This window comes from Actinoplanes sp. SE50/110, assembly GCF_900119315.1.
Classification (GTDB): Bacteria; Actinomycetota; Actinomycetes; order Mycobacteriales; family Micromonosporaceae; genus Actinoplanes.
Genome location: NZ_LT827010.1, coordinates 5,474,453 through 5,532,123, shown reverse-complemented (window position 1 = coordinate 5,532,123; position 57,671 = coordinate 5,474,453). Strand labels below are relative to the sequence as shown.

Here is a 57,671-nt window from a genome sequence, read left to right as displayed (position 1 = left end):
CGCCGGCTTCTCCCTGCTGACCGTCGGGGTGATCGGTTTCCTGCTGGTGGTGGGCTATCAGCAGACGGTCGCCGACGAGCCGGGCCGGACGCAGGCGCGGGATGCGCTGATCAAGCAGGTGGACAGCCGGCGGGAGCAGACCGAGACGTTGCAGACCCGGGCCGATGTGCTCGCCGAGCAGGTCGCCAGGTTGCGGGCTCAGGAGCTGGGTGGCGCCGCGGTGGCCGGGATCTCGAATCTGGAGGCGGCGACCGGGCTGGCCGCGGTGCGCGGCTCGGGTGCCCGGGTGCGGCTGGCGGACGGCCCCACGTCGGTGGATGCGGTGACCGGTGAGCGCAGCACGCTCGGGCGGGTCAAGGACACCGATCTGCAGCTGGCGGCGAACGCGTTGTGGGCGGCCGGGGCGGAGGCGATCGCGATCAACGGGCAGCGGTTGACCGCGACGTCGACGATCCGCCAGGCCGGCGAGGCGATCCTGGTGGACACCCGGCCGGTGACCACGCCGTACGAGGTGATCGCGCTGGGCCCGGACAGTCTGGTCGACAATTTCCGCAACGGGTATGCCGGGAAGTTCTTCCCGGCGCTGGCCCAGCAGTACGGGATGTCGTTCGAGACGGAGAGGGTCCGCGACGTCACGCTGGACGCCGCTCCGGAGCTGAAGCTGCGGGCGGCGTCGCCGAGTACCCCTCCGCCCGCTCCGTCGGGCAGCCCGTCCGTGGCCGGTTCCGGTGTGCCGGCTGTCTCTGCGTCGGAAGGCGGCCGATGATCGCCGTACTCGCCCTGCTCGTCGGTGTTCTGCTGGGCATCGTGTTCCATCCGTCGGTGCCGGCGGAGCTGGTGCCGTATCTGCCGATCGCGGTGATCGCGGCGCTGGACGCGGTGTTCGGCGGATTGCGGGCCAAGCTGGACGGGATTTTCGACGACAAGCAGTTCGTCGTCTCGTTCATCTCGAACGTGCTGGTCTCGGCGCTGATCGTGTACGTCGGTGACCAGCTCGGGGTCGGCAGTCAGCTGTCGGTCGGCGTTGTGGTGGTGCTCGGCGTCCGGATCTTCGGTAACGTCGCGGCGATTCGCCGGCACCTGTTCCGGGCCTAGGTCCGGTGCCGGGCCGGCTGGGGACTACGTGGGGACTCGATGACCGACCGTGAGGACGACGGGCGTGAGCTGACGCCGCCGGGGTTCGACCTGCCCACGGCGGGGCGCAGACCGCCGACGGCACGGCCTTCGGCCGCTTTCGACGAGCTTGCGGGGTACGCCGGTGACCCCGCCGGGGATGAGCAGACGGTCCGTTACCCGGTGGCGCCGGGCGGCGATCCGGCGGGCGACGCTGCCACCCGGGCGGGTGACCCGGAGACATCGCCCACGTCACCCGTTCCGTCGATGTCCGACACGCCCGAGCCTGCTAGTACAGAAAGTGATCTTGATCGCCTCAGGGAGAGCCCGGGAGAGGACCCGAGAGAGAGCCCGGGCGAGGACCGGGGAGACGTGCGGTCGGGCCCGGGGGAGAGCGCGGACGGCGGCGAGCGGCCGCCCGGCCGGGGTGGTCTCAAGCGACCGGCGCCCGCCGGCACCCTGATCTGGGTCCTGCTCGCCCTGCTCGGCTTCACCCTGGTCGTGCAGTTGCGCAGCAACGACGCGGACAGTGGCCTGTCCACCGCCCGCCAGGAGGACCTGGTCCAGATCCTGAGTGACCTGGAGGCCCGGGACAGCCGGCTGAACAGCGACATCGAGGCCCTGGAGCGCAGCCGCCAGCAGCTCACCTCGGGTGTCGCCGGCCGGGAGGCGGCCCTGGACGAGGCGAACAAGCGCAGCCAGGAGCTGGGCCTGCTGGCCGGCACGATTCCCGGCCGCGGCCCCGGTCTGGAGATCGTGCTGGACCGGGTGAAGGCTTCGGACGTGCTGAACACGGTGCAGGAGCTGCGCGGTTCGGGCGGCGAGGTGATGCAGATCAGCGGGTCCGGCGGGACCCCGGTGCGGATCGTGGCGTCCACCTATTTCATCGACGCCACCGGTGGTGGCATCATCGCGGACGGTGACCGGTTGACCGGGCCGTTCCGGCTGCTGGTGATCGGTCTGCCGGAGACGATGAGGACGGCGCTGCAGATCCCGGGCGGGGTGGTGGCGTCGGTGAAGAGCGACGGCGGTAGCGTGACCATGGACTCGCGCAGCATGGTCGAGGTGACCGCGGTGCGTAAGGCGGCTGCATTGCAGTACGCCCGTCCGGTTTCGTGAGCTACGGAGGAAGTGTTGATTCCTGAGAATCTGCGGTACACCGCGGAGCACGAGTGGGTGTCCGGCGACGGCACCGGCCCCGTGCGGGTGGGGATCACCCACTTCGCGCAGGATGCGCTGGGTGACATCGTCTTCGTGCAGCTGCCCGAGGAGGGCACCGAGCTGCAGGCCGGCGACTCGATGGGCGAGGTCGAGTCGACCAAGAGCGTCTCGGAGATCTACGCCCCGATCGCCGGCACCGTGGTGGCCCGCAACGACACGCTGGGCGACGAGCCCGAGCTGATCAACGCGGAGCCGTACGCGGCGGGCTGGCTCGTGGAGATCGCCCCGGCCGACCCGGCCGCGGTGGACGCGCTGCTCGACGCCGCGGCGTACCAGGCGCTGACCGAGAGCTAGAACGCTCGGTCAGACCGTAAGCATCGACCCGCGAGTCTGGTTGCCCCGCCATAATGGCGCTGACTAGGCTCGCGGGGCACATGTAGAACTGTTATCCCGTGGCAATGTCCTACTAAACCAAGATAGTCGTGCGTCGGGCCTTAAGGCCTCGGCGAGGCCGCCCCCCGTGGTGGCCCGCCGGTCGAGGCGACGACCAACTGATCCGTGAGGTGGTCCGATGACGCGCCCAGACGACGAGTTCCCCCCACTCGACGTCACGTCCACGCTGAACCTCGGCGCCCTCGACGAGGTGCTCGAGGGTCCCGAGACCGACGTGGTGCCCAGCCGGATGTCCGGCTCGCTGCCGCCCGGCATGGCGCTGCTGGTGGTCCGCCGCGGGCCGAACGCCGGCGCCCGGTTCCTGCTGGATCATGACGTGACCACCAGCGGACGGCACCCGGACAGTGACATCTTCCTGGACGACGTGACGGTTTCCCGCCGCCACGCCGAGTTCCACCGTGACGGGGGCGTGTTCACCGTGCGCGACGTGGGCTCGCTCAACGGGACGTATGTGAACCGTGAGCGGGTCGAGGCGGCGACGCTGAGCAACGGCGACGAGGTCCAGATCGGCAAGTTCCGTCTGGTGTTCATCGCCGGCCCGCGGCCGGAGGGCGAGGGCGGCCGGGCGTGACTTCGTCGGGGGCGGCCGCGCGCGACCCGGGGGCCGAGCGTCCCCAGGGCGGGCGCGAGGGTGCGCTGATGAGCATCGGGGAGGTGCTGGCCCATCTGCGCACCGAGTTCCCCGACACCACGATCTCGAAGTTGCGGTTCCTGGAGGCGGAGGGTCTGGTCGACCCGCAACGCACCGCCTCCGGGTACCGCAAGTACTCGTGGAACGACGTGGCCCGGCTGCGGTTCGTGCTGACCGCCCAGCGTGATCAGTATCTTCCGCTGCGGGTGATCCGCGAGCAGCTGGACCGGATGGAGCAGGAGCCGGTGGTGCCCCAGCGCCCGACGCTGGTCGCGGTCGGCGCGCAGCGGGCCACCGATCCGGCCGACGCCCGGATTCCGAAGGACGATCTGGTCGAGCGGACCGGGGTCGACGAGGCGATGCTGGCCGAGCTGGAGCAGATCGGTCTGGTCGTGGCGCGCCCGCCGGGCTGGTACGACGCGGATGCAGTGATCATCGTCGAAGCCGTGGTGGGCCTCACCCACTTCGGTCTGGAGCCCCGCCACCTGCGGGCCTTCAAGAACGCGGCCGATCGTGAGGTCGGCCTGTTCACCCAGTTGCTGGCGCCGCTGGCCCGGCAGCAGGACCCGGCGGCCCGGGCCCGGGCCACCGATACCGCGCGTGAGCTGCAGGCTCTCTCGCAGCGGTTGCACGCGGCGCTGGTGCGCACCGGACTGCGCGGCGAACTGGGTCGCTGACCCCTGTTCGGCCTACCCTGGGCGGGGTATGCCGCGCACGGCAGATCGGCTCGCCGTGCGTGTACCGTGCAGGATAAGGGGCAGCCGTGCGGTGCGGGACGGCGACAACAACGAACACGGAGGCGGTGCGGTGCGCGAGCTGAGCGTGGTCGGGGTTCGGGTGGAGCTGCCCAGTAACCAGCCGATCGTTCTGCTGCGAGAGGTCGACGGCGACCGGTATCTGCCGATCTGGATCGGCGCGGTGGAGGCGACGGCGATCGCCTACGAGCAGCAGGGTGTGAAACCGGCTCGGCCGCTCACCCACGACCTGCTGCGCGACATCCTGGCGGCGCTGCAGCAGCCGCTGAAGGCTGTCGAGATCACCGAGCTGAAAGACAACGTCTTCTACGCCGATCTGCTGATCGGGGAGAATCTGCGGGTCTCCGCCCGGCCCAGCGACTCGATCGCGCTGGCCCTGCGGGTGGGCGCGCCGATCCGGTGCGCCGACCAGGTGCTGACCGAGGCCGGCATCGTCATCCCCGACGAGCAGGAGGACGAGGTGGAGAAATTCCGCGAGTTCCTCGACCAGGTCCGCCCGGAGGACTTCGCGGGCTGACCGCGCCCGCCGGCCGCCGGAAAAGTCGGGCAGGTCGCCGGAAAACATCCGGACGCGCCGGAGAGTGACGGGGCTTCGGCGTGTCGCTCGTCCGAACGCGGCGTGTCGTGCCGTTACCTCCATGTTTCGACTGCGGCTGAGATATACGCTCGTGAAGTCCAGGTGAACCGGCACCGCCCAGATACGTTGATCATGGGCAGCGGGGAGGTAGTCGCGTGCACGAGCAGCCTCTGGAGGGCCCCCTCGTCGGCGAGGACGGCGAGGTCGGCTATCGCGGTGTGACGGCCTGTCAGGCGGTCGGCATCAGCTACCGCCAGCTCGACTACTGGGCGCGCACCACCCTGGTGGTGCCGAGCGTGCGGGACGCCTCCGGCTCCGGCACCTCCCGCCTCTACTCCTTCCGTGACCTGGTGGTGCTCAAGGTCGTCAAGCGCCTGCTGGACGCCGGGGTGTCGCTGCAGAACATCCGGCGCGCGATCGACACGCTCCGCTCGCACGGGGTGGACGACCTGGCCGGGATCACGCTGATCTCGGACGGCACCACGGTGTATGAGTGTCGCTCCCCGGAGGAGGTCGTCGACCTGTTGCAGGGCGGCCAGGGCGTGTTCGGCATCGCGATCGGCGGAGCGTTCAAGGAGATCCAGGGTTCGCTGTCGCACCTGCCCGCCGAGCCGGCCGTGCCGCAGCCGGTGGGTCAGGTCCCCGAGGAGCCGGCGGCAGGTGACGAGCTCGCCGCCCGCAGGGCCCGCCGCCGTGCTGGCTGATCCGCAGCGGCACGAGTTCATCCAGGTCCGCGGAGCGCGGGAGAACAATCTCCGCGATGTCTCGCTGGACCTGCCGAAACATCAGCTCACCGTGTTCACCGGGGTGTCCGGGTCGGGTAAGAGTTCGCTGGTCTTCGGCACCATCGCGGCCGAGTCGCAGCGGTTGATCAACGAGACCTACCCGGCGTTCCTGCAGTCGTTCATGGGCAGTCCGGCGCGTCCGGACGTGGACGCGCTGCACAACCTGAGCGCGGCGATCGTCGTCGATCAGGAGCGGATGGGGGCGAACGCGCGGTCGACGCTCGGCACGGTGACCGACGCGTACACCATGTTGCGCATCCTGTTCTCCCGGCTCGGTGAGCCGGGCGCGGGCAGCGCGCTGGCGTACTCGTTCAACGCCGAGGGGATGTGCCCGCGGTGTGAGGGTCTGGGCCGGGTGTCGAGCATCGACGTCGACGGGCTGGTCGACCGGGACAGGTCGATCAACCAGGGTGCGATCACCGTGCCGAACTTCAGCGTCGGCGGGTGGTACGTGCGCGGGTTCGCCGAGTCCGGGCTGGTCGACCCGGACAAGCCGCTGCGCGAGTTCACCGAGCAGGAGTGGGCCGACTTCCTGCACAAGCCGCCGGTGAAGATGCGCATCGGTGGGGTGAACACGACGTACGAAGGCCTGGTCCTGAAGGTCCAGAGGATGTATCTGGCCAAGGAGCGCGAATCGGCGCAGCCGCACATCCGCGCGTTCATCGATCGGGTCGCCACCTTCACCACCTGCCCGGAGTGCGCCGGCGCCCGGCTGAAACCGGCGGCCCTGGCCTCGCGGATCGCCGGCCGGAACATCGCCGAGTGCTCCGCGATGCAGGTCAGCGACCTGGCCGGGTTCCTGACCGAGGTCACCGACCCGGCTGTCGCGCCGGTGGTGCGCGGCCTGCGGCACACCCTGGAGTCGCTGGTCGAGATCGGCCTGGGCTACCTGTCGCTGGACCGCGAGTCGGGCACCCTGTCCGGCGGGGAGGCGCAGCGGGTCAAGATGGTCCGCCACCTCGGGTCGTCGCTGACCGACGTCACCTACGTGTTCGACGAACCGACCGTCGGTCTGCACCCGCACGACATCCAGCGGATGAACGGGCTGCTGCTGCGGCTGCGGGACAAGGGCAACACGGTGCTGGTGGTGGAGCACAAGCCGGAGACCATCAGGATCGCCGACCACGTGGTCGATCTCGGTCCCGGCGCCGGCCCGGACGGTGGACGCGTCCAATATCAGGGGCCGGTGGCGGGGCTGCCCGGGTCGGGCACCCTGACCGGGCGCTTCCTGGGCCATCGGGCAGCCCTGAAGAAGGCCTGTCGGGAAAAGACGGGCACCATCGCCATCCGGGGCGCCAGCCGGAACAATCTGCGCGACGTCGACGTCGACCTGCCGTCCGGCGTGCTCACCGTGGTCACCGGCGTGGCCGGCTCCGGGAAGAGCTCACTGATCTACGGTTCGCTGCCGCGGCGCGACGGCGTGGTCGTCGTCGACCAGACCGCGATCCGCGGCTCCCGGCGCAGCAACCCGGCCACCTACACCGGTCTGCTCGACGCGGTCCGCAGCGCCTTCGCCAAGGCCAACCGGGTGAAACCGGCCCTGTTCAGCGCCAACTCCGAGGGCGCCTGCCCGAACTGCAAGGGCATCGGCCTGGTGTACCTGGATCTGGCGATGATGGCCGGCGTCGCCGGCGTCTGCGAGGAGTGCGAGGGACGCCGGTTCACCGCCCGGGTCCTGGAGTACCGGTTGCGCGGCCGGGACATCAGCGAGGTCCTCGCCATGCCGGTCAGCGAGGCCCTGGAGTTCTTCACCGAGAAACCGGCGCGGGCGATCCTGGACCGGCTGTCCGCGGTCGGCCTCGGCTACGTGACCCTCGGGCAGCCGCTGAACACCCTGTCCGGCGGTGAGCGGCAGCGGCTCAAACTGGCCGTGCACATGGGCGGCGGCCCGGCCACCTACCTGCTCGACGAGCCGACCAGCGGCCTGCACCTGGCCGACGTCGACCAGCTGCTGGCCCTGCTGGATCGGCTGGTCGACGCCGGGAACACGGTGGTGGTGATCGAACACCACCTGGCCGTGATGGCGCACGCCGACTGGATCGTCGACCTGGGTCCGGGTGCCGGTCAGGACGGCGGGCGTGTGGTGTTCACCGGTACCCCGCACGAGCTGGTCGCCGACGCCTCGACGCTCACCGCCCGGCACCTTCGGGAGTACGTGGGCTGAGCACGGTCTTCTCGGCCCGCGGCGTGATGGTGCGCTCCACGTTGATCGCGTGCCAGAGGCAGAACATGGCGACCGTCCACACCTTGCGGGACCGGTCGGCGACCCCGGCCCGGTGCTCGGCCAGCAGCCCGCGGGCGTACTCCAGGTCGAGCAGATGCCCGGTCTGCGAGGTGGCCAGCAGCTGGTCGACCCAGTCGCCGATCACGCCGCGCAGCCACAGCCGGGTCGGGGTGGGGAAGCCCAGCTTCGCCCGGTCCCGCACCGACTCGGGGACGATCCCGCGCATCGCCTCGCGCAGTGCGTGCTTGGTGGTGCGCGACCCGGCCGGCAGTTTCAGCTCGGTGGCCAGCCCGGCCGCGGCCGCGTACACCTGCTGGTCCAGGAACGGCACCCGCAGCTCCAGGCTGTGCGCCATCGACATCCGGTCCGCCTTGACCAGGATGTCGCCGGGCAGCCAGGTGTGCAGATCCACGTACTGCATGGAGGCCACCTCGTCCACGTCGGCGGTCTCGGCGTACAACCGCGCGGTGATCTCGGTGTGCGGCGCCGAGGTGAAGCGCATCAGCCGGGCCTTCTCCTCCGGATCGAAGATCCGGGCGTTGCCGTAGTAGCGCTGCTCGATCGGCGTGGTGCCCCGCTCCAAGAAGGAGCGGCCCTTGACGCCCTCGGGCAGCACGTGCGCCAGATGGTGCAGGCCGCGCTTGAGACTGGGCGGCAGCTTGTCGACGGTGGCCAGCGAGAGCGGCTCGCGATAGATGGTGTACCCGCCGAACAGCTCGTCGGCGCCCTCCCCGGAGAGCACCACGGTGACGTACCGGCTGGCGGTGCGGGCCAGGAAGTACAGCGGGATCAGCGACGGATCGGCGACCGGGTCGTCGAGCAGCTGCACGATCCGCGGCAGCTCGGCCAGCACCTGCTCGTCGCTGACCACCGTCGGGGTCAGCGGGATGCCCAGCTGGTTCGCGGTGTCCTGGGCGACGTCGATCTCGGAGTAGCCGTCGGCGGCGAACCCGGCGGTGAACGCGTGGATGCCCGGCTGTGCCTCGGCGGCCAGCGCGGCGACCGCGGACGAGTCGACACCGCTGGACAGGAACGTGCCGACCGGGACGTCGGCGTGCAGGTGGGCGCGGACACTGGCGCGCAGCGCGTCCTGGATCTGCCGGTGTGCGGCCGCCGGCTGCAGGCGCAGCGGCCGCAGCGACGGGCGGAACCAGCGGTGCTCGCGGACCCCGCCGCCGGGCGTCCACACCAGCCGGTGACCCGGCGGCAGCCGGCGGATGTGCCGGTGCAGGCTGAGCGGGTCCGGCACGTACTGGAAGGTCAGGTAGTGCCCGAGCGCGTCGTTGTTGAGCGCGGCGCCGGCCGGGGCGGCGAACGGGTCGAGGGCTTTGCGTTCGCTGGCCAGCGACAACCCGTCCGCGGTCTCCAGCAGATACAGCGGCTTGACCCCGAACGCGTCGCGGGCCGCGTGCACGGTGCCGGTCCGGGTGTCGTAGGCGACGAACGCGAACATGCCGCGTAGCCGGGGCAGCGCCGCCTCACCCCAGTAGTGGAACGCGGCGGCCAGCACCTCCGAGTCACCCTCGGTGGCGAACGTCGCGCCGTGCGCGCTGATCAGCTCGGCCCGCAGCTCCCGGTAGTTGTAGATCTCCCCGTTGAACACCACCAGCCAGCGGTCGGCGTAGTACAGCGGCTGCACCGAGTGGTCCCGGTCGATGATCGCCAGCCGGTTGAAGCCGAGGATGTACCCGTCGCCGTAGGCCAGCTGCGAGTCGTCCGGCCCCCGGTGCCGCATGCTCTCCAGCGCCGCGGTGAACGCCGCCACGGTCGCCTGGTCCACCGGCCCGGCCTCCGGCCTGCTGCTGAAAAACGCGCTAAGACCACACATGCCGGGGACCGTAGAACCGGCTTGTGAAAATCCTGTGCGGTTCCTGCGGGCTTCCGTTCCCGCACCGGATCTCCTACGACTTCCTCATCGGTTCTCCACATTTCCCAGGATCACGCTCTTCACGTGCAGTGACCAGTCGAGGTCCTCACCCCCGGTCTCCTGCCGGATGGTGAGCGCCTCCTCGATCGCCGCCAGCGCCGGCTCGGCCTCGCCGAGCACGATGTGGCGCACCGCGAGGTCGGTCAGCGCGGCCGCCAGACTGGGCCGGAACGCGTCCGGCCGCCGGTCGGCCAGATGCCGGCGGATCGTCACCGCGTCGGCGGCCGCGGCCCGGCTCGCCTCATCCTCGTCGAGGCTGCCCAGGTTGATCGCCAGGATGCTCAGCGCCGCCGCCAGCTCGGGCAGGAACACCCCGGGTTGCTCGACGGCGAGCACCCGGTAACCGGCGACTGACTCCTGGATCGCGGTCAGCGCCTGCGCGAACATCTCCAGGCCGCCGAACGCCAGCGCCAGGTTCCGGGCCGAGCGGGCCAGATCGGCCCGGTACGACTCCGGCTCGCGATCGGTCAGCCGCTGGTAGAGCTCGGTGGCCTCGGCGATCGCGGAAAGCGCCGGCTCCGGCTGGCCGACTGCGCCGAGCCGGACCGACAGGCTGGTCAGCGACCGCGCCAGATCCGCCTCGTACAGCTCCGGCTGCTGCCCGGCCAGCCGGCGGTGGATGACCGCGGCCTCCTCGATCGCGGCCAGCGCCGGACCGTCGCGGCCGAGGTCGCCGAGCCGGATCGACAGGTTGCTCAGCGCCAGCGCCAGCCCCGCCTCGTCACCGGCCCGCCGGTGCCGCTCGGCGATCGACTGGGCCACCTCGGCCGCCAGCGGGGACAGCCGGGGCAGGCCCTCGGCGATCCGGGTGAGCCGGTCCACCGGGGTGTCCGGGTCGGCGCTGATCCGGACCAGAGCGGCCAGCAGCGGCTCCGGCTCGTCGGCGGCGGCGGCCACCGTCAGCACGGCCGGGGTGAGCCGGTCGGCGTGCCGGACACACAGCTCGGTCAACCCCGGATGCCGGGCGGCGGCCAGCACGCTCAACACCCGCTCCGGGGCGTCCTCGACGAGGATCTCGGCGAGTGCCGGGCGCGCGGCCAGGCGCAGCGCGCAGAACCGCTCGGCGAGCGGATGACCGGCGGTGTCCAGATCGGCGAGCCAGGCGCCGACCGCGTCCCGGTGCTCACCGGCCAGCCGGTCCAGCAGACGGTCGGTGGGCTCGGTGAGCATCGCGGCGGCCAGCACGTCGTGCAGGATCCGTTCGTCGACGGCCAGGCCGTGCCAGGCCGCGGTGAACGACCAGACCCGGCTCTCGTGCACGAGCAGCCGGTCGGCGGCCGACCGGCCGGTCGGTGCCGGGCCGAACTGGGCGGCGTCCAGCAGGTCGGCCAGCGCCTCCATCTGGACGGTCAGCGCGTGACCGCCGGCGTCGCGCGGGGTGGCGGCGAGCCGGGCGGCGATCGCCGACCACAGGTGGCCACCCTGGCCGGGCACCCGGGGGAGCGCGGCGCCCAGATCGCGGACCGCCTCGGCGTACGCCTCCCGGCGGCCGGCCGGGTCGTCGTCCAGTTCGGCAAGCTCGGCGGTGGTCGCCCCCGCCAGCAGCGGGTCGGTGCGCAGCCGCTGCCACCAGGGGCCGTCGGAGCGGGCGAGCAGCAGCAGCCGCAGCGGGCGGTCGCCGTCGTGGGCGGCGCACGCGGTGAGCAGCCCGGCGATCTGCTCGGGGCGGGTCTCGGCCCGGTCGGCGACGATCAGCGTCGGGACGGTGCCGTCCGGGACGGGGCGGTCACCGTCGCTGAGCCGGTGCACCCCCCAGCCGACCGCGGCCAGGCGGGCGGCCAGCCGGCCGGCCACCCGGGTCTTGCCCTGCCCGGCCGGGCCGTGCAGCAGCAGCGCCGCGAAACCGGCGCCGGAACACCAGGCGCCCAGCTCGTCGAGCAGTCGGTGGCGGCCGCGGAACGCGACCACCTCGGCCTCGGGGCGCAGCAGGGCGGCGGGGAAGCGCGGCCGCACCGGTGCCTGCGCCTCACTGAGATCGATCTCCACCCGCTCACTTTTCCATGCCGGGGTACCTGCCCGCACCCACCGCACGGGGGAGGTGTCAGAGCGACTTCTTCGCGGGCCGCCGCGCCTCGTGCCGGGTCACCCGGGTGCGCGGGCCGCGCTGGCGCGGCGCGGCAACCGGCCGGGCCTCGGCGTGCGGGAAGACGAATCGCTTGAACGCCCACAGCCGGAACACCATCGCGATGAGCGTGCCCAGGATGATGCCGCTGACGAAGTCGGCGATCTCCTGCACCGGCCGGCTGACGTCCGGCACCCGCAGCTCCAGCACGTACCGCGAGACGGCCAGCGGGATCAGGTTGAGGCCGATGCCGATCGCGCTGACCGCGAAGAACAGGGCCGCCTCGTGATGCTGCTCACGCCCGCCGCGGGTGCGGAACGACCACTCGCGATTCAGCACATACGACAGGATGGTGGCGACCACGGTCGCGAACGCCAGCGCGGTGACCGGCTTGTCGTGCAGCACGGTCAGTTTCAGCAGATAGTTGACCGCGGTGGTGGCCACGAAGCAGATGCCGCCGACCATGAAGAACTTGGCCGCCTCGTGATGCTTCGCCCACAACCGCCTCAGCCACATCCGGGCAAGTTTGTCAGGCATTTTCCGGACCGGCAACTTCGCGTGGCAGGGTGGGCCGGTGAACGCGAACCCGGTGAGCACCGACACGGTCCGTGACCTGTTGACGCGACAGTTTCCGCAGTGGAGTCGGCTGCCGATCGAGCGGATCGGAGCGCACGGCACCGTCAACACCGTCTTTCGCCTCGGCGATCACCTCACCGCCCGGTTCCCGCGCCACGACACCGAGGATCTGCTCGCCGAGGCGCGGGCGGCACGGGAACTGCTCGGCGTCACCCGGTTCGCCACTCCGCAACCGCTGGCGATCGGCGAGCCGGGTCCCGGGTTCCCCCGCCGGTGGGCCGTCCAGACCTGGCTGCCCGGCACTGTGGCCAGCGAGAATTCACATTCAACGGCGATCAGTCTGGGGTACGACCTGGCCGAGCTGGTCCAGGGTGTCCGCGGCATGGACACCCGTGGACGCCCGTTCCGGGGCCGTGGCCGCGGCGGCGACCTGCGCGCCCATGACGACTGGATGGCCGAGTGTTTCCGGCAGAGCGAGCCGATGCTCGACGTCGGCCCGCTGCGCGCCCTGTGGGCCGAGTTGCGCGAGCTGCCCCGCGAGTCGCCGGATGTGATGACCCACGGCGACCTGATCCCCGGCAACCTGCTCACCGAGGGTGACCGGCTGATCGGGGTGCTCGACGTCGGGATGCTCGGGCCGGCCGACCCGGCGCTCGACCTGATCTGCGGGTGGCACCTGTTCGACGACCCGGTACGGGAGGCGTGGCGCACCGCGGTGGGCGGCACCGGTCTGGACTGGGCGCGCGGCCGGGCTTGGGCGTTCGTCCAGGCGATGGGCCTGGTCTGGTACTACGTCGAGACCAACCCGGTGATGGCCGGCCTCGGCCGGAGCACTCTGCGCCGGGTCGCTTAGCGGCCGCCGTCAGCGCATCTCGGCCGGCAGCCGGACGGTGAAGGTGGTGCCCAGCCCGGGTTCGCTGGCCGCGCTGATGTTGCCGCCGTGGTCGTCGACGATCCGCCGGGCGATGGTCAGCCCCAGCCCGGAACCGCCGGTGGTCCGCTGCCGGGCCGGGTCGGCCCGCCAGAACCGGTCGAACACCCGGGACACCTCGGCCGCGGTCATCCCCACCCCGGTGTCGGCCACCGTCAGGATCGCGGTGAGCGGGTCCCGGCTGACCCCGACCTCGACCCGGCCGCCGGCGTCGGTGTAGCGGATCGCGTTGCTCAGCAGGTTGCCGAGCACCTGCCGGATCCGGTCCGGGTCGGCGGTCACCAGCACCGGTTCGGGCGCGTCCAGGATCAGTTCCAGGCCGGCGTTCGCGGCGTTCGCCCGGTGCGCGGTCACCGACGTCTCGGCCAGCTCGGTCAGATCCAGCGGCTCCGGATGGTAGGCCAGGTCACCGGCCTCGGCCAGGGCGAGCATCTGCAGGTCGTCGAGGATCCGGCGCTGCAGCAGGGTCTCCTCGTGCAGCGAGGCGAACAGTTCCGGGGTCGGTTCGATCACGCCGTCGGCCAGGCCCTCCAGGTACCCGCGCAGGTTCGACAACGGCGTACGCAGCTCATGGGCGACGTCGGCGACCAGCCGCCGCTGGCGCTCCTCGCTGCGCTGCACCGCCTCGGCCATCGCGTTGAACGAGGCGGACAGGAAGGCGAGCTCGTCCTTGCCGCCGGCCGGCACCCGCACGTCCAGCTGCCCGGCGGCCAGCTGCAGCGACGCCCCGGTCAGCGCCCGCACCGGCCGGCTCACCCGGCGGGCCACCCAGGCGGTGCCGAGCGCCGCGGCGACCAGCAGCCCGGCCGCGCCGAACACCGCCGGTCGGCCCAGACCCTGCAGATCCTGGGCGCGGCCGGCGCCGAAGTAGACCTTCACCGGGATGCCCGACGTGCTCGACGCGCCCTGCGCGAACGCCGGCTCCAGGCACTGGTCGAAGTACCGCGGGTCGGAGCGGCACTGGACGAACTGCTGCCACCACTCGTCGAGCCAGCCGGTGTCGGCGAACACCCGGTTGCGCCCGGCCCGCACGCAGTCGGCCGCCGTGGTCAACTGCTCCGGGGTCAGGAACGGCAGCTGCTCGGTGCCCAGCTGCGGCAGGGTCAGCTCGTGCCGCTCGGCCGCGCAGCGGACCGCGACCAGCCCGGCCCGGTACTGCGCGAGCTGCAGCAGCGCCTTGCCCTCCGGGGTGGTCAGCCCGCTGGTTCGCGGCGTGACCGTGAACAGGCCGGCGGGCAGCGCCGGCCGCTGTCGCATCATCGCCTCCACCTGCGACCGGTTCAGGCGTTTCAGGTCCGAGGTGGTGATCACGTTCGGGTCGGCCCGGGCCGCCTGGGCGATCGTCACCGCGTCCGCCTGGGTGTCCGGGTCCAGACCCGGGAACGGCTCGATCGAGATCGGCTGCAGCTGCACCGGGCCGACCGCCTGCCCGCGGATCACGTCGGAGTCGGCCAGCGTGATGTCCGCGCCCTCCACCCGGATGTGCAGGCCGGTGCGCCGGGACAGTTGCGCGACCACCGCGTCGATGCCGGTCCACTGCCCGTTGGTCAGCCCGAACCGGCGGATCGCGGTGGTGATCTCCACCTTGTGCCGGTCCCGGGCGGCGTTGAGCCGGGACAGCTCCCGCGAGGTGAGGCTGAGCGTGAGCCAGGCGGTCGCCCCGATCGCGGTGCCGGCCACCACCAGCACCAGCAGGAAGATCCGTAGCCGGAAACTCACCGGTCGCCCATCCGGTAGCCGCGCCCGTACACCGTCTGCACGTACCGCGGCTCGGCCGGATTCTCCTCGATCTTGCGCCGCAGGTTGACCACATGCGCGTCGACGGTCCGCTCCGACACGTCGTTCTCGAACCCGAACGTCTTGTCGATGATCTGCCCCCGGGTGAACACCCGCCCCGGCTCCCGGGCCAGCAGTTCCAGGATGGCGAACTCCTTGGCGGTCAGCCGGACCGTCGCCCCGGCCACCCGCACCTCGAACCGGGGCGCGTCCACCTCCAGGTCACCGACCCGCAGCACCTCGCGGTTCTCCCCGCCACGCACCCGGCGCAGCAGCGCCCGGACCCGCGCGGTCAGCTCCCGCGGGCTGACCGGTTTGCTCAGGTAGTCGTCCGCCCCGATGTCGAGCCCCAGCAGCATGTCACTCTCCGCCGACCGGGCGGTGACCAGCAGGATCGCCACCGAGCTCAGCGCCGGGTCCGATTCGGCCCGCAGGATCCGGCACACGTCCAGCCCGTCCACCAGCGGCATCATCACGTCCAGCACCAGCAGGTCGGGCCGCCGCGCCCGGGTCTGCTCCAAGGCCGCCCGGCCGTCGCCCACAGTGAGCACCTGGTGTCCATCCCGCTCCAGATAGAGCCGGATGAGCTGGGCATGCTTCGGATCGTCGTCAGCTACCAGGATGCGGGCGGTCACGGCTGGCATTCTTACCCGGCGTGTCCACCCCCCTCAATAAATATGCGAATCCTGTGAAGCCGTCCGGTAGACCGGATCATGCCGATTGCGGTAGTAGAGCCGCACCTCCACACTCGCGTCCGGCTCACCGACCGCCCGCAGTTGCAGGCAGAGGTCGTACGGGTCGGCCAGCCGGTGCGACCCCCGGCAGTCGACGTCGGGCTCGGCGAACCCCGGATACCACCGCATCCGCCACCCGTCCGCCATCGCCAGATGGTTCCCGATCCGCCGCGCCAGCCCCCGAGCCTCTCCGGTCCCCGCCGCCCGCACCGTGATCACCCGGGTGCACCGCGCCCGGTTGCAGTCCAGCCGATTCCCGGCCGCCACCACACCGTCGGGCAGACTCACCACCCCATCCGGCAGCACCGCCCCCGGCGGCACCGGCGGTTGCCCCACCACCGGCACCGCGAGAATCACCGCCACCCCCGAAACCCACACCACCCCACCGACCAGCCGTACGCCGCCCCACCCGCCGCCGCGGCTCCAGGCCGCGCCCGCCAGCACCGTCAGGCCGGCCGCGACCAGATGCCACCGCAGGAAGTCGTCCACACTGGGCGGCGTCTCGTAAGTCCCCGCCGAGACCGTCGCCACCGACCATCCCGCGACCAGCGCCACCAGGATCAGCCCGACCCGGCGTCCCACCGTCCGCCCCCGGGCCAGCACCGCCCAGGACACCGGAAAGATCAGCACCACCGCCACCAGCAGCGCCACTCCGGCGATCGCCGGCATCCGGTCCGCGACCGGGCTCCCCGACGGCACCAACCGCCAGGCCGGACCCGTAGCCACCAGAGTGATCCCCAGAAACAGCAGCCGTTCCCGGCCACCCCAAGACCGTTCCATCCCTCTGTGACGAGCCCCCGCCACGCTCGGTTCCCCACCCATCGTCCGCCCGGCAACCTGGCACACTCGCCGCCCGGCCTTGCCTGCCCAGCCCGGCCGCCCTGCTCGGCACGGCCCGGCCCGGATCGCTATTGGCTCCCCGGCGGCCCGTACGATTGCGGGTCGGGCGATCGGAGAGAACCACGGCATGGAACGAGCGTTCGTCCTCCTCAAACCGGACTGCCTGCGCACGGGCCGGAGTTCCGCCGTCGAGTCCGTCATCACCGCCGAGGGCCTGCGTATCGCCTGCCGCCACCCCCTCACCCTGACCCCGGCCGACACCCGCCTCCTCTGGTCGGAGTACACCGACGAAGGCCACGTTCTGATGCGCGCCCTCCTCGACCGCTATCTGTGCACGGCCCCTTCCGCCGCCCTCCTGCTCACCGGCCCGAACGCCTTCGAAGCCGCCCGCCGCGTCAAACGCACCATCCGCTCCCGCTACGCCAACGGCCCCTTCGCCAACCTCGTCCACACCGCCGAAACCCCGGCTGAGCTGGCCCGCCAAGCCACCCACCTCTTCTCCCGCCCCGACCTACCGCCCGTCGACCACCTCGGGTACACCCACTCAGCCCCCAGCGACGCCGCCTCACACCGCCCCACCGATGGCCGACCACCTGTCCGTCACCCGGCACCCGCCGGTGGTCCGCCGCCCGTCGATGGGCCGGCGCCTGTCGGTGGTCCGCCGCGCGTCGATGGGCCGGCGCCTGTCGGTGGTCTGCTGCGCGTCGATGGGCCGGCGCCTGTCGGTGGTCTGCTGCGCGTCGGTGGTCCGGCCCCCGCCACATGCTCCGGAGAGTGCGCACCCCCGTTCCTTTCCTCCGACGCGTCCCCGAACGCTCCCCGACCCACCGGCCGCGACTTCCGTCAGGACGCCGACATCCCCGCACTGGTCACCGACCTCTGGCCCCTGCTGCAGGCCACCGACCCGCCGCCGCCCCCGCCGTATCACCTGGACGACCACGCCCAGCCCACGCACCCCGCGACGCGCGACGATGCGGCCCTCTACCTCGGCGCGGACCGCGCACATTCCCTGGACTCGGCCGTCACCGCCATCTGGTCGGCGTTACCCGGTATCACCCTCCCGCGCGCACTCACCCTGATGCTGTACGCCAGCCGCGTCGACGGTTACCCGATAGCCATAGGCAGCCACCACGCCATCGCCCAGAGCCACCGCATCCTCTTGCAGCACCAGCTCACGGCCTGCGGCATCGGCCCGATACACCAGCGCTGGGCGTCGCCGATCGCCGATCAACCGGCGAAGAAACAGTGATCATCGAACTCCGTTGCGCAGCACGCGTTATTGCGGCCCACCCTCGCGCACCTTGAAAAATTGACAAGGTGCTTCAGGTGGACCACGCAGGCTCGCAGAAAAACTTCTTCCCCTGCGACAGTATTCGCCTTTATCAGCCTGTATCACCGCCCGGTGACCACGACGATCCCGGCGCCAGCTCGCCTGTCCGAGTGTCACCTTGACCACCATCAAACACCGGCCCACCAAAACAATAAAAATACCACCCTGATCCCGCTCCGCCGCAAGCAGAGAATCAACAGTTTTAGTTGTTCTCGACCCGTTAACTGCAACCTTTTCCTCGCTCGCCGCCCCGGGGCGGACCGGTTCGTCGGCCGCAATCTTCAGCGGGGCCGGTCCGTCGGCCGGAATCTTCTGCCGGGCAAGTTCCACGGCCGCCGCCTGTGACAAAGCCGGTTCGTCGGCCGCCGCCTGTGACAAAGCCGGTTCGTCGGCCGCCGCCTGTGACAAAGCCGGTTCGTCGGTCGTCGCCTGTGGCGGGGCCGGTTCCCCGGCCGCCACCTGCAGCAGGACCGGTTCCCCGGCCGCCACCTGCAGCAGGACCGGTTCCCCGGCCGCCACCTGCAGCGGAGTCTGCTCTTCAACCGCCGCAGCGGAGACCGGCCTCCGGTGAGGCCCCGGCGCAGGAGCCGGACCCGCCGATGGTGACCGTCCTGAAATCGCCTGCCGCCGCCGTTCATCCGCAGCGACAACGGCCGCCCAAGCCTCCGAAGCCCTCCATCCGTTCCGCACCAACTTCCGCGTGTGCCTCTGCCGCAGACCCCATTCACGACGACGCTCATGATCACGTCGGAATTGCTCTTTCTCCGCCGAATAACCCCGTGCCGCGGTGCGGTCCCGCATCCGCGCGACCTCCGACCGACCAAACAGCGATAACTGCCCCACCCCAAAATTATCCCGGCCCCGAAAACAAAGTGTAAGCCCCGTCAAGTGCCAAAAAAAGATATTCCCGCCAAGCCGCACCGAACCGCCGATGAAAGCTGGGCCCCGACACTCATCACATGCCGCGCTACCGCACCGCTCACCTGGCGCGATCCCGTTGGCCTATCCCGCACTCGGGCAGGGGAGCTCTGCCAGGAGGGGGTCGGCTTCCCGCATAGCAGTTCTCCGTCGAGGCTCCGGCTAGGGACCACGAACGGTCTCCTGCCGGAGAGTGCCGGGCTGCAGGAACTGTGGATCCCAAGGCCGCGTGCCGCGTGGCCTGCGTGCTGCGTGGCCTGCGTGCTGCGTGGCCTGCGTGCTGCGTGGCCTGCGTGCTGCGTGGCCCGCGTGCTGCGCGGCCCCCGAGCTGCGTAGACCATGGGATCACGAGGACGGCGGCCTACGCGGAGCGCAAGCCACCAGGAGCGCGCAGAGCAACCTGTCAGTGCGCAGTCCGCCACACCGCGGAGTTCCCACCGCCCGCCTGTCCCGCCAGCGCCGCCCCCGCAGCGTTCGCGCCGCCGACCACCGGCAGCCCGCCGGCCGGAACCGACATGCCGAGATGCAGCGTGCTCCCGGTGGGTGCGGTGGCGACCGGCAGCACCGGGTAGGCGTTGCCCCCGGCGACGACGGACGTCGAGATGTAGTCGCCGAACATCCGACCCTGGGAGGTGTTCGGGATCCAGGACAGGTTCATCGGCCCGGCCACCGCGGTCGCGCCGCTCCATGACGTGCCGCCGTTGACCGAGGAGATGAAGCCGACGTCGAGCTGGCACGTCGACGCCGTGCAGGACGAGTCCGGATAGTAGTAGTAGGAGAGTCCGATGCGCGCGGATGCGCCGGACGTCGACGGGTCGACCCCGATGCCGGGCACGAAATGTTCCACCGTGCTGCTGGTCGCGTCGATCGGCACCCGCACCGGCGCGGCCCAGGTGGTCTCGCTCGTCGACTTGGCGATGACGATGTCGTTGCGGGGGCAGCCGCTGCGGAACCGGCAGTCCGACCAGCTGACGTACACGGTGCCGGCGGCGTCGGCCTCGGCGCTGGGCAGAGGCTCCTCGCGCAGGCCGCCGGCCACGTCGTGGTGGCTGACGGTGGCGACGGCGACGGTCGAGTTCCACGAGCTGCCGCCGTTGGTGCTGCGGAATGAGCGGATGGTGTCGGTGGTCGACAGGTACGGCACGATGACGTCGCCGTTGCGCAGCACGACCGGCTGTCCGCCGAGGCCGGCGTGGCTGCCTCCGGGGGCCAGTGCCGAGCCCCAGGTGGCACCGCCGTCGGTGGACGTCTTCATTCTGATGGAGTCGCCGGAGCTGGTGACGTCGTACTCGGTGTAGCAGTTGCCGTAGTGCGGGCTGGCCGCGGTGTTGTCGCAGACGATCCAGTTCTTGTCCAGTGAGCCGGTTGCCGTGATGACCGGGTTCGACCAGGTCAGCCCGCCGTCGGTGGACCGGCTGGTGAGCACGTCGACGGTGGAGCCGCCGAGGCGTCGAAGGCCACCGAGGCGTCACTGGCCTGCCCGAACGTACCGCCGCCGCTGGTGGTGACGCCCGGCAGGAAGCCGTGGGTCCAGGTCGTGCCGCCGTCGCCGGACCGGGCCCAGCCGATGTTCGACGCGCCGCCGCCGGAGACCCGGCCGACCTGGAAGGCCGACACGATGGTGGATCCGAAAGCATAGGTGTCCGGCTCCACCTCACTCTGATGTTGTGCCTGGGTGTCGGTGTACGGATCGGTGCTGACCTGGGTGAGCGCGGCGTTGGCCGCTGCCGGCGCCGCGGGCCACAGCAGCAGGGCCGCGGCGGCGGGAAGGGCCAGCGCACTCAGCAGGGTGGTACGTGGATGCACGGTGACACCGCCTCGTCGAGTTCCGGACGGTGGCCGGCGGGGATGGCGGCCACCGCACCCGTGCTACCGGAGCCCCGAGGCGTTGTAAATAGAGAATTGTAGATATGTGCGGGATCCGCGCCACGCCGTCCGGGGGAGTGCCGAGCGCCTCCACGGACGCGGTCGTGGCGTGACGGGTAAAGTCTGCGGGCATGTATCGCCCGGTTCCGGCCCAGGTCGACCTGCCCACCCTCGATCACGAGGTGCTCCGCTTCTGGCAGGAGCGGAACGTCTTCGCGGAGAGCCTGCGGCAGTCCGCGGGTCGTCCCGAGTGGGTGTTCTACGAGGGCCCGCCGACCGCGAACGGGATGCCCGGCGCGCACCACATCGAGGCGCGGGTGTTCAAGGACGTGTTCCCGCGCTACCGGACGATGAAGGGTTTCCACGTCGCCCGCAAGGCCGGCTGGGACTGTCACGGCCTGCCGGTCGAGCTCGCCGTGGAGAAGGAGCTCGGTTTCAGCGGCAAGCAGGACATCGAGGCGTACGGGATCGCCGCGTTCAACGACCGGTGCCGCGAGTCGGTGACCCGGCACACCGACGCCTTCGCCGCCCTCACCCGGCGGATGGGCTACTGGGTCGACATGGACGACGCGTACCGGACCATGGACCCGGCGTACATCGACTCGGTCTGGTGGTCACTCAAGCAGATCTTCGACAAGGGTCTGCTGGTCGAGGATTTCCGCGTCGCCCCGTGGTGTCCGCGGGACCAGACGACGCTCTCCGACCACGAGCTGGACCAGGGGTACGAGATCGACGTCGACCCGTCGGTCTACGTGCGTTTCCCGCTCACCTCGGGCCCGCTGGCCGGGACGACGTCGCTGCTGGTCTGGACGACCACGCCGTGGACCCTGGTGTCGAACACGGCGGTCGCGGTGCACCCGTCGGTCACCTACGTGGTGGTCACCGACGGTAGGGAGCGGTTGATCGTCGCCGAGCCGCTGATCCCGGAGGGTCTCACCCCGACCGGCGAGTCATTCCTCGGCAAGGAACTGGAGCGCTGGACCTATCAGCCCCCGTTCGCGATGGTCGACGTGCCGGACGCGCACATCGTGATCCTGGCGAACTACGTGACCACCGACAGCGGCACCGGGCTGGTCCACCAGTCCCCGGCGTTCGGCGCTGACGACCTGGCCAGCTGCCGCGCCTACGGTCTGCCGATGGTCAATCCGGTGCGCCGGGACGGCACCTTCGAGCCGGAGATCGAACTGGTCGGCGGCATGTTCTTCCGGGAGGCGAACGGGCCGCTCGTCGAGGAGCTGCGGACCAGCGGCCGGCTGTTCCGGCATGAGCCGTACGAGCACAAGTATCCGCACTGCTGGCGGTGCCACACCGCGCTGATCTACTACGCGCAGCCGTCCTGGTACGTCCGGACCACCGCGGTGCGGGACGCGCTGTTGCGGGAGAACGAGAAGACGAACTGGCAACCGGCCAACATCAAGCACGGTCGGTACGGGGACTGGCTCGTCAACAACGTCGACTGGGCGCTGTCCCGGAACCGCTACTGGGGTACGCCGTTGCCCATCTGGCGGTGCGCGGCGGGCCACCTGACGTGCATCGGCTCGCGAGCCGAGCTGTCCCACCTGACCAACCGTGATCTGTCCGACCTGGATCCGCATCGGCCGTTCATCGACGAGATCACATTCGCCTGCCCGCAGTGCGAGGCGGAATCGGTCCGGGTCCCGGAGGTCATCGACGCCTGGTACGACTCGGGGTCGATGCCGTTCGCCCAGTTCGGCTATCCGTACCAGAACGCCGAACTGTTCGAGCGCCGCTTCCCGGCCCAGTTCATCTCCGAGGCCATCGACCAGACCCGCGGCTGGTTCTACACCCTGATGGCGGTCAGCACGCTCGTCTTCGACCGCTCGTCCTACGAGAACGTGGTCTGTCTCGGCCACATCCTCGCCGAGGACGGCCGCAAGATGTCCAAGCACCTCGGCAACATCCTGGAGCCGATCCCGCTGATGGATCAGCACGGCGCCGACGCGGTCCGCTGGTACATGGCGGCCGTCGGCTCACCGTGGTCGGCTCGCCGGGTCGGTCACTCCGGGCTGCAGGAGGTGGTCCGCAAGACCCTGCTGACGTACTGGAACACGGTCGCTTTCCAGGCGCTCTACGGCCGTACCGCCCAGTGGACGCCGTCCGCGGCGGACCCGGAGCCCGCGCAGCGGTCCGCCCTTGATCGTTGGGTTCTCTCCGAGTTGCAGCAGCTCATCGCGAAGGTCGACAGCGCGATGGCGGCGTTCGACCCGCACGAGACGGGCAAACTGATCGCCGCCTTCATCGACGATCTTTCCAATTGGTACGTACGCCGTAGCCGCCGCCGTTTCTGGCGAGGCGACCCCGCCGCCCTCGCCACCCTCCACGAAGCGCTACGCGCCGTGACCCTGCTGATGGCGCCGATCACCCCGTTCGTCACCGAGCGGGTGTGGCAGGACCTGATCGTCGCGGTCGATCCGCAGGCGCCGTCCTCGGTGCACCTCGCGGCGTTCCCGGAGCCGGACACCGCCCTGGTCGACCACGATCTGTCCGCGCAGATGGCGACCACCCGGCGGCTGGTCGAGCTGGGTCGCACCGCCCGCGCCGAATCCGGCCTCAAGATCCGGCAGCCGCTGTCGCGGGCCCTGGTGTCCGGCGGCGCCGACCTGCCGCCCGAGCTGCTTTCCGAGATCGCCGCCGAGCTCAACGTCAACGCGGTCGAGGCGCTCGCCGGTTCGTTCGTCGACACCACCGCGAAGGCGAACTTCCGCGCCCTGGGCCGGCGCTTCGGCAAGGCCGTCCAGCAGGTCGCGGCGGTCATCCAGGCCGCTGACGCGGCACGACTGAAGGACGATCTGCGGACGAAGGGATCCGCGACCGTCACGGTCGACGGGGAAGAGGTCACGCTCGCCCCGGACGAGGTGGTGATCACCGAGACGCCGCGGGAGGGCTGGGCGGTCGCCTCGGACGCCGGCGCCACCCTCGCGCTCGACCTGCACCTGACCCCGGAGCTGCGCCGGGCCGGTGTGGCCCGGGACGCGATCCGGCAGATCCAGGAGGCCCGCAAGGGCAGCGGCCTGGAGGTCTCCGACCGGATCCGGCTGCGCTACCGGGCTGGCGGGGACACGTCGCTGGCCCTGGCCGAGCACCGCGACCTGGTCGCCGACGAGGTGCTGGCCACCGACTTCGCGGCCGGCGACCCGGACTGGGCCGATCCGCGGGAGTTCAGCGACGACTCGATCGGCCTGACCTTCTGGATCACCCGCTCGTAGGGGCGCCTACTGGAACACCACCGTCCAGGCGGCCGGGTGCGAGATCGCTCCGGTCGCCGCGTGGATCACCATGGCCGTGTCGCCGGGGCAGCCGACCGAGCTGAGGTATGCCGACGTCGGCCTGAGGCGACTGAACGTGCTCTGGCCCACCGAGGGCTGGGAGTTGGTCGCCGCGGTCGACCACTCCGCCGCCGCGGCATCAGAGACTTCGTACTGCACCAGGAAAGATGTCGCGCTCTGCGGAACGCCTTCGACGCAGAAGTAGGTGGCGTTGCCGGACCTGATGCCGGTCTCGGTAAGGCCGGGCGTGGTGGCCTGAAGGTCGAGGCTGTCCTCACACGTCTGGGGAGAACAGGTCAGGTACCCGAACCGGATGGTCGTCGCGCTTCCCGGCGCGCCCGCTGGGCCCGGCACTCCCTGGGGACCCTGCGGGCCGGTGGCGCCCTTCGCGCCCTGCGGGCCGGTGGCGCCGGTCTTGCCCTGCGGGCCTTGCGCGCCGGCCGGGCCCGCGGGACCCGCGGCGCCGTCGCTCCCCGGCAAGCCGGTGGCGCCTTGAGCTCCCGCGGGGCCTTGCGGCCCGGTGGCGCCCTGCGGCCCGGTGGGGCCTTGCGGACCGGTGAGGCCGATGGGACCCTGCGGGCCGGTAAGACCGGTGGCGCCTTGCGGGCCGGTAAGACCGGTGGGGCCTTGCGGGCCGGTAAGACCGGTGGCGCCTTGCGGGCCGGTAAGACCGGTGGTCCCCTGCGGGCCGGTAAGGCCGGTGGCGCCCGTGGCGCCGGCCGGGCCCGCTGGGCCGGCGACGCCTTTGGCATTCCAGCTGATCGGCGTCCATGTCCTGGAACACGGTTGTGTGCCGGAATCGCGGAGCTTCACCTCTCCGGCGCTGTTCCGGCAGGCGTACATCGTGCCGTCCGCCCCGCTGACCGCGGCACTCGCGGAAGCGGTACCCGCCACGCCGACTGTCAGGGCAACCACGGCTGCGACGGTCATCGTCCTGTGCTTACCTGTGCTCATGAGGCGAGAGTCGGGCCGCAGGGGTGCAGGAGAGGCCTTCGCCGGTTGCGGCTCGGTCGCAAACACCGCGGCTGCAACCGCCGACCTCTCCGGTATTCCGTGACAAAAGAGAACAATTCTCGCTTAGCCTCAGTGACGTGGGGTTACGCCGGGCCGCCACGGCCGTGCTGGTGGTGGTCCTGGCGGCGGTGACGATGCTGACCGTCGGCCACGCCGGGGCCGCCGTCACGTCCACCTTCCGGGACCGCTTCGACGCGAACACGAACGGTTCGATCATCCTGCGCGGCAACTCGAACCTGACCTGCCTGCTGTCCGGGCAGCCCACCTGCCCGCAGGCCCGCAACGGCACCGCCACCGGAGCGAGCGCGAACAACAACAGCTACGCGATGGCGTACACCGACGTCGACACCAATCCGCTCACCTTCAACGACAGCCTGGCGACGCTGGACATGCCGCCCGGCAGCACGGTGTTGTTCGCCGGCCTCTACTGGGGCGCGGACTCGGTCTCGCCGCTGCGCGACCAGGTCCTGTTCAGCACGGACGGCGGTGGCTCGTACCGGCCGATCACCGCCGCCACGCTGTTTCCCAACGGCAGCATCTACCAGGGGTTCGCCGATGTCACCGCCCAGGTGGCCGGGATCGGCAACGGCGTGTACGCGGTGGCGAACATCCAGGCGTCGATCACGTCCGGCTCGTATGCGGGGTGGTCGCTGGTGGTCGCGTACCACAACGCCGCCCAGGACATGCGCGCGCTGCGCGTGTACGACGGCTTCGGCCAGGTCTCCAGCGGCAACACCAACATCCCGGTGACCGGCTTCGAGACCCCGCACACCGGCACCGTGCACGCGAAGGTCGGCGCGGTGGCGTACGAGGGTGATCGCGGCACCTCCGGCGACAGCCTGCAGGTGGACGGCCGCTCGCTGACCGATGCGCAGAACCCGGCGAGCAACTTCTTCAACAGCACGGTCAGTGAGTCCGGTACGCCGGTGGGCGGCCGCACCCCGGGCTACGACAACACCCTCGGCTTCGACGTCGACCAGGTCGACGCGACCGGAATGTTCGCCAACGCCGCCACCTCGGCCACGCTGACCCTGACCACCACCGGGGACCAGTACTACCCGGGCGTCCTCACCTTCACCATCGACCTGTACGCCCCCAACATCACCACCACGCCGTCGGTGGTCGACCTGAACGGCGGCGGTCTGGTGCCCGGCGACACGCTGGAGTACCGCATCGCGGTGCGCAACGAGGGCAACGACACCGCCGACGGGGTCGTGCTCAGCGACGCCGTCCCGGACTACACCACCTACGTGCCGGGGTCGCTCACCGTGGCGGCCTCGCCGGTCACCGACGCGAGCGGCGACGACGCCGGATCCTATGCGGCCGGCGCGGCCGGGTGGACGCTGGGCAGCATCCCGGTCGCCGGCACCACCTGGGTCACCTTCCGGGTCACCGTCCAGCCCGGCGCGCCACCCGGGTATCCGATCACCAACCTGGTCAACGTCGCCTATTCCGGGCGCAGCAGCGGGGTGAGCGTCACCGCCACCGGCGCCACCACCGCCAGCGTCGTGCTGCAGCCGCACGACGACCTCGCCGCCGCGCTCGCGGTCACCCCGCCGGTCGTGCAGCGTGCCGCCACTCCCGCCGCGGTGACCTACACGGCGACGGTCACCGACACCACCGGCGACCTGGAACCGGCCGCCACCGCCACCCTCACCCTGCCCGCGGGCGTCACGCCCGGGATGATGCCGACCGGCTGCTGGGCCGCCGGGCAGGTGGTCACCTGTGCCCTGGGACCCGTGGCCGCCGGCAGTTCCGCGCATGCCACGGTCCCGGCGACCGTGAGCGGGTCCGCGGCGGCGAGCCCGGTCGCCACCCTGCGGATCGGTGGCACGGGAGCGGACGCGAACAGCGCGAACGACACCGCCACCGCCACGCTCGTGGTCAACAGCGCGCCGACCGTCGTGGCCGACAGCGCCGCCACGTCGTTCGGCACGCCCGTCACGATCACCGTGAAGGCCAACGACAGCGATCCGGACGATCCGATGTCCGCCCTGGTGTACTCGGTGTCCGGTCCGCCGTCGCACGGCGTGGCCGTGGCCCGCAGCGATCAGGGCATCACCTACACCCCTGCCGCGGGCTGGTCGGGCACCGACACCTTCCGGTACCGGGTGGACGACCCGCACGGCGGCTCGGGCATCGCGACCGTCACGGTGACCACGGGCAACGCGCCGCCGGTCGCGAACGACGACGTGGTGAACACGCCGACGGACACCCCGGTCACCGTCGACGTGCTGCAGAACGACGCCGACCCCAACGGCGACCCGCTGACCGTCACCGCGGTCACCCAGCCGCCGTCCGCCGCCGGCACGGTGACCTTCACGGACACCGACGTCACCTTCACGCCGGATCCGGTCTTCACCGGCACGACGACGTTCACCTACACCGTGAGCGACAGCAGCGGCGACACCGCGACGGCGGTCGTGTCCGTCGACGTGGAGAACGCCGCGCCGACCGCGGCCGGCGACCTGTTCCCGGTCACCTACCCGGCGGCACAGGCCGGCGTGGTGCTGCCGGTGACCGGGAACGACACCGACCCGAACAACGACCCGCTGACCGTCACGGCCGCCGGTCAACCGGCGGTGGGCACCGGCACCACGTCGCTGTCCGCCGGGGTGGTCACCTACACCGCGCCGCCCGGCTTCTCCGGTGTGGCCACGTTCCGCTACACGATCAGTGACGGCCGCGGCGGCACGGACAGCGCAGCGGTGACGGTCGTCGTCGCGAACGCGCCGCCGGTGGCCCAGGCGTTCGTGACCACGACCGGCTACCGCACGCCGCGCACCCTGACCGTGCTCGCCGCGGCCACCGACCCGAACAACGACCCGTTGCACGTCTCCGGCGCCACCGCACCGGCGCACGGCGTGGTCACCCGCGACCCGACCGGCCGGATCACCTATCTGCCCGACGTCGCCTTCTCGGGAACGGACTCCTTCGCCTACACCGTCGACGACGGCAACGGCGGGACCGACACCGCCACCGTGACGGTGACCGTCGCCAACGGGCTTCCCGCCGCCCGTGACGACGCGGTCACCGGCTTCGGCGGCGCCTCCATCACGGTCGACGTGCTGGCCAACGACGACCCCGATCCGAACGGCGAGCCGCTGACCGTCGCGATCGACGGTCCGCCCGGCCACGGCGGTGCGGTGGCGGGGCCCGGCGGGCGGGTGACGTACACGCCGGCCGCGCACTTCTTCGGCGTGGACACCTTCCACTACACGCTCGACGACGGCAGCCACACGCTGGTCGGCGCGACCGTGACGGTCACCGTGGTGAACGTCGCGCCGGCCGCCCGTGCGGATGCGGCGATCATCGACACGAACACCGCCGTGGTGCTGCCGGTGCTGGCCAACGACGACGACGCGAACGGCGACCCGTTGACGCTGACCGCGGTGGGCACGGCGGCGCACGGCACGGTCACCGCGAACGCCGACGGCACGGTCACGTACGTGCCCGCCACCGGTTTCTGGGGCACCGACGCGTTCGGCTACTCGATCGAGGATCCGGCCGGGCTCGCCGACGCGGCCACCGTCACGGTCACCGTGCGCAACGCACCGCCGGTCGCGGCCGACGACAGGTTCTCCGTCCGGCCGGCCACGCCGGCCGGACTGTCGGTGCTGGCCAACGACAGCGATCCCAACACCGGGCAGGTCCTCACCGTCGCCTCGGCCACCACACCGGCGAAGGGCACGCTGACGCTGACCGGCGGAGTGCTCACCTACCGGGCGAATCCCGGCACGGCCGGCACCGACATCTTCGACTACGTGGTCACCGACGACGCGGGCGCAACGGCCACGGCGCACGTCACCCTGTTCATCAACGGCGTGCCGGACGCCGTCGACGACGCCGTGGCGGTACCGGCCGACACCGCCGTCGACATCGCCGTCACCGCCAACGACACCGACCCCGAAGCGCAGCCGCTGCGGGTCACCGCGGTGGGCACGCCGTCGCACGGCGCGACCCGGATCAACCCGGACCAGACGGTGGAGTACCGGCCGGCTCCCGGCTTCTTCGGCACCGACACCTTCGGCTACACCATCACCGACACCGCGGACAACACGGCTTCCGCGCGGGTCACGGTGCAGGTCGCGAACGCGGCGCCGGTCGCGCGGCCGGACACCGCCGCACTGCTCTCCGACCGGTCCGTGCTGGTCGACGTGCTCGCCAACGACAGCGACCCCAATCCCGGGCAGACGCTGACCGTCGTCGCGGCCGGCCAGCCGGCGAACGGCGCGGCCACCCTCGCCGCGGGCGGCATCAGGTACACCCCGGCAGTGGGCTACGTCGGCCCCGACACGTTCACGTACACGATCGGCGACGGCAACGGCGGCACGGCGACCGGGACCGTCGCCGTCACGGTGTCCAACGGCGTGCCGGTGGCGGTGCCCGACGCCCGCAGGACGCCATACGGGCGGCCGATCACCGTCGACGTGCTCACCAACGACCTGGATCCGGCCGGCACGCTGGCGGTCACCTCGGCCGGGGTGCCGGACCGGGGCACGGCCACGTTCACCCCGGGCGCGGTGACCTACACACCGCCGGCCGGTTTCTCCGGAACGGCGACGCTCGACTACACGGCCGTCGACGACGCCGGGCACCGCACCGGCGCGACGGTCGCGATCCTGGTCGGCGTGCCCCCGTCGGTGCCGAACAAGCAGACCACCGTGCGCGACGGCCAGCTGGTGCGGATCGGACTGCCGGCCACCGGGCAGGACGGGCGGCCGGTCAGCCTCAGCGGTATCGGCCGGCCGCGGCACGGCACGGCGGTGATGAACGCGGACGGCACGGTCACCTATGTGCCGGATCCCGGCTTCAGCGGCACCGACGACTTCACCTACGAGGTGATGGACGCCGACGGCAACGTGGCGCAGGCGACGGTGCACGTGATCGTCCCGCCGCCGCCGGCACCCTCGCCGGTGCCGTCGCCGTCACCGTCCGGGCCGCCGTCACCGTCCGGGCCGCCGTCACCGGCCGGGCCGCCGCCGATGTCACCCTCGCCGTCCGGGTCGTCCGCGCCGTCCGCGTCACCCTCGTCGTCCGCGCCGCATCTGCCCCGGCCGAGCCGGAGCTCACCGACCCCGGCGGCACCGCACCGGACCGCGCCGAGTGGAGACACCCGGCCACCGACCTCGCCCGTCACCGGACCGGACGCCGCGGCCGTGGCGCTGGCCGGCCTGTGCGTCCTCGCGGTCGGCGCCACGCTCTGCCGGCTCGCCGGCCGGCGCACCGGCCGGCCGCCCACCGGCGGCGACTGACGCCGCGCCACGGGGGGTTCAGACCCCGGCGGCGGGGAGGGTTGACCTCGACCCGGGTTGATGTCCGATGCTTCCGGGATGGACGTGACCGCATACCTCGACCGGATCGGTGCCGACGACCCCGGATTGCGCGAGCTGAGCCGCGCCCACCAGCGCGCCGTGCCGTTCGAGAATCTCAGCATCCATCTGGGGGAGACCATCTCGCTGGACCCGGACGCGCTTTTCGACAAGGTCGTGCGCCGGCGCCGCGGGGGTTTCTGCTACGAGCTCAACGGCCTTTTCGCGCTGCTGCTGGAAGAGCTCGGGCACACGGTCGACCGGGTCGCCTGCCGGGTGCACCGCGGGGACGGTGTTTTCGGCCCGCTCTTCGACCACCTCGCCTTGATCGTCGACGGTGAATGGCTGGTGGATGTGGGCTTCGGCCGGCACACCATCTATCCGCTGCGGCTCGGCGACCGTGCGGACCAGGTCGATCCGGAAGGCCGTTTCCGGCTCGTCGACGCCCCCGATGGCGACATCGTCGTGCTGCGTGCCGGCGAACCGCAGTATCGGCTGGAACGCCGGGCCCGTCCGCTCACCGATTTCGCACCGGCCTGCTGGTGGCAACAGACCTGGCCGGAATCGCAGTTTCGCCGGGCCCCGGTCTGCACCCGCCTGGACGGTGACACCCGCATCACCCTGAGCCGCCGCACCCTGCTGCGCACCGTCGGCGGCGATCGTGTCGAGACCGAACTGACCTCCGACGCGGATCTGCTCGCCGCGTACCGCACCCATTTCGGCATCGAACTGGACCGCCCGATCGGATAGCTCAATCCGGCCAGGTGAAGGCGATCTCGTGTTCGAAGGCGCGGAATCCGGCGCGCGCGAAAGCCGCCGCCATCGGGGTGTTGCCCAGATCGGTGGCGGCGCGAATCCGCGGCACGTCCCGATCGGCCAGGATCCGCACGCCGGCGGCCAGGATCTCGTCGATGTATCCGTTGCCGCGATGCACCGGCGCGACCCCGAGATAGGCGATGATCGGGTGATATCCGTTGTGGGCCGGGATCACGAAGCCGACCGGCTCGCCGTCGTCGGCCCGGACCGCGACCCGCCACCAGTCGCGCGGGCTGCCGTACCGCGCCAGCTCCTCGGCATACTGCTGTTCGGCCGCCTCGCGCGCGGTCATCCGGCGCAGATCGTCCCGGCTGAACGCGTCCAGGGTGCCGTCGAGCACCGCGGTCATCAGGCCGATCAGTTCGTCGGCACCGTGCGGGGGCCGGAAGCGCAGGCGGTCGCCGGGGTCGCGGATCGGCGTGCCGGGCCGCCATTCCAGACGCAGCCGTTCGACGAAGAGCCTGCCGCCCGTCTCGGCCAGCAGCGACTCGCGCACCTCGGCCGCCGCGCGCGCCGTCTCCCGCCAATCCGGCGGCAGATAGCGGTTGTACTGCCCGGTCGGGACGGCGGCCATCGCCGTGCGCAGCAGGTGGCGGCCGGCATCGATGTCGGTCACGTCGAAGATGTCCATGAGCGCCGGCAGCGCGTCGCCGGGCCGGGACCACCAGCCGGCCCGGGCCACGACGGTGCCGCCGCGCAGGGCGATCCACAGCCATTGCGGCCGGCGCCGCCCGGCCTCGAGGTCGCCGGCGATCTCCGGATTGAGCTGGTAGGGCAGCGAGTTGAACAGGTCGATCTCGCCGGGGCCGTTGATCGGGCGCACCTCGAGGGGCACAGCGGAGCCTTCCGGATGACGGACGGAGACTGGCCCCCGCGTCGCGCGCGACGCGGGGGCCATGACCATACCGGGCGGAACATCGATCGTCATCACATATGGTGCCGTAGGCGGCGCCGCATGACGTGGCCACCGGTCGTCACCAGGATCAGCAGCAGAAGGAACAGGGCGGCCAGGACCGGCTCGTGCTGCTGCATGGACACGACGCCGCCGGCACTGATGCCACTCATCACGTACGACAATGTGCGTTGGGTTTTCGGGTTGAACCTCTTCGCCGATGCCGATGCCGATGCCGATGCCGATGCCGATGCCGGCGCCGGACGGGCCGGTGCCGGTGTGGGCAGCGCCGACGGGTCGCGCGGGGGCTGGTCGACGCGCAGGTGGGCGGGGACGGCACGGTCGATCCAGCCGATCGCGTCGTCGCCGGCGCGGTACAGATCGGGTTCGACCATGATGCGGATGCCGTCGGTGCCGACCAGCAGCCGGGCGCCGTCCGGCCAGGCCCGCATGATCGAGCATGCCGCGTAGCGGACGGTCGCCCGGGCATCCGGGGCGATCATGCTGATCCCGTCCGGGCCGACCAGCAGACGTTCCGCCGGGTCGTTCAGCGACTCGTACGCGGTGCCGGTGACCAGGGTGTCCGACGCGGTCGGCGCGTGCGTGAACCCGGCCCACCCGCCGTACGAACCGTCCGGGACCATCAGCAGCCCGTTCGCGCTCGCCGCCTCGGCCACCGCGACGATCTCCGGGAGGGTGACCGCCTCGTACACCCGGAATTCCGCCTCGGCCGAGCGCACCGGCAGCCCGGCCAGCAGGTCGCGGGCCACCGCCTCGAGCCGCTCCCCGGACTGCTCGGCCTGCCACAGCGCCTGCGCGCGCTGCCGCACGACGGTCGACAGGTCGTCCGGATGGATCCGTCCGGCGCGCAGCGTGGCCAGCACGTCGAGGAATTCGCCGAGCGCCGCCCCGGACTTCTCGGGCAGCGCGTCGGCGACCGCGGTCACCAGCGCCTGTCCGGAACCGATCGGCCGCCAGTGTGCACCCACCGTGTAGGACAGCCCGGCCTCCTGGCGCATCTGCCGGAACATGGTGCGTTCCAGCACGTCGGCGAAGACCTCGGTGGCCGCGCCGCGGGCGACGAGCGCGTCCCAGGCCACCACGCTGTCGCCGCCGCTGAACCAGGCCGGAGTGACCGGCAGCGCGTTCGACGGGTCCGGCGCGGGCTCGCGGCGCCCGGGCGGCAGGGCCAGCCGCAGCCCGGCCGGGATACGGTCGCCGGCCACCCACAGCACCGCGTTGTCCCTGGTGAAGTAGCGTGCCGCCCAGGTCCGCAGGTCATCGGCGGTGATCGCGGGCAGGCCCCACTCCGGGTACGACACGGTCCCGTACCCGATCGCGCCGTGCCGCCACAGCGGTTTCGGGTCGATGCCGCGCCCGTTCGCCTCGGCGCGCAGCAGATCCTTCTCCACCGGCAGCCGGTGCGCCGGCAGGTCGTGCAGGGCGGTGCTGACCCGGGTCAGGAACGTCGCCACCTCGTCCGGGGTGCCGGTCAGGTGGAAGCTGGTGTGCTCCACCCCGGTCGTGCCGTTGAAGTGGTGGTCGGTCATCCCCAGCGAGTGCAGCGCAAGGTGTTCCAGCAGGTGGGTGATGCCGTGCCGGGCGAGCGGCTCGTCGGCGAAACCCACCCGGAAGATCAGCCCGGCACGCATCGGGCCGGTGCCGGGAGCATGCAGGGCGGGCACGCCGTCCACGTCGTACAACGCCGTCATCGGACGCCCCCCACCGGCGACAGTGACCGGTCCCGCAGACCGGCGACCACCGCGGCGGGATCGCCGCCGAGGTAGCTGAACGGGAACCGGTGGGCCAGGCGGCCCAGCATCGCGAAGACGGCACCGGCCGCCGGCCGCTCGTCCATCAGGCTGAACGCCATCGCGAACGCGCTCGCGGCCGGCACCCAGCCCGGCTCCCGGCGGAAATCGGCGTGCCAGACCGAGCGGTGCGCGGCCTGCGCGACCGCGTCCCGGACGGCTTCCTCACGCAGGTACGCGGTGGCTTCGGGCTCGTCGAGCTCCAGCCAGTTCTCCAGGTGGGCGATGGCGACCAGCGACCCCTGCGCCGCGCCGGGCGGGGCGGCCGCGGTCGCCTCGGCCGCCCACGCGTGCGCCCGCGGCCAGTCGCCGCCCCATTTCGGGCACAGGCTCTGCAGGTATTGCGCCTGTCCGGCGTAGTCGTGCGGGTGGGCGGCCAGCATCCGGTCGTAACGGCGGCGGGTCTCGGCCGGCCCCAGCTGCAACCCGCGGGCGGTGGTCAGCCGGGCCGCCCAGAGCGCCGGGTCGCCGGGCGTCCGCGCGGCGCCGTCGATCAGCACCGCCTCGGCCCGGCGCAGCCAGTCCTGAAAGATCGCGAACTGCTCGGCGCCGACGCGCGCGGCCCGCGCCCTGCCGCGGGCCGCCCACGCCACGTCGGTCAGGTGCATGCCGAGCAGCGCGGCGGCGGCGCCGTCCGCCGGGTCGGCGTGCAGCGCGTACCGCAGCGTCTCCTCGATGCCGCGCTCCTGCGCGGCCCAGCTGAGCAGCCAGGTCCGCCCGCCCGGGGCGGCGCTGTCGAGGACCGCGCGGCAGGCCGGCCAGTCGCGGCGGGCGAGAGCGGCGCGGACCACGGCGAGTTCCGGATGCGCGTCGGCCGGGTCGAGGAGCACGTCGTCGAAGGACACGCCGGAATGTTCCGGCCGCGGGGTTGCGAATCGGGTGCGATCGGCGATCACCCGGGTTGTCGTGCCGGCCGCGGCGGCGCGCATCATCATCGGATGGAACATGTCCCGGTGGTGATCGTCGGCGCCGGCCCGACCGGCCTGACCGCCGCGCTGATGCTGGCCCGTCGCGGTGTCGGATGTGTGGTGCTGGAGCGCTTCCCGGAGCCGTATCCGCTGCCCCGTGCCGTGCACTTCGACGACGAGATCTTCCGCGTCCTCGCCGGCCTCGGGCTGGCGGCCGGGCTGCACGCGATCTCCCGGCCCGCGCCCGGCATGCAACTGGTCGATCCGTCGCTGCGGCCGCTCGCCACCTTCGACCGCGAGCCCGCCGGCGAGCACGGCTTCCCGCAGGCCAACATGTTCGATCAACCGGATCTCGAGCGCCTCTTGCGGCAGGCGTTGCCCCACGGAGCGCTTCGCGCCGGGAGACAGGTGTACGACGTGGAGCAGCCGCCGTCCGGTCCGGTCCTCGTCCGTTACCGATCAGTGGAGGGGCCGGGTGAACTGACCGCCGACTTCGTGCTCGGCTGCGACGGCGCGAACAGCCTGGTCCGGTCCCTGATCGGGTCCACACTCGACGACCTGGGCTTCACCCAGCGCTGGCTGGTGGTCGACGCGCAGGGCCCGGACCTGTCCGCGTACCCGGGGGTGCAGCAGGTCTGCGACCCGTCGCGGGCGGCCACCTTCATGATGGTCACGCCCGGCCGATATCGATGGGAGTTCCGCCTCCCGGTCGACCGGTCGGTGCCGTCGCTGCTCCAGCCCTGGCTCAGCGGGCTCCCGGACCCGGGGGCGCTGAGCATTCTGCGTACCGCCGAATACACCTTCCGCGGCGCCCTCGCCTCCCGCTGGCGGGACCGCCGGGTCTTCCTGCTGGGCGACGCCGCCCACCTCACCCCGCCGTTCATCGGCCAGGGCCTGTGCGCCGGCATCCGGGACGCCGCCAACCTGACCTGGAAGATCGCGTTCGTGCTGTCCGGCCGCGCCGACGAGCGGCTGCTCGGCACGTACGCCCAGGAGCGTCGCCCGCACGCCCGCAGCATGATCCGGATGGCGATGCTGATCGGCTGGGTGATGACCGGCGGCAGCCGCCGCTCGGCGGCACTCCGCCGTTTTCTGCTACGCACCGTCACCAGACTGCCGGGCGCGGAGCGCCGGGCGATGAACGTCGCGTGGCCGGCGTTCCACCGTGGTCCGCTGGTCGGCCCGGGCGGTGGCCGGCTCTGCCCGGCCGCTCTCGACGAGTCGCTCGGCGACGGCTTCGCGCTCACCGGCGGCCTGCTGATCCGGCCGGACCGGGTCGTCGCGGCCGCCGGCCGGCACGCCCGCAAGGACTTCCCGGCCGCCGCCGGCATCCACGATTCCGGCCTGTGAGCTGGGCTTCCGGATTTTTGTCGTACGTCTCGGCTAGAACTGTCCCCACGTGAACCACAGGGGAGAGGACTGGTTGTGACATCCGATGACGTCGCCTACGAGCGGCGCGGCTCGGCATCCGTGATCGCGCCGGTGCAGCCGCGCAAACTGGCCAAGGTGCCGTTCGTCGAGCTCGCCGACGGCCGGCTGCAGGGCGTGGTCTCCAGCGGCTCCGACATCGAGCGGGTCTACGTTTCGTCGATCACCGTCGGTGACCATGGGCTGAGCTGCAACACCAACAACAACCGCCCGTGCGGCGGCCTGTCCGGCGGCACCCGGGCCTGCAACCACCTGCGCGCCCTGGTCGAGGCCGCCGTCGCGCAGTATGGTGCGGCCCGCGTCGCGCGCTATCTGTCGGCCGACGACGCCGAGGACCTGTGGGCCGGCCTGCATCCGGTCACCGCGCCGAACCGGGCCGCCGAGGTGTTCAGCGGCTTCCTGCGCCACCTGGCCTATCTGGAGGTCGAGCCGACCACCGACCCGCTGCCCGAGCTGCAGTGGTTCCCGGCCGCGGCGGCGGTGCGCTGATGCTCGCCGACGCGCTGCGCGGCCTGCCGGACGGCTTCGCCGGCACCCTCGCCCTGGTCGACGGGGTCGACGACACGCTGACCCAGGGCCTGGCCCGCGCCGACCCGGCCGCGCTGGAGGCTCTCGTCCCGGCGTTCGCCGGCTCGCCGCTGGCCGAGCGGGTCACCGAGGCGATCGGCAAGATCGTGGCCGGCACGGTCACCGACGAGCACCTGCTCACCCTGGCCGGGGCGCGCACCGCGCTGCTCGGCGCCGCGCACGACGCGCTGCGCGACAGCCTGGACACCGCCCTAGGCCGAGCCCGCGCGCCATGGTCGGCCACCCCGGCCGCGACCGATTCCGGTCAGGTCCTCGCCGGCGCCCGGTCGTGGCTGCGCGAGCTCGCCATCGCCGGCTGGCGCGGCGTCGACCACGAGCTGGCCGGGGGCGCCGGGCCGGCCGTCCAGACACTGCTGGCCGACCCGGGCGCCCGGCGGCTCGCCGTGCTGCTCGACGGTCTCGCCGCCGAGTTGCGGACGGCCGCGCCGGTCGCCACCCTGCCGCGGATCCCGGTGCGCCGGTGGGCCGACCTGTGGACCCGCGCGCTGCTGCTCGCCCAACCGGGCCGGCCGGCCTTCGCCGCCACCCCGGTCGACGGGCGGCTGCTGCTGCTCGGCGTCGACCTGCACGAGCATCCGACGGTGTTCCAGGCGCAGGCCCACGCTCTGCTGGAGACCGCCGACGGCGCGGTCCGCCTGGTCCGCACCAGCGTGGCCGCCGCCAAGGTGGACACGATCAGCGGCCCGGCCGCGTGGCGGATGCTGACCGCCTTCCCGACGCTGCGCCGCGCGCTGGCCGAGCACCGCGTCGTCGAGGTCGCCGGGATGGCGCTGACCCCCGGCGGCGACCTGATCTGGGACGAGGCGCGCGCCACGGCGGGTGCGCCGGCCGACCCCTTCGCGGCCGCCCGGGTGCGGCTCGGCACGGCCGCCGCGCTGCCGGTCACCCCGCTCGATCGGCACCCGGCGGCGCTGGCCGAGCCGGTGCTGCTGGAGGGCTACGGCCACACCGATCGGGCGTTCGACCTGGGCGGCGGCGTCACCCTGGCGGTCGACCTGGACCGGCTGCCCGCGGCCGGGCCGCTCACCCCCGAGCTGGTCGCCGCCTCGACCGCCTGCCTCGGCCTGCTGCGCTGGGACGGACGGTGGCTGCTGCAGCCGCTGGCCGTGCAGACGCTGGTGAAGAAGAAGCCGGTGGCCGTGCACGGCGGCGACTGGGCGCTCGGCCCGACCGAGGCGAAAGCGGCCAAGGCCGAGGCCGCCGCCGGCACCGCGGTCGACGTGTTGCGCGAGCGCGCGGGAAGGCTGCTGCGGAAATGAGCGCTGCGGAGAATCGCCGGCAGGTGCTGTACTGGCGGCTGCTGGCCCGGCTGTTCGACCCGGAGGAGCAGGCCACCCTGGAGTCCGCCTCGATGGCCGTCGTCGACGACCTCGGGCTGCCCGCCGCGCTGCTCGACCCGGCGGTGTCGGTGGACACCGTCGTGCAGCGCTTCCCGCACCTGGCGGCCGAGTTCGACACCCTGATGAGCGATCCCGGAGACGACCGGGAGGGCGAGGTGCGCCGCGCCGCGCTGGTGTCGAAACTGCTGCTCAACGTGTTCGCCACCGGGTCCGGCAGCGTGACCGCGGGGCAGTTGCAGGGCTGGCAGGCCGACGCCGGCTGGTTCGAGCGGGCGATGGGCTGCGAGCCCGGCCGGCTGCGCGGCCGCTCCGGCGAGGGCGAGGACGGTCTGGGCCGGGTGCTCGCCGGGATCGAGGGTGACCTGATCAGCCGGATGCGGCTGCGCGAGGTGCTCGCCGACCCGCGGCTGGCCGGGCAGCTCACCCCGAGCATGTCGCTGATCGAGCAGCTGCTGCGCGACAAGCACAACCTGGACGGGGTCGCGCTGGCCAACGCCAAGGCGCTGATCCGCCGGTTCGTCGACGAGGTGGCCCAGGTGCTGCGCACCCAGGTGGCCCAGGCCGGTGCCGGCACGATCGACCGGTCGGTGCCGCCGAAACGCGTCTACCGCAACCTCGACCTCGACCGCACCATCTGGAAGAACCTGCCGAACTGGAGCCCCGACGACGAGCGGCTCTACGTCGACCGCCTCTACTACCGGCAGACCGCGAAACGCGTCGAGCCGGCCCGGATGATCGTGGTGGTCGACCAGTCCGGCTCGATGGTCGACTCGATGGTGAACTGCACCATCCTGGCCTCGATCTTCGCGGGGCTGCCCAAGGTCGACGTGCACCTGCTGGCGTACGACACCGTCGCCCTCGACCTCACCCCCTGGGTGCACGACCCGTTCGAGGTGCTGCTGCACACCAAGCTCGGCGGGGGCACCAACGGCACGGTCGCGCTCGACCTGGCCCGGCCCAGGATCGCCGACCCGCGTAACACCGTGGTGGTCTGGATCTCCGATTTCTACGAGTGGCAGCAGCAGGCCGTCTGGGACGGCATGCACGCCATTCACCGGTCCGGAGTGAAATTCATCCCGGTCGGCTCGGTCAGCAGCGGCGGCCACCAGAGCGTCAACCCGTGGTTCCGCCAGCGCTTCAAGGACCAGGGCACCCCGGTCCTGTCCGGACACATCAAGAAGCTCGTCGCCGAGCTCAAGAACTTCCTCGTCTGACCTTCCCCTGGAGACAACCCATGAGTGACATGCTGCGCGCCCCCGCCGAGGTCAAGTACGCCGACGAGCTCGACTGGCTCGAGTCGGTCGACGACGGCCCCAAGCCGTTCTCCTGGCGGCTGAGCCCCCGGATGGTCCGGCTGTTCATCCTCGGCTCGGAACGCGCCGACGGCCTCGACCGGGAGATCCCGCAGAAATGGTTCGGTGACCGCAGCTTCGTCGAGCGGGCCATCGTCACCCTCGCCTCCGACCGCGGCCTGCTGCTGATCGGCGACCCGGGCACCGGCAAGAGCTGGCTGGCCGAGCTGCTCGCCGCCGCGATCAGCCGCAACTCGACACTGGTCGTGCAGGGCACCGCCGGCACCACCGAGGACCACATCAAGTACTCGTGGAACGTGTCGATGGTGATCGCCAAGGGCCAGTCCCGGGCCTCGATGATCCCGTCGCCGATCATGACGGCCATGGAGGGCGGCGTGATCGGCCGCTTCGAGGAGCTCACCCGCTCCACCAGCGACGTGCAGGACGCGCTGATCTCGATCCTCTCCGAGAAGTACGTGTCGATCCCCGAGCTCGACGACGACAACATCGTCTTCGCCAAGCCCGGTTTCAGCATCATCGCCACCGCCAACAGCCGCGACCGCGGCGTCAACGACCTGTCCTCTGCGCTCAAACGCCGGTTCAACTTCGTCCGCATCCCGGTCGTGACGAACAGGAAGAGCGAGGCGGAGATCGTCCGGTTCCGCACCGAGGAGCTGCTGCGCCGGCACAACATCGAGCTCGAGGTGCCGCCCACCCTGCTCGACGTGCTGCTGCAGAGCTTCGCCGACCTGCGCGCCGCCTCCGCCGCGGCGAGCAGCGACGACGAGCGGCTCGAGTCGGCACTGTCCACCGCCGAGCAGATCGGCGTGCTGGAGGACGCCATCCTGCACAGCAATTTCTTCGGCGCCCGCACGCTCACCTCGCAGGCGCTGGCCGGGTCACTGGTCGGCTCGCTCGCCCGGCGCAGCCCGGAGGATCTGGCGATCCTCAACAAGTACTGGCACGGTGTCGTGGAGCCGCGCAGCAGGGAGCACAGCGGCGAGTGGACCGGCTTCCTGGAGGGCGGCCGCCAGGCGATCGCCACCCTGTCATGACCGCCTTCGACGCCCTGCGCGAGCAGCTGCTCGGCGCCGCCCGGGCCCTCGGCGGCGGACCGGACGCCCTTCCCGAGATCCTGGCCGGGATGGTCGACGATGTCGACCACGCGCTGCGCGAGCCGCTGGAGATCTTCCCGGTCTGCCACCACTCGCCGGCCTCGGCGCTGGCCATGCTCCGACGGCTGCGCGAGAAACAGCCCCGGGTCATCTATCTGGAGCTGTGCGAGGACCTGCAGCCGCTGCTCACCGAGCTGCGCAACTGCAGGCTGCCGGTGGCACTGCAGGCCTTCGCCTCCCGCTTGGACGGCTTCCCGCCGGAATCGGCGCCGCTGTCGGTGATCGCGCCGATCACCGAGGCCTCCGCCGAATACCAGGCCGTCGCGTACGCGTTGAACACCCCCGGCGTCACCCTGGTGCTCGTCGACCGCTCGGCCGACCACGTCTTCCAGTGGCAACCGGAAGCCACCCCCGAGGCCGGCCCCGAGCCCGAGGACGACCTGCACGGCGACGCGGTCGGGGTGGAGATCGGCGACCTGCGGCCGCGCTTCGCCGAGCTGGAGGAGCACCTGCTGCACCACGGCCGGGTGCGGCACTGGTCGGAGTGGTGGGACCAGTACGTGGAGCAGCCCCTCTCCGGGGCCGGGCACGACACGTACCGCCAGGTGATGATCATGATCGGCAGCCTGTTCCGGCGGCTCGCGCCACACGACACCCGCCGCTTCGCCGGCGACGAGGACCGGGAACGCTACATGTGGACCCGGATCCGCGCGCACCTCGCCGAGCACCACATCGACCCGGCCGACGGCATGTACATCTGCGGCGCCTTCCACGCGGCCAGCCGGCTGCCGGAGGTCGGCTCCGCACCGGGCACCCCCGACTTCGCGATCACCCCGCGGACCGGGACCACCTGGCTGTACGGTCTGATCCCGTCCAGCCACTCGGCGATCGAGGCGCAGTTCGGGCTGGCCGCCGGCTCGGTGTCGATCGCGGCCGCCACCTGGCAGAAACAGCTGCTCCGGTCCCGGCTCAAGCCGTTCCGCCTGGACGGGCAGAAAGGCCGCCCGCTGCCGCTGCCGGTGGCCGGCACCCAGCCGGTCACCGATCAGCTCACCGACTATCTGGCCGGGCCACCGGTGCTCGACGGGCTCGACGAACTCGAGCTGCGCGGCTGGTGCGTCGACATCGTCCGGCTCGCCCGCCGCAACGGATACCTGGCCAGCACGGCCGACGCGATCGCGGTCTTCGAGACGTCGATCCTGCTCGCCGGGATGCGCGGGCGGGCCCGGCCGACGCCGTACGACTTCCAGGACGCCGCGGTCACCTGCATCGAGAAGGACACCGTCCCCGGGCGGCGCGACGTCCGGCGGCTCTGCGAAATCCTGCTCGGCGGCGACCGGGTCGGCCAGGTCGGCTACGACGCGCTGCCCCCGCTGGCCCGCGACGTCCACGACCGGCTCGCCCCGCTCGGGCTCAACCTGGAACAACGCAGCATCCAGCGCGCGCTGCTCGACCTGGCCGCCCGGCCCGAGCTGGCCGCCTGCTCCCAGCTGCTGTGGATGCTGCGCTACCTGCTGCCCGACCACGCCGTCCGGCCGATCATGGGCAGCCGCCGGCTCGGCGAGAAGCCCATCCAGGAAAGCTGGGACCTCGACCTGGGCCGGCACCAGCGCAGCATCATCGAGCTGGGCTACGAGGGCGTCACCGTCGAGCAGGTCCTGGAGCACCGCCTGCGCCGCGACGCGTGGCACCCCGAGGCGACCGCGGCCACCGCCCTCAAAGCCGTCGAAGACTCGATGCTGTTCCTGCAGAGCCCCCGGCTCACCGACGACCTCGGCAACCGCGCCGTGCATCTGCTGTCCGCCGAACGCACCGTCGACGACGCCCCCGCCGTGCTGCAGCGGATCCGGCGGCTGCTCGGGCACTACCGGGCCACCACGCCGGCCCTGCCGTCCTGGTGCGAGCGGTTCGTCACCTCCGGCTACGCGCACTACTGCACGCTGCTGCCGACCGCGTTCGTCGACGAGGAGACCGGGGTCCGGCAGGTGGGCGCGATGCTCGGCTTCCTGTTCGGGATGGAAAGCCTGGCGCTGTCCCTCGGCTGCGACCGGACCCAGCTGGAGATCGCCGTACGGCAGTCCCATCCGGAGTCGCCGGCCAAGCTGGCCCTGCTCTGGGCGGCCCGCCACCAGCTGGGCGACCTGCCCTTGGCCGGCCTGCGCGACCGGGTCGACGAACTGCTCGGCAACCCGCTGGTGGTGCCGGCCTTCCCGCAGTACGTGAGTGGCTTCGTGCAGGCGCTCGAACCGGTTCCCCGGCTGGCACCGTTCGTCGTGGAAACCCTGTCGAAAGCCTTCGCCCGACTGCCCGACCCGGTCCTGCTGCCCTGGCTGCCCCGGCTGATCACCACGTTGCGGCGGCAGGGCGGTGACCTGCTGCCCCTGCTGACCCGGGAGGCCGGACGCACCTTCCCGGGCTCACTGGCCGCCCTGGACTCCTGGACTCCGCCCTGGCTCGCGCCGTCGCCGAGGCTGTTCCCGCCGGCCTCGGCGCGGACCGATCGCGGGCCGGTCAGCGTGTTCCTGGCGGCGCATCCGGCGGTGACGGATGCGGTAGCCGGGCTCCTGGGGGTGCCGGCGTCCTGGGCCGCGTTCCCGGAGCCGGCCGGAGGGCCCGATCCGCTGGCGGCCGCCGGGTCGTATCCGTTGCCGGTCGCCGGGTCGGATCCGCTGGTGGTCGCCGGGCCGGATCCGTTGCTGGCCGCCTTCCCGGTGGCGGCTGAGGCCGTGGCCGATCTGCTCGGCGTGTGATCCCCGCCCGGCCCGGGGCGCTGCGGCGGTCCGGGCCGGGCGGTCGCGGCCTTCCGGGAGGTGCGGCGGTGCCGTGGTGGGGCGCTGTTCTCTCAGCTTCGGTCCCGGCTGACCGACAAGGCTGGGCGGCAGGGGAGGAAACCGTGAAGGCTGACCGGCACCACGATCGTCTGGGCGGCGGGACGGCTCGCCGGGGGTCGGGGCAACCCGACGACGCCCCGGCGGCACGGTGGCGGCGCGGGGCTCTCGCGACGTACTACGTGGCGTTGACCGTGGCCAACCTGATGCTGCTCAGCGGGGTCGCCCGGGTGGTGCTGAGCGGGCTGGCCGCGGCGACCGCCGTGCTGCTGTTCGCGGCGGCGACGCTCGGCGCGGTCCGGCGGGGTTTCGGCCGGCCTGGGCGCGCCTGGGAGAAACTGGCGTATCTTCCGATGATCGACGCCGTGGCGCAGGTCGCGGTGACCGGAGAGCTCCATCACACGACGACGCTGCTGCTCACCCTCGTCGGGGTGGGCGGCGCGGTGCCGGACCGGCGGATCGCGATGCGCGCCGCCCTGCTCGGGTGCGTCGGCTGGGCCGCGGTCGTCATGCTGCAGCACGGGCTGCGGACGCCGGAGCTCGGCTTCTACGGCGGGCAGCTGCTGGTGGCGGTGGTGCTCGGCGCGATCCTGCACGAGGCGCTGCGGCGTCGCCAGCGGGACCTGAAATCGGCACGGGACCAGCTCGCGGTGGTCCTCGCACGCTTCGAGAGCCTGTTCCAGGCCTCGCCGGCCGGAGTGGCCGTCGCCGACGAGCACGGGATGCTGGTCGCGGTCAACCCGGCGTTCTGCGACCTGGTCGGGCAGCCCGCGAGCGAACTCGTCGGTGCCAGCGCCCACGCCTACCTCACCCCGGACGGGGAGGGGCCCGTCGCGCCGGAGCCGGGCGACGGCGGGCACCCGGCCTCGGCTGCCGCCGGCGCCGGCGTTGCCGTCGACGGCGGGCAGGAGAGTGCGGCGGGGCGGTCGATGCGGTTCGTGCGGCCGGACGGGTCGGTGCGCTGGGTGTGGCTGACGGTGGGCCGCACCGGGGCGCCGGACCGCAGCGACAAGCGGCGCTGGATGCTGCTTCACCTGCACGACGTCACCGACCGGCACCTCGCCGAACGCGCCCTGCGGGAATCCGATCGGCTGCTGGCCGCGGTGTCCGTGGCCTCCCGGCGGATCCGCACCCGGCAGGACGCCCGCGGCACCATCATCGAAGCGGTCCGGGAACTCGCCGAGGCCGACTCGGTCACCATGCTCGAACCCGACGGCACCGACCTGGTCGCCACCGGCGGGGTCGGCGTCCCGGTGATCGGCACCCGGGTGCCGATGGACGGCACCTCCATGATCGCCGCCGTCTACCGGGATGGGCAGCCGGTCTTCCTCGCCGACCCCGGCAAGGACCCGCGGGTGTCGGCGGCCCTGCTGCGGCTCGTCGACGCCAGCTCGATGATGTGGCAGCCGGTGATCGCCGACGACCGGGTGGTCGCGCTGCTCGTGGTGAGCTGGCAGGCCCGGATCTCCTCGGTCAGCGACCTGCGGGCCCGGGCGGTCGCCCTGCTCGCCGACGAGACCGCCCTCGCCCTGGAACACGAAGGGCTGCTCGGCCGGCTGGAACGGATGGCGTACACCGACATGCTGACCGGCCTGTCGAACCGGCGCGCCTGGCAGGCGGGTTTCGCCGAACTTCTCGTCGCCGCCCGCACGGACGGACGCCCGCTCACCGTGGCGATCGCCGACCTCGACCATTTCAAGCGGTTCAATGACACGTACGGTCATCTCGCCGGTGACGAACTGCTGATCGCGACCGCGTCGGCCTTCCGCGCCCAGCTGCGGTCCGGCGATCTGATCGCCCGCTGGGGCGGTGAGGAATTCGTCGTCGCCCTCCCGGACAGTACCGCGCAGGAGGCGGCGGCGATCCTGGACCGGCTGCGCGAGTCGACGCCCGGCACGGAAACCTGCAGCATCGGGTACGCGGTGTGGGACGGCGCCGAGTCCTGCGAACGCCTGCTGGGGCGCGCCGACACCGCCCTGTACGCCGCCAAGGCCGCCGGCCGCGACACGGTCCGCGCCGCCGATCCGACGGGCTGCGACACGCAGCCGGGCCCGGTGGGGATCACGGCGGCGAGACGTTAGCGGCGGTCGGTGACCTGCGATGCCTGCGGCCGCGGGCGGCTGCCGACCGCCCTCGCCCGGGCGGCCCGGAGGCTCCGGCAGCGGTCGGGTGTCGGGCGGCGTCGGCTCGCAATGTGTGGCGGTCGGGTGTCGGGCGGCGTCGGCTCGCAGTGAGTGTCGGGCGGCGTCGGCTCGCAGTATGCGGCGGTCGGGTGTCAGGCGGCGTCGGGGGGCAGCGGGCGGCGGCCGGCAATGCCCAGGTCGGGGCGGTGATACCAGGCGAGGTCGGTGTCGCCCTCCAGCCAGCAGAGCAGGACCGGGCTCCCGTCGAGGTCGGCGGAGAAGTCCAGGAGCAGGGGAGCGACGCCCTTCAGCTCGGCGCCCGACTCCTGGATCGTGGTCATCAGCTCGTTGAGGCGGGCCTCGGCCGCCTTGCGCTCGGGCAGGCCGCCCAGCGTGGTCGGCTCACCACCCGGCACCAGCGCGGCGGACAGCTCCACCATGTCGGCCCGCAGCGTGACGATCTCGTCGAGGACGGGCCGCAGCCGGGCCAGTTCCGCGCGCGCCTCCGCCACCGTGAACAGCCCCATGCCCGCCAGTTAACCACCCACAGGATCGGCGTCACTCACCGGTCGGGCGGCGGCGCTCCGGTCCGCTGCTGCCGGATCCACGCCTCGATGTCGGGGATCAGCCAGACCCGGCCCATCGCCAGCTCGTCGAAGGGCGACGGGAAGTCATCCCGCTCGGCGAGCTGCTGCACACGCTGCCGGCTGAGCCCCAGCCGCTTGGCGATCTCGCCGGCGCCCATCAGGTGTCTCCCCATGAACCGACTATAGTCATCAGTCATCTTGTCGCGCGATAAACAGTCGCCCGTTCGGGATCGGACTGGGATCCGGAATGGACAGGGAGAGGTCCGCCGGATCGGCCGGCTGCGGGGCCACCGCCGGGTCCGCACCCCCGCGCCGGCCGGCACGTCGGTCCGGTCCGGTCACGGAACCCGTCGCCGCGAGCCGGGTTCAGCTCCCGTCTGTCGGCGGCTCGTGAAAGTTCGCCTCAGGTCGCGGCGCGGGTGATGGCGAACATGAAGCAGCCGTAGGCGACGTTCCGGCTGTGCACCTGGACGACGTCCGGGTCGGCGAACATCTCGGCGAGCACGCCCTCCGGGTCGGTCCCGTCGTGCACCCGGGTGTTCGGATGAATCCAGCCACGCGGATCGTAGGCTCGCAGCACCTGTGGCCGCCCCCGCCAGCCGTGGGGATAGCCGTCACCCGCGGGCCCGGTGCACCCGGCGGCGTGGGCGAAGACCGCCCCGGCCTCCCGGTACGGGCTCGGCGGGATCGGCGGCGCGTAGGGGAACAACACCAACACTTCGCCGGCCAGTGCATCGCGGAGGCAGCAACGCAGCGGTTCGCCGCCCCCCGCGACGATCCGCACGACTTCCGGTTGCCCGCCCACACTGTCCTGGCGCGCCCGCTTCAACACATCGAGCGGCAACGCGTGCACCTTGAATTCCATGCCGCCCATCGTGCGACCGCACCGGCAGCATTTCCGGCGGAAATCGGACCTCACATCGATCCGGCCGACAGGCAGCGGTGTGGCGCCGGCCGGTGGCGGGTCTGTCGGGGGCGGGGCCGGCCGGTGGCGGGTCTGTCCGGGACGGCGCCGGCCGGTGGCGGGTCTGTCGGGGGCGGGGCCGGCCGGTGGCGGGTCTGTCGGGGACGGGGCCGACCGGTGGCGGGTCTGTCGGGGGCGGGGCCGGCCGGTGGCCGGTCCGTCCGTGAGGGCGCCGGCCGGGTGGGATCGTTCCGGGCTGGTCCGGGTTCAGGCGGCGGATCGGGAGATGTCGAGAAGGTGGTGGACGATCTCGTGGACCGTGTGCCGGCCCACCCACAGCATGCTGCGGGTGGCGGGCTCCGGCCAGCTGTATGTCGCGGAGCGTCTCAACTCCTCCGGTGCCAACGCGGCGAAAGCATCGGCCAGGGCTGCGGCGGCCTGATCCAATTCGGACAGGACGGTGTGGGGGTCCTGGGTGTTGTAGGCGTCCAGGGTGGCCCGCTCGTCGCGGCCCATCGGCGCGAAGACCGGCTCGTCCTCGGCGAGCGCCAAGGCCAGGCGCTCCCGCTGCACACGGAGCACGTCCCGGACGTGACAGGTGTATTCCAGCGGTGACCACACCGCCGGCGCGGGCCGCAGCCGCAGGTCACCGGCCTGCAGCAGCGCCGCGGCGAACAGCGAGCCGGCCGCCCGCAGCCGCCCGGGCAGCGCGGCGGGAGCTACGGTCGCATGGGTGAAGCCGCATTCCGCGCAGTGATCGGTGGCCAGCGCGACCAGCAGATCCACCTCCGTGCCCACCGCCAGCCCAGGATGCCCGGCAGCCGGGGCCGGCCGGGTCGGCGCACCGGGGTGCGCGTCGGTCGGGGTGGGTTGGGTGGGCAGCCCGGGGTGCGCGTCGGTCGGGGTGGATTGGGTGGGCAGTCCGGGGTCCATGTTGGCCGGGACCGGTCGGGTGGGTGGGCCGGGGTGCGCGTCGGTCGGGGTCGGCTTCGGGCGCGTGGCGGCCGTGGCCGGGTGGATGGCCGGCCCGTGGCTTCTGCTCAGCACCGGGCGGGCGGCCTGGAAGTGCAGGTAGCCGCCGGGTGCCGGGATGATGCCGCGGCCCGGGCGGGCGGGCGGCACGGTCGCAGCGCCGGCGGGGTGCACGGCGGACGCCGCCGGGTCGTCGAGGCGGAGCTCCAGGCGTGACCCGAAATGATCGGTGACGGCGGGCGGGAACTCGGTCCAGCGCGACGCCGTGGCCACCAGGTGGACACCGCGCCCGGCGCCTTTGCGGGCGATCTCCACCAGCAGGTCGTGCCAGTTCGGATGCTCGTCCCAGAACTCCGCCCACCCGTCGATCAGCAGCACCGTGTCTCCGTGCGGGTCGTCCAGGCGCGCGTACAGCTCCCGCTTCAGATCGTCCCGGATGTCCCTCACCAGGGAGATCCGGCGACAGTCAAGAGCTTCCGGCGCCAGTACGCGCACCTCGGGCGCCGTGTGGGACAACGCGAGCGAAGCTGTCAACGTACGCAGGATCGTGGTCTTGCCGCTGCCCGGGCCACCGACGACCGCGACGTGCCCGGCGACCGGGAGCCAGATGATGTCCCTCGCCTGTTCCCGTGGTTTGTCGAGGATCCCGATCGGTACCTGCAGCGCCCCGCGCAGGGTCTCGTCGGCGAAGCGCAAGCCGTGATCAGGATCGGACACGACGGCACCGCCCAGTTCGTCCAGCGCGGGTGCCGGGCCGAGCGGCGGAAGCCAGATCGGGTGGGCCGGCCCCGGCGCCGCGTGGTCGATCGTGACCGCGGCGTGGGCGGGCGGCTGGAAGGGGATCCGCTGATCGGTGCCGATCCGCAGCAGCCCGGGGGTGATCCGGTAGGAGAGGTAACCGTCCAGTTCATACGTTTGCGGCGTCTCAGTGCCGGAATCGGCCAGCACCAGGTGGATCCCGCGGGCCCGCCCGAGCCAGCCGATCTGCCGGATCACCTCGAGCAGGGCCGGGCTCGCCGCGAACAGCGCGGCGAATCCATGGCACACCACGATCAGCGCCGGCATCGGCACCCGGCCGCCGACCTGCCGCAGATATTCGCTGTGACTCCGGCACCCGGCCGCCACCAGCATCCGTTTCCGCCGGGCGAGTTCGCCTTCCAGCACCTCGACCAGCCGCGGCAGCAGCGACAACCCGCTCCCGCCCGGAAGAAGCGACCCGCCCCCGGGCGCCGCGGCGGCGAATGCGGTGGCAGGTGGGGAAGCGGCGGTCGGCACCGCCGCGAGCGGTGCGGTGGCGGGCGGTGCGGCCGGCGGTGCGATCGGCACCGCCGCGAACGGTGAGGTCACGGGCGGTGCGGCGGGCGGTGCGGCGGTCGCGGGCGGTGCGGCGGGCGGTGTGGCGGTCGCGGGCGGTGCGGCGGGCGGTGCGGCGGTCACGGGCGGTGCGGCGGGCGGTGCGGCGGTCGCGGGCGGTGCGGCGGGCGGTGCGGCGGTCGCGGGCGGTGCGGCGGGCGGTGCGGCGGGCGGTGCGGCGGTCGCGGGCGGTGCGGTTGTGCTCGGCGTGGCGGTGGTTGGTGTGGCGGAGTGGGCGAACGGGCGTGCGTCGAGCAGCACTTCGGTGTGCGGCAGCCGTTCCAACTCGGCGAGCGTGCCGTCGGTGGTCGCGTCCACCAGGACGAACGACGCCTCGTCCGGGGTGTGCGCGGTGGCCAACCCCAGCAGCACCGATCTCAGCAGAGCCCCGCTGAGGCTCCCGGTGATCAGGCCGTGCGGCCCCACACCGCCGTCGACGGCTTCGCGCAGGTCGAGGTGGACGGGACTGCCGTCGGGCGCGTGTCCGATGACGACCCGGAGCCGCGGGCGGTCTGTCTGGGCGGGAAGCACGCGCCCGACGGTAGTACAGGAAACGGGGTCGCCGGGGTCTGCCCGGAGGGTGTATGCTCCCCGGCGATGAAGACCTCCTCTTCCGGAGAGGGGGCCATGTCCACGCCGAGTGAGTGCTGATGCACCCTGTCGTGGACGGGCTTCCCCGTCTCCTTGCCTGGCGGCGCGTGCGCGAGTTCGCTGTCCCGCCGTCGATGATCGAAACCGCTACCGCCCGCCGCCTTGTCGGTGACTGGCTCGGTGCCTGCGCCGCGGCCCGGGTCGAGGTGAACCTGGACCTGCGGGCCGTGGCCCGCCGGCACGGTCGTGAGCTGGCCGCCGGGATCCGCGCCGACCTCAGGCATCTCGCACCGGACCTGCTGCGCTGGCATTTCCCGCGGGTCGAGTCCGGGCTGCTCCGGCCCGGCCTCACCGTCGCGCTGGCTCGTTACGGCCCGCGGCTGGTGCTGGTCGCCCGCACCGCTCCGGCCTGGGCCGACGCCGACCAGCGGCTGACGCTTTCGCTGTGGGGCGGCACCGGCGACGAGGCTCGCGGCGACGATTCCCGGGTGCATCCGCACCCGCGGCCGCACCGCCGGTTCCGCCTCGACCTGCACCGGCACCTCTGGGATGCCCGTCACGCCGCTGAGCTGCACGAACGTTGCGGCGCGGCCACCTGGCCGGGTGACCCGGACGGCTTGGCGATGCACCGTTGGCAGGCGGAGGCGGACATTCTGCGCCGCGCTGAAGCGGCCTACGCACGGTCCGCCGCGGCGGAGGCGTCGTCCTTCGGGGTGGCCGGCCAGGCATGGTCCGCGGCGGCGGAGGCATCGTCCTTCGGGGTGGCCGGCCAGGCATGGTCCGCGGCGACGGAAGCGCCGCCCGGCCACTTTAGGCAGGCGGTCGCCCCGGCCGACGAAGCAGTTTTGGTACGTCTTCACGCGCGCGACATCCGTCAACTGTTGCCGGCCGCCGGTGCATCGGCCGGCGGTGGTGGTCTGCTGCTGCCCGACGCCGCCACCCGGGTGCCACCCGATCTGGAACTGCTGCGTGCCGGCCTGATCGAACCCGGTCACCTGCATCCTCTGGTCGCCGAGTCGCTGGCGCCGGGCAGTCATGTTCGGGCGGTGGCTGCCGGGGATTCCGGTCCGCGGTTGGTCGACTGCCGCGGGCAACGGCATCGCATCGAGCTCGTCGACGGCGTGCTGTCCGCGATCGATCACCATCCGGATGAGCTGCGCCGGGAGGAGATCCTGGTGGCGTTCGGCGGCCCGCCGCTGCCCTGCCTGCGGGTGATCGACGACGCGATCCGGCACCCGGAGGATCTCGACGACATCCGGGCCCGCCTCGATCACGGCAATCTGGCCGGCGCGATGCGGGCGGTGGAGTGCCTGCTCGGCCCGGCTGCGGTGCTGCGCGACGGACCGCTGCGTGACGAGCTGGAGCGTGCCGGACAGCGGTACGTCACCTACGGCCTGTACCGCTCCGGTCTGGCCGGCCGCTGCCCGCCACCGGACGACCCCCTGCCGCGCGCCCGCCGCAGGAAGCGCATCGAACGCAACACGGCCGCGAAGAAGGACAGCTACGCGGCCGCGAAGAAGGACGGCGGCACGCCCGCGAAGAAGGACGGCGGCGCGCCCGCGAAGAAGGACGGCGGCGCGCCCGCGAAGAAGGACGGCGGCGCGCCCGCGAAGAAGAACAGCAACGCGGGCACACAGGCAAGAACAGCACGGCGGCCACGAAGACAAGAAACGTGGCCACGACGAACCGAACCGGAAACTCCGCGAGCGGAGGCCCCCCAACGACCCCTGAGGTGACTGACTACATGACTCTCGACATCGCCGCTGAACTGATCGGCCTGCTGGCCGACACGACCACCGAGCCGCGTCCGGACATCCAGTTGGAGGCGCTCACCCTGGCGGTCGCCGCCGATCTGCCGGTGCTGCTCTGGGGCGAACCCGGGATCGGCAAGACCGCCGCGCTCCACCAGCTCGCCGCCTCCCTCGACCTGCCGCTGACCACGGTGATCGCGAGCGTGCACGAGCCGACCGACTTCTCCGGGCTGCCGGTGATCGGCGCCGACCCGGCCACCCAGGGGGTACCGATGGCGCCGCCCGACTGGGCGGTCCGGCTCGCGAACAGCGGCCGTGGCCTGCTCTTTCTCGACGAGTTGTCGACCGCGCCGCCGGCCGTGCAGGCGGCCCTGCTGCGGCTGGTGCTGGAACGCCGGGTGGGCGCGCTCACCCTGCCGCCGGGGGTGCGGATCGTGGCCGCCGCGAATCCGCGCGGATCGGCCGCGGACGGGTGGGAGTTGAGCGCGCCGCTGGCGAACCGGTTCGTGCACCTGCAGTGGACGTTCGACCACGAGGTGGTGGTGCGCGGCCTGGGCGGGACGTGGCCGCGGGCGGCGCTGCCCCGGCTCGACCGGGCGCGGCTGGCGCAAGCCGTGACGTACGCCCGAAAAGCGGTGACCGACCTGCTTACCGTGCGACCGAAGCTGGTGCATCAGATTCCGCAGTCGGAGTCGAAGCGCGGCGGTGCGTGGCCGTCGCCGCGGACCTGGGACATGGCGGTGCGGCTGATCGCGTTCGGGATGGCCGCCGGTACCTCGCGGGAGGTGCTGTCGATGCTGGTCCGCGGGGTCGTGGGGGACGGGCCGGGCCTGGAGTTGCTGGCCACCCTGGACCGGATGGACCTGCCCGACCCGGAGGCGCTGCTCGCCGATCCGGTGGGGGCCGTGCTGCCCGAACGCGGGGATCTGCGGCAGGCCGTCCTCGACGGGGTGGTCGAGGCGGTCCGGCGCAACCCGGACCGGGACCGGTGGGATGCCGCCTGGGCGGTGCTGGTCAAGGCTCTGGCGACGGGTGCGCCGGACCTGCTGGTGGTGCCCGCCGGAAACCTGGCCGAGCTGCGCCGTGACGACTGGCCGCTGCCGGCCGGCATCGAACAGCTGGCCGGTGCCGTCGGCGTGGCACGGCTGGCGGGCCGATGAGGCTATCGGAAGCGGACACCGAGAAGTTGTACGCGGCGCGGCTGTTCGCCGTGCGGGCCCGCCCCTACCTGGCTTCCGCGCTGTTCGCGCTGACCGTGGTCGAGTCACCGCGTACGCCGACGATGGCGGTCGACCGGTTCTGGCGGTGCTACGTCTCGCCGGCGTTCGTGGCGCGGACCCCGCTGGCGGAGCTCGCCTCGGTCTGGGTGCACGAGGTGTCGCACCTGCTGCGCGACCACCATGGCCGCGGCGACCGCTATGCCCGCGAGCGCGATCTGCGCGGGCCGGGGGAGCGGCTGCGGATGAACCTCGCCGCCGACTGCGAGATCAACGACGACGTGTACGGGGACGGGCTGCCGTGCCCGCCCGGGGCCGTCCGTCCGGTCGATCTGCGGCTGCCGCCGGGGCTGTTGATGGAGGACTATCTGGGGCAGTTCCGGCTGGGCCGGCATACCGACGCGTACACCTGGTTCGATTGCGGCAGCGGGGCGGACGGCGCGGAGCGGGAGTGGGATCTCGGCCCGGACGGTGCGCATGGACTCACCGATCAGGAGCGCGACGCGGTCCGGTTCCGGGTGGCCCAGTCGATCAGCGGGGCGCCCGGGAACGTGCCGGACGGCTGGCGGCGCTGGGCGCAGGAGGCGTTCCATCCGCCGCAGCCGTGGCGGGAGCTGCTCGGGGCGGCGGTGCGCGCGGCGGCGGGGGCGCGCGGGGCGGGGGAGGACTACGCGTACGGCAAACCGGCCCGGAGGGCGGCGAGCCTGCCGCGAGTGATCCTGCCCGCCCTGCGTCGCAGCCCCCCGAAGGTGTGCGTGGTGATCGACACGTCGGGGTCGGTGAGCGACGAGGAACTCGGCACCGCCCTGCTCGAGGTCGCCGCGATCGGGCGGGCGGTCGGCGGACGCCGCGGTCTGGTCAGTGTGGTGGCGTGCGACGCGGCGGCCGGGGTGGCGCATCCACTGTGCCGGGCCGAGGGGATTCCCCTGATCGGCGGTGGCGGGACCGATCTGCGGGAGGGGTTCCGCCAGGCGCTGCGGACCCGGCCGGACGTGATCGTGGCGCTGACCGACGGCTGGACGCCGTGGCCGAGCCGGCAGCCGCCGTGCCGCACGGTGATCGGGCTGTTCCGGCGCCGCGAGCCGCTCACCCAATGGCCGCCGGAATGGGCACGTGTGGTAAAGATAGGATGATTACGGAGAAACACGAATAAAGCCCAGATTGCGGCATTAGGTTAGGGCCTCGTGGTCCTACGACGCTGTCCGCGCCGCCTCACGGTGCTGCTCCTGCTGATCCTGTGCGGTCTGACGGTGCCCGCCGCCCGGCCGCGCCCGGCCCGGGCGGCGCAGACCACCTGCGCGCCCGGCGTCACGCTGATCAACGGCGACTTCGAGTCCCCGGCGATCGCGGCGAACTCGATGTCGCTGATCAACGAGGGTCCGGACATGCCGGGCTGGAAGACCACCGCGCCGGACCACGTCTTCGAGTTGTGGCACGAGGTCCGGCAGGGCTTCAACGCCGCGACCGGGGTGCAGTTCGTCGAGCTGAACGCGAACTACGTCTCCACGCTGTACCAGGATGTCGCCACCACGCCCGGGCAGACGCTGCGCTGGGAGCTGCGGCACCGCGGCCGGCTCGGCACCGACGTGATGGCCGTCAGGATCGGCCCGGCCGGCGGCGCCCTGGTGCAGCAGGGCTCGACGCTCTCCGACGTGGCCACCGCGTGGGGCACCTGGTCGATGAACTACACCGTCCCGGCCGGCCAGACGACCACCCGGTTCGCCTTCGAGTCGGTGTCGGCCGCGCAGAACAAGCCCACCTACGGCAACTTCCTGGACGGCATCTCGTTCGGCACCGCGGCCTGCCTGCTCACCACCACCTCGGTCAGCGCGGCCACGGCCAACGTCGGCGACGTGCTCACCTACACGGTCAACGCGGACAACCGCGGCGGCAACCCGGCGAAATTCTCCGTGCTCAGCGACACGCTGCCGGCCGGCACCACGTTCGTGCCCGGCTCGATCCGCTCGATCACCGGTTCCGCCAGTACCGCGATCAGCGACAACGCGGACGGCGACACCGGCGAATACGATTCGGTGGCCCGCACCGTGCGGGTCCGGGCCGGGACCGGCGCCACCGCGGCCTCCGGCGGACGTGGTCGCGAACGTGCCGTTGACCGACGCGCTGAGCGTCCAGGCGCAGAACACCGCGGCGGTGCTGCCGACCACGTACGCCGCATTGAGCAGCAGCGTCGCGGTCGCCGTGCCGCAACCCTCGCTGTCCGTCCTGCTGTCCTCCACGGTCAGCGACCCGACCCGGCAGAACGCCGCCGCGGCCGGCGACCTGATCACCTACGGCTACACCGTGACCAACAACGGCAACGTGCAGATGGACAGCATCGCGGTCGCCGACACCAAAGGTGACACGGTGACCTGCCCGCACCCGACACTCGCCATCGGTGACTCGATGACCTGCACCGCCAGCCCCGGGTACACGGTGGTGCAGGCCGACGTCGACGCCGGGGTGGCGGTCACCAACGTCGCGACCGTCACCACCGTGCCGGCCGGCGGCGGCAGCACGGTCACCTTCACCTCACCGGCCGGCGGCGTGCAGGTGGCCGCCGCCGTGCCGGCGCTGCGGATCACCGTGGCGGCCAGCACCGCCGGACCGGTCCGGCTCGGCGACACCATCGGCTACGACTACACGGTCGACAACCTCGGCAACGTCAAACTGGACAACCTCGGCGTGACCGACGCCAAAGCGGCCACCGTCACCTGCCCCGCAACGGTGCTGCCGGCCGGGGCCACCATGGGCTGCCACTCGTCGTCGACGTCGTACACCGTCGGGCAGGCCGACATCGACGCCGGCGTGCCGATCCGCAACGACGCGATCGTCGACGCCCTCAGCGTCGCACCCGGGCACATGCCGGCCAGCGCCGAGAGCAACGCGCCGGTGCCGGTCGTCGCGGCCGCGCCCGCACTCACCCTGACCAGCATCCCGCACGTGACACCGGCCGGGCACGCCGCCGCCGCGCAGACCGGCGACCAGGTGTACTTCACCTACCAGGTGCACAACGGCGGCAACGTCACCATGCACGGGGTGGCGATCACCGACACCCTGACCGGGCCCGGCACCTGCCCCAACGTGCCCCTGCCGGTGAACACCACGATGAGCTGCACGGGCGGGCCGTCGTACATCGTCACCCAGGACGACTACGACGCGGCGGCCCCGCTGAGCGGCACCGCCCGGGTGCAGGCCCGCGCCCCCGGCGTCCCGGTCCCCGGCACGTACGACACGGCCACTGCCGGCGTGCCGGTCGGCAGCGGCAACGCGGCCGCCGCCCTGGCCACCGCGGCGCTGCGGGTGCTGCCCGCCGGCCACCAGGCCGCCGTCGAGGCCGGTGACCGGTTCGCCGTCGACTTCACCGTCCGCAACACCGGCACCCTGACCATGCGGAACATCACGGTCAGCGACGACCGGGCCGGGACGGCGACCTGTCCGGGCACCAGCCTGCGGCCCGCCGCGTCGATGACGTGCACCACGCCCACCTACACGGTGCTGCAGTCCGACATCGACCGGGGTGAACCGTTGACCAGCGTCGCCACCCTGCGCGGGCAGGCCGGGACCGGTGCGGTCCAGACCTACGGGACGGCCGGCACCTGGCTGGCGGTCACCCGCGGCGTCCCCTCCCTCGACGTCCGTGTCGTCGGCACGGTCAGCCCGGCGGCACACCGGGACGCGGCCGGCGTCGGCGACGGGCTGACATGGACCTTCCAGGTGGTGAACAACGGCAACCAGACGTTCACCGCGATCGCGGCCACCGGCACCGGCACGATCACCTGCCCGCAGGACCGGCTCACCGTCCGCGAAACCATGACCTGCACCTCCGACCGGGGGCACACGGTGACCCAGGAGGAGGTGGACGCCGGCAAGGCACTCGGCGCGGTGGTCACGGTGACCGGGACCGCCCCGGACGGCCCGCACCGGTTCGGGCCGGTCGACGGCACGGTGGCGGTGGTGGCGGCCGACCCCCGGCTGGAGATCGCGATGACGACCCGGGTCACCGCCCAGGCCGACATGGTCGAAGCCGAGGAGGTCGACACCGGGGTCACCGCGGGCGACCTGCTGCGCTACACCTACAAGGTCTACAACCGGGGCAACGTGACGGTCGGCTCGCTCAGCGTCGTCCACGCCCGCGCCCCGAAGATCAGTTGCGCCACCGGGTCCTCGCCCCCGGCGCCGGTACCGACTGCGTGGCCGCCGACCTGTACCGGGTGACCCAGGCGGACATCGACGCGGCCACGGCGATCAGCGACATCGCGTACGCCGACGGCATCGTGCCCGGCGCCGGCCGCACGGTGACCTCCAACAGGTCGTCGACGTCGGTGCCGCTGACCGCGCCGGCCCCGAAACTGACCGGCATCCAGAACGCCGTCTGGACCGACAACGACGGCGACGGCCGCCTCGGCCCCGGCGACGACGTGGTCTCCACCGTCCTGGTCACGAACAGCGGCAACGTCACCCTGATCAATGTCCGGGTGACCGGCCTGCCCGACCCGGTCACCTGCCCCACCACCCAGATCCCGCCGGGCGCGTCGGTAACCTGCACCTCCGGCAGGTACCACCTCACGGCGGCGCAGATCGCCGCCGGCAAAAGAACCCCGCAGGCGCACATCGCCGGCGACCTGCTCGACCCGCACGCGGACAACGTCACCGCGGACGCACCCTCCACGGTGGCCGTGCCGGCCCGCAAACCGACCCCGTCACCGTCGCCGTCCCGCTCGCCCGGCACCGGGCACGCGACTCCGGCCCCGACCCACGTCGCTCAACCGGGCACCCCGGCCCGTCCCGGCGGCACCTTCCCGATCACCGGCCGCTCCGCGGCGCTGGCCTTCCTGATCGGCCTCGGCCTGCTCGTAGCCGGCGGCGGCCTGCTCTTCCTCGCC

42 protein-coding genes and 1 pseudogene (2 of these 43 running past the window's edge) are annotated in these 57,671 nt (G+C 72.3%); 26 read left to right on the top strand and 17 right to left on the bottom strand.

Annotated features, from left to right (window positions below):
- From ACSP50_RS24820 to ACSP50_RS24780, 9 genes are all read left to right on the top strand, one after another.
- On the top strand, positions 1–766 hold the 3' portion of the coding sequence (locus ACSP50_RS24820) for a DUF881 domain-containing protein (protein WP_099344154.1). 92 nt of this gene lie to the left of the window's left edge; 766 of the gene's 858 nt are visible here — the last part of the coding sequence; the start codon falls outside the window, past its left edge; it ends in the stop codon at positions 764–766.
- On the top strand, positions 763–1,095 hold the full coding sequence (locus tag ACSP50_RS24815) for a small basic family protein (RefSeq protein ID WP_014692034.1): 333 nt from the start codon (positions 763–765) through the stop codon (positions 1,093–1,095). Before ACSP50_RS24820 ends, ACSP50_RS24815 begins: the two co-directional genes overlap by 4 nt.
- A gap of 285 nt (positions 1,096–1,380) precedes the next feature.
- Positions 1,381–2,232 carry a DUF881 domain-containing protein gene (locus ACSP50_RS24810; protein ID WP_369793961.1) on the top strand — a complete coding sequence of 284 codons (852 nt, stop codon included), beginning with the start codon at positions 1,381–1,383 and terminating at the stop codon, positions 2,230–2,232.
- Positions 2,233–2,247: 15 nt separating this feature from the next.
- Positions 2,248–2,628 (top strand): glycine cleavage system protein GcvH, encoded by a 381-nt coding sequence (gene gcvH / locus ACSP50_RS24805; protein ID WP_014692032.1) that lies wholly within the window; start codon positions 2,248–2,250, stop codon positions 2,626–2,628.
- 217 nt (positions 2,629–2,845) lie between these two features.
- A complete protein-coding gene (locus tag ACSP50_RS24800; RefSeq protein ID WP_014692031.1) occupies positions 2,846–3,298 on the top strand; it encodes an FHA domain-containing protein in 453 nt (150 codons plus the stop codon).
- 68 nt (positions 3,299–3,366) lie between these two features.
- Entirely contained in the window at positions 3,367–4,035 is a 669-nt protein-coding gene (locus ACSP50_RS24795; protein ID WP_052311715.1) for a MerR family transcriptional regulator, read from the top strand.
- A gap of 130 nt (positions 4,036–4,165) precedes the next feature.
- Positions 4,166–4,630, top strand: a complete 465-nt coding sequence (locus ACSP50_RS24790) for a bifunctional nuclease family protein (protein WP_014692029.1) — start codon at positions 4,166–4,168, stop codon at positions 4,628–4,630.
- Between the two features lie 215 nt (positions 4,631–4,845).
- Entirely contained in the window at positions 4,846–5,394 is a 549-nt protein-coding gene (locus ACSP50_RS24785) for a MerR family transcriptional regulator (protein ID WP_014692028.1), read from the top strand.
- Positions 5,351–7,639 (top strand): excinuclease ABC subunit UvrA, encoded by a 2,289-nt coding sequence (locus ACSP50_RS24780; RefSeq protein ID WP_014692027.1) that lies wholly within the window; start codon positions 5,351–5,353, stop codon positions 7,637–7,639. The genes ACSP50_RS24785 and ACSP50_RS24780 overlap by 44 nt, the downstream gene beginning before the upstream one ends.
- Here ACSP50_RS24780 and asnB read toward each other — a convergent pair.
- From asnB to ACSP50_RS24765, 3 genes are all read right to left on the bottom strand, one after another.
- Entirely contained in the window at positions 7,605–9,479 is a 1,875-nt protein-coding gene (asnB, locus tag ACSP50_RS24775) for an asparagine synthase (glutamine-hydrolyzing) (RefSeq protein WP_014692026.1), read from the bottom strand. The two genes, ACSP50_RS24780 and asnB, sit on opposite strands and share 35 nt — an antisense overlap.
- A gap of 132 nt (positions 9,480–9,611) precedes the next feature.
- Positions 9,612–11,612: a tetratricopeptide repeat protein gene (locus tag ACSP50_RS24770; protein WP_014692025.1), complete on the bottom strand. Its 2,001-nt coding sequence runs from the start codon at positions 11,610–11,612 to the stop codon at positions 9,612–9,614.
- 55 nt (positions 11,613–11,667) lie between these two features.
- Entirely contained in the window at positions 11,668–12,225 is a 558-nt protein-coding gene (locus ACSP50_RS24765; protein ID WP_014692024.1) for a GtrA family protein, read from the bottom strand.
- Between the two features lie 37 nt (positions 12,226–12,262).
- On the opposite strand from ACSP50_RS24765, the gene ACSP50_RS24760 reads away from it, so the two are divergent.
- Positions 12,263–13,117: an aminoglycoside phosphotransferase family protein gene (locus ACSP50_RS24760; protein ID WP_014692023.1), complete on the top strand. Its 855-nt coding sequence runs from the start codon at positions 12,263–12,265 to the stop codon at positions 13,115–13,117.
- Between the two features lie 9 nt (positions 13,118–13,126).
- Here the strand turns inward: ACSP50_RS24760 and ACSP50_RS24755 are convergent, their stop codons facing one another.
- The 3 genes from ACSP50_RS24755 to ACSP50_RS24745 are packed head-to-tail and all read right to left on the bottom strand — an operon-like array spanning position 13,127 to position 16,431.
- Positions 13,127–14,914: an ATP-binding protein gene (locus ACSP50_RS24755; protein ID WP_014692022.1), complete on the bottom strand. Its 1,788-nt coding sequence runs from the start codon at positions 14,912–14,914 to the stop codon at positions 13,127–13,129.
- Positions 14,911–15,615 carry a response regulator transcription factor gene (locus ACSP50_RS24750; protein WP_014692021.1) on the bottom strand — a complete coding sequence of 235 codons (705 nt, stop codon included), beginning with the start codon at positions 15,613–15,615 and terminating at the stop codon, positions 14,911–14,913. The genes ACSP50_RS24755 and ACSP50_RS24750 overlap by 4 nt, the downstream gene beginning before the upstream one ends.
- Before the next feature lie 24 nt (positions 15,616–15,639).
- Positions 15,640–16,431, bottom strand: a complete 792-nt coding sequence (locus ACSP50_RS24745) for a hypothetical protein (RefSeq protein ID WP_155123617.1) — start codon at positions 16,429–16,431, stop codon at positions 15,640–15,642.
- A 133-nt stretch (positions 16,432–16,564) separates the two neighbouring features.
- Between ACSP50_RS24745 and ACSP50_RS24740 the strand changes: the two genes are divergently transcribed.
- Positions 16,565–17,794: a nucleoside-diphosphate kinase gene (locus ACSP50_RS24740; protein WP_231956711.1), complete on the top strand. Its 1,230-nt coding sequence runs from the start codon at positions 16,565–16,567 to the stop codon at positions 17,792–17,794.
- Between the two features lie 27 nt (positions 17,795–17,821).
- On the opposite strand, the gene ACSP50_RS42245 is transcribed toward ACSP50_RS24740, so the two are convergent.
- The 3 genes from ACSP50_RS42245 to ACSP50_RS43530 all read right to left on the bottom strand — a co-directional run bounded on the left by ACSP50_RS42245 (position 17,822) and on the right by ACSP50_RS43530 (position 20,599).
- Complete coding sequence (locus ACSP50_RS42245) at positions 17,822–18,394, bottom strand: hypothetical protein (protein ID WP_155123616.1); 573 nt, start codon at positions 18,392–18,394, stop codon at positions 17,822–17,824.
- Between the two features lie 802 nt (positions 18,395–19,196).
- Positions 19,197–20,219, bottom strand: coding sequence for a sialidase family protein (locus tag ACSP50_RS24735; RefSeq protein ID WP_197688091.1), 1,023 nt, complete (start codon positions 20,217–20,219; stop codon positions 19,197–19,199).
- Positions 20,186–20,599 (bottom strand): hypothetical protein, encoded by a 414-nt coding sequence (locus tag ACSP50_RS43530; RefSeq protein ID WP_197688090.1) that lies wholly within the window; start codon positions 20,597–20,599, stop codon positions 20,186–20,188. Before ACSP50_RS43530 ends, ACSP50_RS24735 begins: the two co-directional genes overlap by 34 nt.
- 191 nt (positions 20,600–20,790) lie before the next feature.
- Here ACSP50_RS43530 and ileS point away from each other — a divergent pair, with 191 nt between their 5' ends.
- Positions 20,791–23,886 (top strand): isoleucine--tRNA ligase, encoded by a 3,096-nt coding sequence (gene ileS, locus ACSP50_RS24730; protein WP_014692017.1) that lies wholly within the window; start codon positions 20,791–20,793, stop codon positions 23,884–23,886.
- Between the two features lie 6 nt (positions 23,887–23,892).
- Here the strand turns inward: ileS and ACSP50_RS44870 are convergent, their stop codons facing one another.
- Complete coding sequence (locus ACSP50_RS44870) at positions 23,893–24,876, bottom strand: collagen-like protein (protein ID WP_014692016.1); 984 nt, start codon at positions 24,874–24,876, stop codon at positions 23,893–23,895.
- Between the two features lie 161 nt (positions 24,877–25,037).
- Between ACSP50_RS44870 and ACSP50_RS24720 the strand changes: the two genes are divergently transcribed.
- Positions 25,038–30,215 carry an Ig-like domain-containing protein gene (locus tag ACSP50_RS24720; RefSeq protein WP_014692015.1) on the top strand — a complete coding sequence of 1,726 codons (5,178 nt, stop codon included), beginning with the start codon at positions 25,038–25,040 and terminating at the stop codon, positions 30,213–30,215.
- Positions 30,216–30,293: 78 nt separating this feature from the next.
- Positions 30,294–31,022 (top strand): arylamine N-acetyltransferase, encoded by a 729-nt coding sequence (locus tag ACSP50_RS24715; RefSeq protein ID WP_014692014.1) that lies wholly within the window; start codon positions 30,294–30,296, stop codon positions 31,020–31,022.
- Between the two features lies 1 nt (position 31,023).
- Here the strand turns inward: ACSP50_RS24715 and ACSP50_RS24710 are convergent, their stop codons facing one another.
- From ACSP50_RS24710 to ACSP50_RS24700, 3 genes are all read right to left on the bottom strand, one after another.
- The gene (locus tag ACSP50_RS24710) at positions 31,024–31,923 is read right to left on the bottom strand and encodes a GNAT family N-acetyltransferase (protein WP_043512109.1); all 900 of its coding nucleotides are present in this window, start codon (positions 31,921–31,923) and stop codon (positions 31,024–31,026) included.
- A 92-nt stretch (positions 31,924–32,015) separates the two neighbouring features.
- Positions 32,016–33,692, bottom strand: a complete 1,677-nt coding sequence (locus ACSP50_RS24705) for a pitrilysin family protein (protein WP_014692012.1) — start codon at positions 33,690–33,692, stop codon at positions 32,016–32,018.
- Positions 33,689–34,738: a hypothetical protein gene (locus tag ACSP50_RS24700; RefSeq protein ID WP_231956710.1), complete on the bottom strand. Its 1,050-nt coding sequence runs from the start codon at positions 34,736–34,738 to the stop codon at positions 33,689–33,691. The genes ACSP50_RS24705 and ACSP50_RS24700 overlap by 4 nt, the downstream gene beginning before the upstream one ends.
- Here ACSP50_RS24700 and ACSP50_RS24695 point away from each other — a divergent pair.
- From ACSP50_RS24695 to ACSP50_RS24665, 7 genes are all read left to right on the top strand, one after another.
- Positions 34,730–36,049: a bifunctional 3-(3-hydroxy-phenyl)propionate/3-hydroxycinnamic acid hydroxylase gene (locus tag ACSP50_RS24695; protein ID WP_014692010.1), complete on the top strand. Its 1,320-nt coding sequence runs from the start codon at positions 34,730–34,732 to the stop codon at positions 36,047–36,049. The two genes, ACSP50_RS24700 and ACSP50_RS24695, sit on opposite strands and share 9 nt — an antisense overlap.
- 75 nt (positions 36,050–36,124) lie before the next feature.
- On the top strand, positions 36,125–36,616 hold the full coding sequence (locus tag ACSP50_RS24690; protein ID WP_014692009.1) for a hypothetical protein: 492 nt from the start codon (positions 36,125–36,127) through the stop codon (positions 36,614–36,616).
- Positions 36,616–37,974, top strand: a complete 1,359-nt coding sequence (locus tag ACSP50_RS24685) for a hypothetical protein (RefSeq protein WP_014692008.1) — start codon at positions 36,616–36,618, stop codon at positions 37,972–37,974. Before ACSP50_RS24690 ends, ACSP50_RS24685 begins: the two co-directional genes overlap by 1 nt.
- On the top strand, positions 37,971–39,269 hold the full coding sequence (locus tag ACSP50_RS24680) for a VWA domain-containing protein (RefSeq protein WP_014692007.1): 1,299 nt from the start codon (positions 37,971–37,973) through the stop codon (positions 39,267–39,269). The genes ACSP50_RS24685 and ACSP50_RS24680 overlap by 4 nt, the downstream gene beginning before the upstream one ends.
- 20 nt (positions 39,270–39,289) lie before the next feature.
- Positions 39,290–40,402 (top strand): AAA family ATPase, encoded by a 1,113-nt coding sequence (locus ACSP50_RS24675; protein ID WP_014692006.1) that lies wholly within the window; start codon positions 39,290–39,292, stop codon positions 40,400–40,402.
- Positions 40,399–43,212 carry a DUF5682 family protein gene (locus ACSP50_RS24670; protein WP_080128003.1) on the top strand — a complete coding sequence of 938 codons (2,814 nt, stop codon included), beginning with the start codon at positions 40,399–40,401 and terminating at the stop codon, positions 43,210–43,212. Before ACSP50_RS24675 ends, ACSP50_RS24670 begins: the two co-directional genes overlap by 4 nt.
- A 143-nt stretch (positions 43,213–43,355) precedes the next feature.
- The gene (locus ACSP50_RS24665) at positions 43,356–45,371 is read left to right on the top strand and encodes a diguanylate cyclase (RefSeq protein ID WP_014692004.1); all 2,016 of its coding nucleotides are present in this window, start codon (positions 43,356–43,358) and stop codon (positions 45,369–45,371) included.
- 194 nt (positions 45,372–45,565) lie between these two features.
- On the opposite strand, the gene ACSP50_RS24660 is transcribed toward ACSP50_RS24665, so the two are convergent.
- The 4 genes from ACSP50_RS24660 to ACSP50_RS24645 form a co-directional block, all read right to left on the bottom strand.
- The gene (locus ACSP50_RS24660; protein ID WP_014692003.1) at positions 45,566–45,940 is read right to left on the bottom strand and encodes a DUF2203 domain-containing protein; all 375 of its coding nucleotides are present in this window, start codon (positions 45,938–45,940) and stop codon (positions 45,566–45,568) included.
- Between the two features lie 35 nt (positions 45,941–45,975).
- On the bottom strand, positions 45,976–46,173 hold the full coding sequence (locus tag ACSP50_RS24655) for an AlpA family transcriptional regulator (RefSeq protein ID WP_099343864.1): 198 nt from the start codon (positions 46,171–46,173) through the stop codon (positions 45,976–45,978).
- 230 nt (positions 46,174–46,403) lie between these two features.
- Positions 46,404–46,865 carry a DUF1203 domain-containing protein gene (locus ACSP50_RS24650; RefSeq protein WP_231956709.1) on the bottom strand — a complete coding sequence of 154 codons (462 nt, stop codon included), beginning with the start codon at positions 46,863–46,865 and terminating at the stop codon, positions 46,404–46,406.
- Between the two features lie 306 nt (positions 46,866–47,171).
- On the bottom strand, positions 47,172–49,760 hold the full coding sequence (locus tag ACSP50_RS24645) for an FtsK/SpoIIIE domain-containing protein (RefSeq protein ID WP_080128002.1): 2,589 nt from the start codon (positions 49,758–49,760) through the stop codon (positions 47,172–47,174).
- 119 nt (positions 49,761–49,879) lie between these two features.
- Between ACSP50_RS24645 and ACSP50_RS24640 the strand changes: the two are divergent.
- From ACSP50_RS24640 to ACSP50_RS24615, 5 genes and pseudogenes are all read left to right on the top strand, one after another.
- Positions 49,880–51,253: pseudogene (locus tag ACSP50_RS24640) on the top strand (hypothetical protein); the annotation flags it as partial.
- Between the two features lie 311 nt (positions 51,254–51,564).
- Positions 51,565–52,731, top strand: coding sequence for a MoxR family ATPase (locus ACSP50_RS24635; protein WP_014691998.1), 1,167 nt, complete (start codon positions 51,565–51,567; stop codon positions 52,729–52,731).
- Positions 52,728–53,921: a VWA-like domain-containing protein gene (locus ACSP50_RS24630; protein ID WP_014691997.1), complete on the top strand. Its 1,194-nt coding sequence runs from the start codon at positions 52,728–52,730 to the stop codon at positions 53,919–53,921. The genes ACSP50_RS24635 and ACSP50_RS24630 overlap by 4 nt, the downstream gene beginning before the upstream one ends.
- A gap of 51 nt (positions 53,922–53,972) precedes the next feature.
- The gene (locus tag ACSP50_RS44205) at positions 53,973–55,148 is read left to right on the top strand and encodes a DUF11 domain-containing protein (protein ID WP_155123615.1); all 1,176 of its coding nucleotides are present in this window, start codon (positions 53,973–53,975) and stop codon (positions 55,146–55,148) included.
- Positions 55,149–56,978: 1,830 nt separating this feature from the next.
- A protein-coding gene (locus tag ACSP50_RS24615) for a hypothetical protein (protein WP_014691994.1) crosses the window boundary here: on the top strand, positions 56,979–57,671 show its 5' portion. 36 nt of this gene lie beyond the right edge of the window; only the first 693 of its 729 coding nucleotides appear in the window; the start codon lies at positions 56,979–56,981; its stop codon lies off the right edge, out of view.

Coding starts and splice junctions, on each gene's coding strand:
- ACSP50_RS24750 (WP_014692021.1), bottom strand. CDS start 15,615: ATGCCAGCCGTGACCGCCCGCATCCTGGTAGCTGACGACGATCCGAAG.
- ACSP50_RS24695 (WP_014692010.1), top strand. CDS start 34,730: ATGGAACATGTCCCGGTGGTGATCGTCGGCGCCGGCCCGACCGGCCTG.
- ACSP50_RS24815 (WP_014692034.1), top strand. CDS start 763: ATGATCGCCGTACTCGCCCTGCTCGTCGGTGTTCTGCTGGGCATCGTG.
- ACSP50_RS24660 (WP_014692003.1), bottom strand. CDS start 45,940: ATGGGGCTGTTCACGGTGGCGGAGGCGCGCGCGGAACTGGCCCGGCTG.
- ACSP50_RS24715 (WP_014692014.1), top strand. CDS start 30,294: ATGGACGTGACCGCATACCTCGACCGGATCGGTGCCGACGACCCCGGA.
- ACSP50_RS24765 (WP_014692024.1), bottom strand. CDS start 12,225: ATGCCTGACAAACTTGCCCGGATGTGGCTGAGGCGGTTGTGGGCGAAG.
- ACSP50_RS24680 (WP_014692007.1), top strand. CDS start 37,971: ATGAGCGCTGCGGAGAATCGCCGGCAGGTGCTGTACTGGCGGCTGCTG.
- ACSP50_RS24650 (WP_231956709.1), bottom strand. CDS start 46,865: ATGGAATTCAAGGTGCACGCGTTGCCGCTCGATGTGTTGAAGCGGGCG.
- ACSP50_RS24630 (WP_014691997.1), top strand. CDS start 52,728: ATGAGGCTATCGGAAGCGGACACCGAGAAGTTGTACGCGGCGCGGCTG.
- ACSP50_RS24670 (WP_080128003.1), top strand. CDS start 40,399: ATGACCGCCTTCGACGCCCTGCGCGAGCAGCTGCTCGGCGCCGCCCGG.
- ACSP50_RS24810 (WP_369793961.1), top strand. CDS start 1,381: ATGTCCGACACGCCCGAGCCTGCTAGTACAGAAAGTGATCTTGATCGC.
- ACSP50_RS24655 (WP_099343864.1), bottom strand. CDS start 46,173: ATGGGGAGACACCTGATGGGCGCCGGCGAGATCGCCAAGCGGCTGGGG.
- ACSP50_RS44870 (WP_014692016.1), bottom strand. CDS start 24,876: ATGACCGTCGCAGCCGTGGTTGCCCTGACAGTCGGCGTGGCGGGTACC.
- ACSP50_RS24675 (WP_014692006.1), top strand. CDS start 39,290: ATGAGTGACATGCTGCGCGCCCCCGCCGAGGTCAAGTACGCCGACGAG.
- ACSP50_RS24685 (WP_014692008.1), top strand. CDS start 36,616: ATGCTCGCCGACGCGCTGCGCGGCCTGCCGGACGGCTTCGCCGGCACC.
- ileS (WP_014692017.1), top strand. CDS start 20,791: ATGTATCGCCCGGTTCCGGCCCAGGTCGACCTGCCCACCCTCGATCAC.
- ACSP50_RS24705 (WP_014692012.1), bottom strand. CDS start 33,692: ATGACGGCGTTGTACGACGTGGACGGCGTGCCCGCCCTGCATGCTCCC.
- ACSP50_RS24800 (WP_014692031.1), top strand. CDS start 2,846: ATGACGCGCCCAGACGACGAGTTCCCCCCACTCGACGTCACGTCCACG.
- ACSP50_RS24700 (WP_231956710.1), bottom strand. CDS start 34,738: ATGTTCCATCCGATGATGATGCGCGCCGCCGCGGCCGGCACGACAACC.
- ACSP50_RS24795 (WP_052311715.1), top strand. CDS start 3,367: ATGAGCATCGGGGAGGTGCTGGCCCATCTGCGCACCGAGTTCCCCGAC.
- ACSP50_RS24635 (WP_014691998.1), top strand. CDS start 51,565: ATGACTCTCGACATCGCCGCTGAACTGATCGGCCTGCTGGCCGACACG.